This is a genomic window from Kitasatospora sp. NPDC097643 (assembly GCF_040302625.1).
GTDB lineage: Bacteria > Actinomycetota > Actinomycetes > Streptomycetales > Streptomycetaceae > Kitasatospora.
The window spans coordinates 1-43774 of the sequence record NZ_JBEOSA010000076.1 but is presented as its reverse complement, the minus strand read 5'-3'; the positions used below and the strand labels follow the sequence as shown (position 1 = coordinate 43774).

Annotated in this window: 33 protein-coding genes; 15 read left to right on the top strand and 18 right to left on the bottom strand. The window is 73.1% G+C overall.

Annotated features, from left to right (window positions below; translation table 11 throughout):
* Positions 1-367: 367 nt before the first annotated feature.
* A complete protein-coding gene (locus tag ABTY15_RS34045) occupies positions 368-1741 on the bottom strand; it encodes a rhodanese-like domain-containing protein (RefSeq protein ID WP_350604444.1) in 1374 nt (457 codons plus the stop codon).
* A 249-nt stretch (positions 1742-1990) separates the two neighbouring features.
* On the opposite strand from ABTY15_RS34045, the gene ABTY15_RS34040 reads away from it, so the two are divergent.
* Complete coding sequence (locus ABTY15_RS34040; protein WP_350604442.1) at positions 1991-2749, top strand: sulfite exporter TauE/SafE family protein; 759 nt, start codon at positions 1991-1993, stop codon at positions 2747-2749.
* Positions 2750-2959: 210 nt separating this feature from the next.
* Here ABTY15_RS34040 and ABTY15_RS34035 read toward each other — a convergent pair whose 3' ends face one another.
* A complete protein-coding gene (locus tag ABTY15_RS34035) occupies positions 2960-3415 on the bottom strand; it encodes a hypothetical protein (protein ID WP_350604441.1) in 456 nt (151 codons plus the stop codon).
* A 273-nt stretch (positions 3416-3688) separates the two neighbouring features.
* Between ABTY15_RS34035 and ABTY15_RS34030 the strand changes: the two genes are divergently transcribed.
* Entirely contained in the window at positions 3689-6481 is a 2793-nt protein-coding gene (locus ABTY15_RS34030; RefSeq protein ID WP_350604438.1) for a helix-turn-helix transcriptional regulator, read from the top strand.
* A 25-nt stretch (positions 6482-6506) separates the two neighbouring features.
* Here ABTY15_RS34030 and ABTY15_RS34025 read toward each other — a convergent pair whose 3' ends face one another.
* Positions 6507-7322 carry an alpha/beta hydrolase gene (locus ABTY15_RS34025; RefSeq protein WP_350604434.1) on the bottom strand — a complete coding sequence of 272 codons (816 nt, stop codon included), beginning with the start codon at positions 7320-7322 and terminating at the stop codon, positions 6507-6509.
* Between the two features lie 226 nt (positions 7323-7548).
* Between ABTY15_RS34025 and ABTY15_RS34020 the strand changes: the two genes are divergently transcribed.
* Positions 7549-8616, top strand: coding sequence for an alpha/beta fold hydrolase (locus tag ABTY15_RS34020; protein WP_350604430.1), 1068 nt, complete (start codon positions 7549-7551; stop codon positions 8614-8616).
* A 93-nt stretch (positions 8617-8709) separates the two neighbouring features.
* On the opposite strand, the gene ABTY15_RS34015 is transcribed toward ABTY15_RS34020, so the two are convergent.
* A complete protein-coding gene (locus ABTY15_RS34015) occupies positions 8710-10356 on the bottom strand; it encodes a tannase/feruloyl esterase family alpha/beta hydrolase (RefSeq protein WP_350604427.1) in 1647 nt (548 codons plus the stop codon).
* Positions 10357-10564: 208 nt separating this feature from the next.
* Here ABTY15_RS34015 and ABTY15_RS34010 point away from each other — a divergent pair, with 208 nt between their 5' ends.
* Positions 10565-11416 carry an alpha/beta fold hydrolase gene (locus tag ABTY15_RS34010; RefSeq protein WP_350604420.1) on the top strand — a complete coding sequence of 284 codons (852 nt, stop codon included), beginning with the start codon at positions 10565-10567 and terminating at the stop codon, positions 11414-11416.
* A 178-nt stretch (positions 11417-11594) separates the two neighbouring features.
* A complete protein-coding gene (locus ABTY15_RS34005; RefSeq protein ID WP_350604415.1) occupies positions 11595-12194 on the top strand; it encodes a helix-turn-helix transcriptional regulator in 600 nt (199 codons plus the stop codon).
* 72 nt (positions 12195-12266) lie between these two features.
* On the opposite strand, the gene ABTY15_RS34000 is transcribed toward ABTY15_RS34005, so the two are convergent.
* Positions 12267-14987 (bottom strand): AAA family ATPase, encoded by a 2721-nt coding sequence (locus ABTY15_RS34000; protein ID WP_350604413.1) that lies wholly within the window; start codon positions 14985-14987, stop codon positions 12267-12269.
* Between the two features lie 196 nt (positions 14988-15183).
* On the opposite strand from ABTY15_RS34000, the gene ABTY15_RS33995 reads away from it, so the two are divergent.
* Positions 15184-16023 (top strand): oxidoreductase, encoded by an 840-nt coding sequence (locus ABTY15_RS33995; protein ID WP_350604409.1) that lies wholly within the window; start codon positions 15184-15186, stop codon positions 16021-16023.
* Between the two features lie 96 nt (positions 16024-16119).
* Here the strand turns inward: ABTY15_RS33995 and ABTY15_RS33990 are convergent, their stop codons facing one another.
* The 12 genes from ABTY15_RS33990 to ABTY15_RS33935 form a co-directional block, all read right to left on the bottom strand.
* Positions 16120-16386, bottom strand: coding sequence for a 4Fe-4S dicluster domain-containing protein (locus ABTY15_RS33990; protein ID WP_502893654.1), 267 nt, complete (start codon positions 16384-16386; stop codon positions 16120-16122).
* 44 nt (positions 16387-16430) lie between these two features.
* Positions 16431-17672 (bottom strand): NAD(P)/FAD-dependent oxidoreductase, encoded by a 1242-nt coding sequence (locus ABTY15_RS33985; RefSeq protein WP_350604407.1) that lies wholly within the window; start codon positions 17670-17672, stop codon positions 16431-16433.
* Positions 17673-17784: 112 nt separating this feature from the next.
* Positions 17785-18735, bottom strand: coding sequence for a DUF1702 family protein (locus ABTY15_RS33980; RefSeq protein ID WP_350604402.1), 951 nt, complete (start codon positions 18733-18735; stop codon positions 17785-17787).
* Positions 18732-19796 (bottom strand): DUF1702 family protein, encoded by a 1065-nt coding sequence (locus ABTY15_RS33975; RefSeq protein WP_350604399.1) that lies wholly within the window; start codon positions 19794-19796, stop codon positions 18732-18734. The genes ABTY15_RS33980 and ABTY15_RS33975 overlap by 4 nt, the downstream gene beginning before the upstream one ends.
* Entirely contained in the window at positions 19793-21109 is a 1317-nt protein-coding gene (locus ABTY15_RS33970) for a cation:proton antiporter (RefSeq protein WP_350604395.1), read from the bottom strand. Before ABTY15_RS33970 ends, ABTY15_RS33975 begins: the two co-directional genes overlap by 4 nt.
* Positions 21110-21174: 65 nt before the next feature.
* Positions 21175-22098, bottom strand: a complete 924-nt coding sequence (locus tag ABTY15_RS33965; protein ID WP_350604389.1) for a DUF1702 family protein — start codon at positions 22096-22098, stop codon at positions 21175-21177.
* Positions 22095-23051: a DUF1702 family protein gene (locus tag ABTY15_RS33960; protein ID WP_350604386.1), complete on the bottom strand. Its 957-nt coding sequence runs from the start codon at positions 23049-23051 to the stop codon at positions 22095-22097. The genes ABTY15_RS33965 and ABTY15_RS33960 overlap by 4 nt, the downstream gene beginning before the upstream one ends.
* Positions 23032-28674, bottom strand: coding sequence for a type I polyketide synthase (locus ABTY15_RS33955; RefSeq protein WP_350604384.1), 5643 nt, complete (start codon positions 28672-28674; stop codon positions 23032-23034). Before ABTY15_RS33955 ends, ABTY15_RS33960 begins: the two co-directional genes overlap by 20 nt.
* Positions 28667-29551, bottom strand: a complete 885-nt coding sequence (locus tag ABTY15_RS33950) for a thioesterase II family protein (protein WP_350604380.1) — start codon at positions 29549-29551, stop codon at positions 28667-28669. Before ABTY15_RS33950 ends, ABTY15_RS33955 begins: the two co-directional genes overlap by 8 nt.
* The gene (locus ABTY15_RS33945; protein ID WP_350604377.1) at positions 29548-31332 is read right to left on the bottom strand and encodes an NAD(P)/FAD-dependent oxidoreductase; all 1785 of its coding nucleotides are present in this window, start codon (positions 31330-31332) and stop codon (positions 29548-29550) included. The genes ABTY15_RS33950 and ABTY15_RS33945 overlap by 4 nt, the downstream gene beginning before the upstream one ends.
* A complete protein-coding gene (locus ABTY15_RS33940) occupies positions 31329-33026 on the bottom strand; it encodes an NAD(P)/FAD-dependent oxidoreductase (protein WP_350604374.1) in 1698 nt (565 codons plus the stop codon). Before ABTY15_RS33940 ends, ABTY15_RS33945 begins: the two co-directional genes overlap by 4 nt.
* Positions 33019-34890, bottom strand: a complete 1872-nt coding sequence (locus ABTY15_RS33935) for an NAD(P)/FAD-dependent oxidoreductase (protein ID WP_350604371.1) — start codon at positions 34888-34890, stop codon at positions 33019-33021. Before ABTY15_RS33935 ends, ABTY15_RS33940 begins: the two co-directional genes overlap by 8 nt.
* Positions 34891-35057: 167 nt before the next feature.
* On the opposite strand from ABTY15_RS33935, the gene ABTY15_RS33930 reads away from it, so the two are divergent.
* Positions 35058-35870, top strand: a complete 813-nt coding sequence (locus tag ABTY15_RS33930) for an AfsR/SARP family transcriptional regulator (protein WP_350604367.1) — start codon at positions 35058-35060, stop codon at positions 35868-35870.
* Here the strand turns inward: ABTY15_RS33930 and ABTY15_RS33925 are convergent.
* On the bottom strand, positions 35836-36552 hold the full coding sequence (locus ABTY15_RS33925; protein ID WP_350604363.1) for a TetR/AcrR family transcriptional regulator: 717 nt from the start codon (positions 36550-36552) through the stop codon (positions 35836-35838). The two genes, ABTY15_RS33930 and ABTY15_RS33925, sit on opposite strands and share 35 nt — an antisense overlap.
* Before the next feature lie 167 nt (positions 36553-36719).
* Here ABTY15_RS33925 and ABTY15_RS33920 point away from each other — a divergent pair, with 167 nt between their 5' ends.
* From ABTY15_RS33920 to ABTY15_RS33885, 8 genes are all read left to right on the top strand, one after another.
* Positions 36720-37595 carry an AfsR/SARP family transcriptional regulator gene (locus ABTY15_RS33920; protein WP_350604359.1) on the top strand — a complete coding sequence of 292 codons (876 nt, stop codon included), beginning with the start codon at positions 36720-36722 and terminating at the stop codon, positions 37593-37595.
* Positions 37596-37763: 168 nt separating this feature from the next.
* Positions 37764-38606 carry a TetR/AcrR family transcriptional regulator gene (locus ABTY15_RS33915; protein WP_350604354.1) on the top strand — a complete coding sequence of 281 codons (843 nt, stop codon included), beginning with the start codon at positions 37764-37766 and terminating at the stop codon, positions 38604-38606.
* A gap of 138 nt (positions 38607-38744) precedes the next feature.
* The gene (locus tag ABTY15_RS33910; protein WP_350604350.1) at positions 38745-39074 is read left to right on the top strand and encodes an SCP2 sterol-binding domain-containing protein; all 330 of its coding nucleotides are present in this window, start codon (positions 38745-38747) and stop codon (positions 39072-39074) included.
* A gap of 120 nt (positions 39075-39194) precedes the next feature.
* The gene (locus tag ABTY15_RS33905) at positions 39195-39980 is read left to right on the top strand and encodes a class I SAM-dependent methyltransferase (RefSeq protein WP_350604348.1); all 786 of its coding nucleotides are present in this window, start codon (positions 39195-39197) and stop codon (positions 39978-39980) included.
* A gap of 50 nt (positions 39981-40030) precedes the next feature.
* A complete protein-coding gene (locus ABTY15_RS33900; RefSeq protein ID WP_350604343.1) occupies positions 40031-40363 on the top strand; it encodes a YciI family protein in 333 nt (110 codons plus the stop codon).
* An 80-nt stretch (positions 40364-40443) separates the two neighbouring features.
* On the top strand, positions 40444-42954 hold the full coding sequence (locus ABTY15_RS33895; RefSeq protein ID WP_350604339.1) for a DHA2 family efflux MFS transporter permease subunit: 2511 nt from the start codon (positions 40444-40446) through the stop codon (positions 42952-42954).
* 14 nt (positions 42955-42968) lie between these two features.
* Entirely contained in the window at positions 42969-43310 is a 342-nt protein-coding gene (locus ABTY15_RS33890; protein ID WP_350604337.1) for a TfoX/Sxy family protein, read from the top strand.
* A partial coding sequence (locus ABTY15_RS33885) for a DUF2461 family protein (protein WP_350604333.1) occupies positions 43300-43774 on the top strand: 475 nt, incomplete at its 3' end. The genes ABTY15_RS33890 and ABTY15_RS33885, both read left to right, overlap by 11 nt.

The window sequence follows — 43774 nt, the reverse complement described above, 5'->3', positions numbered from 1 at the left end:
CGGGGGGCGCGGGCCCGGCCGCGCGCGGTGGGGGGGGGGGCGCCGGGGGGTGCGCCCCGCCGCCCCCCCCCCCTGTTGGCGGGGGGGCGCCCCCCCCCCCGCCCCCCCCCCCCCACGGCTTTGGCGCGCCCCCCCGCTGGTGATGTGGCGTCAGATCGGTTGTCCCACCGGGCACTTCCGAGCAGCGGCCATTGCAGGGTGGTGCGTCTCACGCATGCCAGGCCGAGCAGGAACGGGACGGGGCGCAGGCCCGCGTGGGCGGCGAAAAGCGCCGGCCGCAAGGGCCGTGGCGGCCACGGCCGCATAGCCCGCGAAAACACCCGGGCGCGGGCGGCCATTCCCGCCACCCGCACCCGGCCCGCCCGAGTCAGGCGGCCGTCTCCCAGGCGCCGTAGCCGCCGAGCAGGTCGTAGACCTCGGCTCGGCCGCGCTGCCGCAGCAGACTGGCGGCGATGGAGGAGCGGTGGCCGCCCGCGCAGTGGACGATCAGGCGGCCCTCGGCGGGCACCTCGTCCAGGCGCCCGGCGAGCTCCGCCAAGGGGATGTGCAGGGCACCCTCGATGCGCCGACCGTCCGCGCGTTCGCGGCAGTTGCGCACGTCCAGGACCAGCGGCGGCTGGGTGGAGGCGAGTTCGGCGCGCAGGGTGTCGACGGTCACCCGGCCGGCCTGCCGCATCCGGTCGGGGTGCGCGAGGAAGACCTCCTCGGGGTCGGCCGCGTAGCCGACGGCCCGGTCGAAGCCGATCCGGGCGAGCCGGGTGACGGTCTCCTGCTCCCTGCCCCGCGGCGCGATGACCAGGATCTCGTCCGCGGGCGTGAGCACGCTGCCGGCCTGCTCGGCGAACCGGCCCTCGATCGGCACGTTGACCGAGCCGGCCAGGTGCCCGGCGGCGAAGGCCAGCTGGTCGCGGGCGTCGAGCACCAGGGCGCCGCCGGCCCGTAGGGCGCCGAACTCCTCGACGCCGAGGGCCGGTGCGGCCTGGCCGGCGTCGTACAGGTCGCGGTTGCGGCGGTTGAGGTCGGCGTCGTAGGAGAAGTAGCCGGGGGCCACGGACTGGCCGGCGGTGACGAGGGCGACGAAGGTCTCCTCGTCCATCGGCCGGCAGGCGTAGTTGGTCCGGCGCTGCTCGCCGATGGTCGAGGAGCGCTCGGCGGAGAGGTTCTTGCCGCAGGCGGAGCCGGCGCCGTGGGCCGGGAAGACCCGGGTCGCGTCCGGCAGTGCGAGCAGCTTGCGGTGGACGCTGTCGTAGAGCATCGAGCCGAGTTCCCGCGCGGTCACGCCGGTGGAGGCGAGCAGGTCGGGGCGGCCGACGTCGCCGACGAACAGCGCGTCGCCGGTGAGCACGCCGTACGGGATCGCGTCGTCGGGGTGCTCGAAGACCAGGATGCTGATCGACTCCGGGGTGTGGCCCGGGGTCTCCATGATCTGCAGGGTGACCTCGCCCAGGCTGATCCGCTCGCCGTCGGCGAGCCCCCGGATCGAGTACTCGGTCTCGGCGCGGTGGCCGTAGCCGATCCAGGCGCCGGTGCGCTCGGCGAGTTCCAGGTGGCCGGCCAGGAAGTCGGCGTGGAAGTGGGTGTTGATGACGGCCTCGACGGTGAAGCCGTGCTCCTCGGCGTCCGCGACGTAGTCGTCCACGTCCCGGCGCGGGTCGACGACGACGGCGCGGCCGGTGGTCGGGTCGCCGATGACGTAGGCGGCCTGCGACAGGCAGTCCAGGTAGTGCTGGGCGAAGTGCACGGAAGCCTCCTGTGCTGGATGGGTGGTGGGGCCGGCAGTCCCGATGCCCCCGGGGGTATGGGTCCGGGTCGGCGGATACCTGGAGGGGTATTACGCTAGACAGCATCGTATACCTCTGGGGGTATCCGCAAACGATGCCGATCAGCACCGGAAGGCCCAGGTCATGCACCACATCCACGCCACCGCCCAGCGGGTCGGACGCCGCACGTCCCGATGTCCGCAGGCGCGCACAACCAGGGCGGGCGCCCGATGACCGTGCTCATCCCGGCCCTGCTCGCGGGCGCCGTCGTCGGCCTGGCCCTCGGCGGTCTGGGCGGCGGCGGCAGCATGCTGACCGTCCCGGCCCTGATCTACCTGCTCGGCTTCAGCCCGGCCGCGGCCACCACCGCCAGCCTGCTGATCGTCTCCGCCACCTCGATCACCGGCCTGCTCGCCCACGCCCGCGCGGGGCGGGTGCGCTGGCGCAGCGGCCTGCTGTTCGCCGCCGCCGGCCTCCCGGTCGCGGCCCTGCTCGGCCTGCTCTCCGCACACCTGCCCGGCACCCTGCTCACCGCCGCCTTCGCCCTGCTGGCCGGCTTCGCCGCCTGGCGCATGCTCCGGCCCGCCCGGTGCACCACGGACGGGACACCGGCCACGACCGCGAGCCCGTGGCGCGCGACCGCCGTCGGCGCGGCCCTCGGCGGCGCCACCGGCCTGCTGGGCGTCGGCGGCGGCTTCCTCGGCGTGCCCGCCCTGGTCTCCGTCCTCGCCTTCCCCATGGCCGAGGCCATCGGCACCAGCCTGTTGGTGATCACCGCCAACTCCGCCGCGGCCCTCGTCCCGCGCCTCGGCGCCGCCCACGGCCTCGACTGGGCCGTCATCGCCCCCTTCACCGCCGCGGCGATCCTCGGTGCCTGGGACGGCAAGCGCCTGGCCGACAAGTTCTCCGGCGGCACCCTCCAGCGCGCCTTCGCCGTCGTCCTGCTCGCCGTCGCCGCCCTGATGCTCGTCTCAGCCCTCGTGCACTGAGGCGCACCCCGGATCCGACACGATCCCGATCACCGCTCCGAGAGGAACACCCCACCCATGACCACCTGGTGGACGCCGAGTGCGGACCGCCGGTGGAGCGCGCGGTGCCGCCGTTGCGACCCTCGCCGGCGAGTTCGACCGCGGCCGTGCGGTTGACGGCCGTGGTGGGTCTGCCGTTCGTGCGGATCGGGGGATGTACGCGGGGGCGCGTTACGGGCGGGGCAGCTGGTTGCGGGCCTCGACCGCCTTGATCGTCTTCTTCAACGCCTTCGCCAGTACGCCTTTGCCGACACTGCCCAGCAGCAGCCCTGTGACGCGGCCCTTGAGGTTCTTGCCTTCGCGGACCACCACGACGTCCAGCTGCGTCGACCCGTCCGGCAACGGAGTGAAGGTGTAGGTGTGTCCCGAGGCGCCGCCCCAGATATTGGAGTCGACCGTGGTCATCACCACGCGGTTCGGGTCGGACCAGTCGTACCGCAGCCGTTCCCATATGCCGCCCGAGCCCTCGGTGACGTCGGCGTGGTCGACACCCTCCGCGTGGACCTGCAAGTACTCGTCGGCGCTGTTGGGGAACAGTTCCCGACGACCCGGCCCGAAGTCGGTGAGGCTCGCCACGAACTGCTCCGGGGTGACCGGCGTCCGCTCGGTGAAATGGATGGTTGCCATGGGGTTCTCCCTGCGCTCCTTGCCTCGGGTGTCCTGAACGGCTGTCCTCAGACTCCCTTGCGGCGGCGGCCCGTCGAGCCGGTGCCGGACACTGGTCGCCCCCGGCCCGGGTACTGGCCAGGGTTCGGCACCGGCTCGACGGGCCCGCGGTCCCGGGATCGTGATCGGTGGATGCCGACCGGCAGCCATGGCGGCGCAGGAGCTGACGACGGTCCATGGCCCACGCGGCCGGACTCGGCGGCTGAGAGCGGCATCAGGAAGGAGTAGGGCGGCATGAAGTCCGTCACCACGACGATGGTGGGCCGCGCGGACGAGCAGGCGGAGCTCGTGGCGTTCGTGAAGTCGGCCGCGGGCCAGGCGCTCGTCCTGCGGGGGGAGGCGGGGGTCGGCAAGAGTTCGCTGGTGAGCCACGCCGCCGTGCTGGCGGAGCAGGAGGGCCACCTCGTCATCCGGGCCGCCGGCGTCGAGGCGGAGTCCGGGCTGCCCTATGCCGGGCTGCACCAAGTCCTCCATCCGCTGCTCGCCGACGTCGCGCGGTTGGACGACGGGATCCGGCCGGTGTTCGACGCCGTGTTCGGCGGAGTGCAGGGCGATCCGCCCTCGGTCATGACGCTCGGCATCGCCGTTCTCGGCCTGCTGTCGCGCTGCGCCGCACAGCGGCCGCTGCTACTGGTCCTCGACGACGGGCAGTGGCTGGACGACTCCAGCGCCGACGTCTGCGGCTTCGTGGGCCGACGCCTGGCCGGCACTCCGGTGAAGCTGCTGGTCGCGGTCCGCACCGACCTCACGTCGCGCTTCGACACCGCCGCACTGCCCGAACTGCCGGTCTCCGCCCTCGCCGACGAGGACGCGGCACGCCTGCTGGACCACCGGTACCCGGAGCTGAGCCGACGGATCCGCCGCCTCGTCCTGGAGCAGGCCCAGGGCAACCCGCTGGCCTTGCTGGAGCTGCCCGCCCACTTCGCCGGCCGGTCGAGCGACCTCTCGGCCGAAGAACTGATCGGTCAGCACGGCATGCCGTTGTCCCGGCGGCTGCAACGGCTGTTCGGCGCCCGCATCGCGGCCCTCGACGAGCGGGTGCGGGGCGAGCTGCTGACGGGCGCGCTCGACGGCGCCGGGACCCCGAGCAGCGCCGACGCCGCCCCCGGCACGCGCTATCGCATGCGCGACGCCGACTCGGCAGTGGCCGCCGGGCTGCTGGACATCGAGGCGGCCACCGGCGATTTCGTCTTCCGCCACCCGCTGGTGCGTTCCGCCGTCGTGCAGATGGCCACTCCCAACCAGCGCCGCGCCGCGCACCTGGCGCTGGCGCAGGTTCACCGGGAGCACCTCGAACGCCGGGCGACACACCTGGCGGTGGCAACGGTCGATCCCGACGAGGACGTCGCCGACATCCTGGAGGCGGCGGCCGAGTCGGCGACCCGGCGCGGCGGGGCGCTGGCGGCCGTGACCTGGCTGACCCGGGCCGCCGAGCTCAGCGAGAACCACGCCGACCGGTCCCGGCGGCTGGCCGACGCGGCCTTCGTCGCCGGTCACGCCGCCCGCCTCGGCCAGGCGCACCGGCTGGTCCAGGCAGGCCTCGCACCCGGTTCGACGGGGTCGCCGGCCTCGGTGCTGGCGGCCGCCTACCAGGCGCTCTACCAGGACGGGGACGTCCGCTCCACCCACCGACAGGTCTCGGCCGCGATCGAGAAGCTGCGGGACGGCGGGACGGCCGCCGTGTCGGCGGTCGGCGGAGCCCAGCCGGGTGAGGAGGTCCTCACCCGGCTGGTGATCCTTCTCCTGGCGATCAGTCAGTACAGCGGGGACCGCGCGACCTGGGAGAGCACGCGCGGACTTCTCGCCTCCCTGGGGGGCCTGGTCACCGAACGCTCGCGTCTCTACCGCGACACCTGGAGCGATGTGACCAGGCACGGAGCCGACTGGGCCGGGCCGGTGCGGCAAGCCGCCGCGAACCTGCCGGAGCTGGAACCCTGGGACGTCACCCGGTTGGGCGCGGCCGCGTACCACCTCGACATCCTGAGCCAGTACCGCCCCCACCTCCAGCGCGTCGTGGACCGCGAGTTGGAGACCGGAGCCGTGGCCACCGGCATGGTCATGCTGCACCAGATCATGCTCGACCAGATGGCGGTCGGCGAATGGGCCGAGGCCGAGGACACCGGACAGCGCGGCCTGGATCTGGCGGCCGAGCACGGCCACCAGCTGTTCGCCGCCCAGAGCCGCGCGTACCTGGCCCAGCTCGCGGCGCTGCGCGGACAGGTCGGGCGGGCGCGGGACCTCCAGGCCGAGGTGGACGCCTGGGCCCGCCCGCGCGGACTGGGGTTCCTGACCCAGGTCGCCGACTCCGCCGGCGCGACCGCCGCGCTGAGCTCCGGCGACTACGAGGCCGCGTACCTCTACGCCATCGGCATCACGCAGCCGGGCACGTTCCGGCCCTATGCGTACCAGGCCTCGCGCACCCTGCTCGATCTCGTCGAGGCCGCCCAGCACACCGGACGCGTCGAGCAGGCCCGGGCACACGCCCTCGCCGCCCGCGACGCCGGTCTGCCGCTCGTGTCACCCCGCCTGGGGCTGATCACCTACGGGGCGCTGGCGATGACCGCCGAGAACGAGCGGGAGGCCGCCGAGATGTTCGCGCGGGCCGAATCGCACCCGGACGCCGCCCGCTTCCCGTTCGAGCTGGCCCGGATCCGGCTGGCGCACGGCATCCGGGTGCGCCACGTCCAGGGCCCGGTGACGGCGCGGCAGTACCTGGTCCCGGCGGCCGAGGCGTTCGAGCGGCTGGGCGCGGCCGGCTGGACCGAGCGGGCCCGGGCCGAACTGCGCGCCACCGGGGCCCCGCCCCGCACCTCGACGCTGAACCTGGCCTCGCTGACCTGGCAGGAACGCCGCATCGCCGACCTGGCCGCCGGCGGCCTGACGAACAAGGAGATCGGCGAGCGGATGCGCCTGTCGCCGCGTACCGTCAGCTCGCACCTGTACCGCGTCTTCCCCAAGCTGGGCATCACGACCCGGGCGGCGCTGCGCGACGCGCTGAGCCGGACCGAGGAGCCTGCACGGGCCTGATGCCACGCAGGTCTGATCTCCGCGCTCAGTCCTGGGCGGCCACGGCCTCGACGCCGTTGGCGGCCAGCCAGGCGAGGACGTGGTCGGCGACCAGGCGCCAGCCGCTGTCGAACACCAGGGAGTGCCCCCGATCGGCGAACTGCTTCAGGTCGGTCACGGCGGAGGAGTCGCCATAGCGCTTGTAGACCGAGCGGGTCACGACGTCCGGGACCATCCGGTCCTCCTGGCCGGACACGAGCAGCAGCGGTCCGCGCGCCGAATTGGCCGTGTCCACGACGGTGTCGGCCGGCCCGGCGGCGGTGCGATCGAGTCCGAGGTCCGCGAGCAGCCGGCGCGGGGCCGGGACGGCGTACCGGTCGAAGAGCTTCGCCGCCTCCTCCGCACCGACCGCGTTGGCGACCACGTGTCGGAAGCAGGTCCGGGGCAGCGGCTCGAAGCCCGGGTGCCGGGGCGAGCCGGCCGGCATCAGCGACCACGGCCGGGGCCGGCCGTCGTCCAGCGGCACACCGCCGGCCGGCAGCGGCGCGAGAGCCACGGCGGCGCGGCCGAGGCCGGCGCCGAGGAGGTGCTGGGCGATGAGGCCGCCGGCCGAATGCCCGATGAGGACCGGCGGGTGGTCGAAGGAACGCACGATCTCCTCGTAGTGGGCCGTGAGCGCGGCGAGCCCGAGGTCGCTCGGTGGGCCGGGATCGCGGCGGGCCCGGTCGGCGGTGGGGGCTTCGCCGGGCCAGCCCGGGACGCACACCGCGTAACCGTACGAGGTGAACCGTTCGGCCCAGCCCTCCCAGGAGGACAGGTGGAACCACGCACCGTGGATGAGGACGACGGGGGTTTGCTTCACGGCCAGACCTTCCGGCTGCGGACGACGATCCGCCGGCGTTGCGGCGCTCCTTCGAGGATCACCGAGCGGTGGCCCGGCCGAAAGAGTCGGATGACTGAATGTGACGGCCCGGCAGGTCCTTGGTGCGTCTTCGAGTGTCTCGACGTCATGTGACTGATGCGTCCGGCCAGTGGCCGACGAAGAGTGGAGATGCCAGATGCCAGTGAGTCTCCGGGAAGGATCAGACATGATCAACAGGCGTACGTTCACCAAGGCGGTCGGTCTCGGCGTGGGCGCCACCGCCGTGTCGGTCGGCGCGGCGTCGAACGGGCCCACCGCCTTCGCGGCCGATGCCGACCGGCCCGGCCGCCCGGCCCCGGTCATCCCGACCATCGCCCCGGGCACGCACACCTCGTTCCCGGAGCTGAAGCGAGTCCGGGCCGGTGTGCTCGACATCGGCTACGCCGAGCTCGGGCCGAAGCACGGGCCCGTGGTCATCTGCCTGCACGGCTGGCCCTACGACATCCACAGCTTCGTCGACGTCGCGCCACTGCTGGCGGACGCCGGCTACCGGGTGATCGTGCCGTACCTGCGGGGCCACGGCACCACCACCTTTCTCTCCCCGACGACTGTCCGCACCGGTCAGCAGTCCGCGACCGCCCTCGACATCATCGCCCTGATGGACGCCCTGAAGATCCACAAGGCGGTGCTGGCCGGCTTCGACTGGGGCTCGCGGACCGCCGACGTCATCGCGGCCCTGTGGCCGGAGCGGGTCAAGGCCCTGGTGGCGGTGAGCGGTTACCTCGTCATCAACATCCCCTCGCAGCAGAACCCGCTGCCGCCGAAGGCCGAACACACCTGGTGGTACCAGTACTACTTCGCCACCGACCGCGGCCGGGTCGCCATGGAGACCAGGCAGAACCGGCACGACCTGTGCCGGCTGGTGTGGGACGAGGTCTCCCCGACCTGGGAGTTCGACGACGCCACCTTCGAGCGCACGGCCGCGGCGTTCGAGAACCCCGACTACGCCGCCATCGTGATCCACAACTACCGCTGGCGCCTGGGCCTGGCCGACGGCGATCGCCGCTACGACCGCTACGAGCAGCTGCTCGAAGCCCGGCCGGTCATCACCGTGCCGACCATCGCCCTGGACCCCGCCCTCGACCCGTTCCTGGCCACCACCGACGGCACCGGGTACCGGCGGTTCTTCACCGGCCCGTACGAGCACCGCGTGCTCACCGGCATCGGCCACAACGCGCCGCAGGAGGCGCCGACGGCGTTCGCCCAGGCCGTGGTGGACGCCGACCATCTGTGATCCACGAGAGCGCCGACCACGGCGGGCGCCCTCTTGAGTAGTTCGGGTCCGCCCCCGACCCGGGGGCAGACCCGAACTCGCCGCGCGCCGTGGTCAGTGGCGCGAGGCCTTGACGCAGCGGAAGCTGCTCGCGGCGCCCGGGTCGCCGTGGCCGGTGTAGCGGGAGACCATCGGGTAGCGGCAGACGTCGCGCGCGACGGTCCCACCGGTGGCGGTGGGCAGGGTGGCGTGCAGCACGTTCGGGGCCTGGCCGTGCTCGACCCAGGCGGTCAGGGCGGCCAGGTCGTCGACGTTGCCACCGTTCAGGCCGCAGTGCGCGACGCCGGGGGCCAGGAAGACGCGGTAGAAGTCGTCGACCTTCTCGGTACCGCCCATCCGGGCGTCGACGCGCTTGCGGTAGTCGACGGTGCCCGCGGTGGGGATCAGTTGGTCGGCGTCGCCGTGCCAGGTGAGCAGCTTGCCGCCGGCGTCGCGGAACGCGGAGAGGTCCGCGTCCCGGGTGCCGATGACGCTGTCGTACTCGGCGCGGGCCTTCCGGAAGATCTCGTCGAACTGCGCGTAGCCAAGGTTCGCGGTGTTGAACGAGGGCTGCTTCTCCACGAACGTGGCGACCCACTGGGCCGGCACGATGAACGGCCGGCCGGTGGTGACGCCGTTCTCATCGGTCCTGCTGGCGGCCAGGTAGGAGAAGTCGGCGCCGATCGGCAGGCCGTACCAGAGCCGCTTGCCGAACGCGTCGCGCGGGCCGTCCCAGATCCTGCGGACCACGTCGGCGTCGGCGGCGGTGATCGTGTACTCCTTGCCGTCGCACACGACCGTGGTGCCGATCAGGCGGCGCGGGTCGAAGTCGCAGCGGTTGGGGTCGCTGATCAGGCCGTCGACCACACCGTCGAGCTTGTCGCAGGCCTTCAGCGCGGCCTGGTTGAAGGCGTTGAACTCGCAGGTGGTGGGGTAGGTGTGAGCCTCGTTCATCACCACCTGCGGCCACAGGGTGGCCACCTCGAACTGGTTCCAGTTGACGGCGGGGGCGTCGGCGTTGATGCCGTTGAAGTCGGTGGGGTACTGCTGGGCCTCCAGGTAGCCCTGGCGGCCGCCGGTGGAGCAGCCGTTGAAGTAGGAGTAGGACGCGGCACGGCCGTAGACGCCGTCGACGACCTGCTTGCCGACGACCGCCATCTCGTGGACCGAGCGCGCGGCGAAGTTCTCCAGCAGTGCGGTGTTGATCCGGCCCCGGGAGTCCAGTGCCCAGCTGCTGTCCAGGCCGCTGGTGTCCACGCCGGCGTCGGTGGTGGCGGCCGCGTAGCCCTGCTTGACCGCCGCGGCCACCGCGCCGATGTTCCCGGCGGCGTAGGCGGCGCCGCCGGCCGCCTGGAAGCGGCCGTTCCAGCCGGCCTGCGGCAGCCAGACCTGCACCTTGGCGTGGTCGTTCGCGCCCGGGTGGGTCAGCGTGACCGTCACCTCGCAGTGCGCCGGGACGTCGGGCACCGGGTAACCGCCCAACGGGGGCGCGCCGGGCACCTGGAACGTGCCCGCCGGGGCGGCCGTCGCGGTCACCGACTCCACCGCGGTGCCGGCCGGCGCCGGCAGCTCGAACGGGGTGCAGGTGAACGAAGCGGGGCCGGCGGCGGCCGGGGTCGCGATGTGCACCGGATCGGCCGACGCGCTCACCGGTGCGCAGATGGCACCGGCCGCCGCCAGCGACACACCGGCCGCCGCGAGCGTCAGAAGCCGTCGTTTCATGATCTCTCCTCGGATTCGGGGATGGCGACATCACTGTCGTCGGCACACCGCCCGGGCACATCAGTCAGCTGACGCTGAGTCGAGAACGCGGTGCGCGGCGCCCGGACAGGCAGCAGGTTGACGTCACATGACCGATGCGGCCGAGACGATCCACCGACGACAGTGAAGGCCACCCCTTCCGATCTCTCCCCTCCCAGGAGCGTGGCCCATGTCAGGCATCGAGCACGGCCGCAAGCGGCGGTTCATCACGGGGACGGCCGCTGCCGTCGGCGCCCTCGCGGCGATCGGCGCCTCCACCTTCACCGGTACCGCCGACGCGGCGACCGACTCCGCGGCGACCGACCGCGGCCCCAAGCCGACCGTCGTCCTGGAGCACGGTGCGTTCGCCGACGCCTCCAGCTGGGACGGCGTCATCGCCAGGCTGCGCCGCGACGGCTACCCGGTCGTGGCCGCCGCCAACCCGCTGCGCGGCCCGGCCTCCGACGCCGCCGCGCTGCGCAGCCTCGTCGACCACATCAAGGGCCCCGTCATCCTCGTCGGCCACTCCTACGGCGGCTCGGTCATCAGCGCGGCCGCCGTCGGCGAGCCGCGGGTCAAGGCCCTGGTCTACGTCGCCGCGTTCCTGCCCGCGCCGGGCGAGACCGCCCTGCAACTGACCAACCAGTACCCCGGATCCACCCTGCCCGGCACCCTGGACCCGGTCCCGTTCACCAACGCCGACGGCATCACCGGCACCGACCTCTACATCCAGCAGGACAAGTTCCGGGCCCAGTTCGCCGCCGACGTCCCGGCCGACCGGGCAGCGCTGGCGGCCGCGACACAGCGGCCGATCGCGCAGGCCGCGCTGACCGAGAAGGCCACCGCCGCCGCCTGGCAGACCGTCCCCAGCTGGGACATCGTCACCACCGAGGACCTCAACATCCCGGCCGCTGCGCAGCGGTTCATGGCCGAGCGCGCCCACGCCCACACCACCGAGGTGGCCGCGTCCCACTCCGTCGCGGTGTCCCACCCCGGCCTGGTGGCCGGCGTCGTCGAGCAGGCCGCCCGCGCCACCCGCTGACCACTCCTCACCATCCGGCCGCTGAAGAGCGGCCCCCGAACGCCGGGAGGGCGGAGGGCGGTTCCCCCGTCCTCACCCTCCGTCCTCCCGGCCGTCCTCCCCGAGCTGGCCCGGTGCCTGGCACACGGTCGTATTAGATCTACGACGACGTCCGTGCATCGGCCGCTGGGAGGATCTGGTGTTGCTCGGGCGGAGCGCGGAATGCGCGAGACCGGACGCTCTGCTGAAGGCGATGCGGGACGGTCGTAGCGACGTTCTCGTGGTGCTGGGCGAGGCCGGTGTCGGGAAGACCGCCCTGCTCGACCACGCCCTGCGCACCGGTGCGGACGCGCGGATCCAGCGAGTAGCCGGGGTCGAGTCCGAGGTGGAACTGCCCTACGCCGCCTTGCACCAGCTGTGCCTCCCGTTGCTGAACGGGGTCGACCGTCTCCCCGCGCCCCAGGCCGAGGCGCTGGCAACCGTTTTCGGCCTGCGGAACGGGGATCCGCCGGGCCCGTTCCTCATGTTCGTGGAGATCGGCGCCGATGCATTCGCCGAACGCACCCGCCGTGAACTCGCCGAGTGCGGGGTCTCGGTGTCGCCGCCTGCCAGGCAACGGACGGTCGAGCTGACGGAGCAGGAGAGCCGGATCGCCAGGCGCGCACGGGACGGCCGTTCGAACACAGAGATCGGAGCCGAGCTCTTCCTCAGTGCCCGTACGGTCGAGTGGCACCTGCGCAAGGTGTTCATCAAACTCGGCATCAGCTCACGGCGGGAGTTGCGTACCGTGCTGCCGTAGCCGTCCCACGGGCCCGCCGGACATCGGCGATCACCGCATGCCGATCACCACACAGCGATCAGCGCACGGCGGTCACCGCACGGACAAGGCGCCGTCGATCTCTCGACGGGAGGAGATCCCCAGCTTGGCGAAGACCTTGCGCAGGTGCCACTCAACCGTACGAGGGCTGAGGAACAGGTGCGCGCCGATCTCCGCGTTCGGGTGCCCGGCGGCCGCGAGGCGGGCGATCTGCGCCTCCTGCGGGGTCAGGACCGGCGCGCCGGCGGTCCGCTTACGAACCGTCTCACCGGTGGCGAGCAGCTCACGCCGGGCCCGCTCGGCGAACCCCTCCATGCCCATTCGCGCGGCCGCCTCGTACGCCGCCCGCAGCTCGGTACGGGCCTGCGCGCGCCGGTTCCGGCGGCGCAGCCACTCCCCGTACAGCAGTCGGGCCCGAGTCTCGAACACGCCGAGCCCGCCGCGGCCGAAGTGGTCGACGGCCTCGCGGTAGCGGTCTTCGGCCTGCTCGGGTGCTCCGGTCAGGGCGTCGGCGACCGCATGCGCGCCCAGGGCCCAGGGCGTGCCGGCCCGGCTCCAGTCGGCGAGCCGCTCGCACGCCCCGGCCGCCACCGCCGGCTCGCCGGCCCGGGTCGCGGCCTCGACCAGCTCGCTGCACGTCCAGAAGTGCACCACGAGGTCCTTGTGCACTCCGCCGCGCAGCGCCGCTTCCATGGCGAGCGGATAGTTGCCCAGGCCGTTGTGGAGCACGGCCCGCTCGCACGCGGCCACCCGGATGAGCCGGCCCAGGCCACGCTGCTGGCCGTCCCGTTCCATCGCCTCCAGCAGTTCCAGGGCCGGTCGCTCCCGTCCCCGGTACGCGGCGATCATGGCCGCCGAGGCCGTGCGGGTCACCACGCCGGTGGCCTTCTCGATGGCTGCGGCCTCGGCCAGCAGGCCCTCGGCTTCGGAGAGACGCCCCGCATGACCCAACGCGCCCGCCAGGTAGGGCAAGGCCGTCGAGAGGACCGACAGCGTGCCCGTCGTCCGGGCGAAGCGGACCGTCCGATCGGTGATGTCCAGCCAGGCCTGGAGATCGCCCAGCTCCGCGGCGGCGTTCGTGGCCGCCCACAGGACGGACGGCTCCTCCTCGTCGGCGATGGAGCGCAGCGCCTGCGCCAGCAGCGGGAAGGCGGCAACCTGCCCGTCCGTGGTCCATGCGACCAGGGCACGGAGGAATATTCCGGCCGGCTCGTCACCGGGTGTCAGGCCACGCGCGACCTCGGCCGCGCGCCGTATTCCGCCTTCGTCATGCGGCCAGGCCCAGACGGCCGCGTCGAACGCCGCGAGGCAGGTCTCCCGCGCGACGGCCGGATCGAGGTCCCTGAACTGGCTCGCCGCGTCGAGCAGCGGCTGCACCGCGCCCTTCCCCGAGTCGGTCATGGACGACGCCTTGGCCCGCAGCCGACCGGCGTGGGCCCGCTGCAACCGGTCCAGCGGCCCCAGCTCGGCGGCGGCGAGCAGGTCGGGGACCCGAGCCGGCAGACCCGCGGCGACATTGGCCGCTGCGGCCGCCAGTGCGCGCCGCGCCCGCTCCTTCGGGTCGGGGGTGAGCGCTGCGGCTCGTTCCAGGAAGGAGGCAGCGGCCGCCCGACCGCCGCGCGCCAGGGCCCGGTCGGCGGAGCCCTCCAGTGCGGCGGCGACGTGCTCGTCCGGCCCGACCGCGGCGTGGGCCCGGTGCCAGGCCCGCCGGTCGGGGTCGCGCTCGGCGTCGGTGACCTCGGCCAGGGCGGCGTGCGCCGCACGCAGGGCTGCGACATCCGCGCCGCGCCATACCGCCGAACGCACCAGCGGGTGCCGGAACCGCACCGAGGCTCCCAGGGTGATCAGGTCCGCGGCCTCGGCCGGTGCCGCGGCCTCCAGCCCGATGCCCAGCAGGCGCAGCGCATGCCACAACAGCGGCCCGTCGCCGACCGGTTCGACCGCCGCGACCAGCAGCAGGGCGCGGGTGTCGGCCGGCAGCGCGTCGACCCGCCGACGGAAGCCGTCCTCGACCCGGGTCGCCAGCGGGCCGGCGCCGGGCCCGCCGAAGCCGAACGCCAACTCCGCCGGGGACAGGCCCCGGGGCAACTCCAGCAGGGCGAGCGGGTTCCCGCCGGTCTCGGCGACGATCCGGTCCCGTACCCGGGCGTCGACCGGCCCCGGCAGCACGCCGGCGAGCAGCGCCCGGGCGTCGGCGTCGGCCAGCCCGCGCAGGGGAAGGTCCGGCAGACCGGAGAAGCCCGCTTCCGTCCTCCCTCCGGTGATCCGCTCGGCGAACACCAACGCCACCGATTCCGTGTCCAGCCGGCGCCCGACGAACGCCAGGATCCGCTGGGACATCAGGTCCAGCCACTGCGCGTCGTCGACCAGGCACACCAGCGGCGACTGGGCCGCAGCCTCGGCGAAGAGACCGAGGACCGCGATCCCGACCAGCAGCATCTCGGGCGGGTTCCCCGCGCTCAGGCCGAACGCGACCCGCAGCGCGTCCTGCTGCACCGCCGGCAGTCGATCGAGGTGCGACAACAGCGGGGCGCACAGCCTTTGCAGAGCCGAATAGGCGAACTCGGCCTCGGCCTCGACGCCGGCCGCGCGCACGACCTGCCACGGCCCCGCCTGCCCGGCCAGATGGTCGAGCAGCGCCGACTTGCCGACCCCCGCCTCACCCCGCAGCACCAGCACCCGACTGCGCCCGCCGCGCACCTCGCGCAGCAGACGGTCCAGCACCTCCACCTCCCGGGCCCGCCCGAGCAGTTGGTGTTTCGCGTGTTGCGGCATGTCACCTCCGGTACGAGTTCCTCCCGGAGGAGCTGCGCCCATCCTACGAACAGCGAGGCCGGCTGAGCTGCCCGGATTCGATCACCCCTGGCCGCCCCGTCACGGACTGGGCGTCAGATGACTGATGCGCGGTGGATACGTCGCACGTGACAGTGATGGACCGATGGGTCTCACAACGGAGCGAAAGGGTCCTGACATGACTCGCACGTGGTTGATCACCGGCGCTTCCCGGGGCTTCGGGCGGTGCCTGGCCGAAGCGGTTCTGGAGAGCGGGGACCAGGTCCTGGCGACGGCTCGGCGGCCGGAGCAGCTGGCGGACCTGGTCTCCCGCTACGGGGGGCGGGTTCGTACCGCGGCCTTGGATGTGACCGACGTGGATGCTGCCCGTGCCGCGGTGGACAGCGCGGTCGAATCGTTCGGGCGGCTGGACGTGGTGGTGAACAACGCCGGATACGCCAACAGCGGCCCGATCGAGGAGATGACGGAAAAGGACTTCCGCGAGCAGTTCGAGGCGAACTTCTTCGGTGTCGTCAACGTCACCCGGGCCGCGTTGCCGATGCTGCACAAGCAGCGGTCGGGAGTGTTCGTGCAGTTCTCGTCCCTGGGCGGCCGGGTCGGAGGCACCCCGGGAATGGGTGCCTACCAGAGCGCGAAGTTCGCCGTCGAGGGCTTCTCCGAGGTGCTGGCCAGCGAGGTCGCACCGTTCGGGGTGAAGGTCGTCATCGTCGAGCCCGGCGCCTTCCGGACGGACTGGCAGGGCTCGTCCATGGAGCTGCACGCGGTGGGCCCCGACTACGAGGAGACCGTCGGCGCCATGAACCGGTACCGGCAGGAGAACAACGGCACGCAGCCCGGCGACCCGGCCCGCGCCGCCCGGGTGATCATCGACGTCGTCGGCCACGACGACCCACCACGCCGGCTGCTGCTCGGCGCCCAGGCCGTGACCGCGGCCCTGGCCGCCGGTGAGGCGCGCGCGCAGGAGACGCGGAAGTGGGCCGGGGCGAGCGCCGCCGCCGACTTCCCGGCGGGGCGGTGAGACGTTCCCGGTGACTTCCTCGGCGGGTCTCAGGACCGCCAGGCGTCGCTGGGCCTGGCGGTCCTGCTGCCGACGTCCGGCAGTCGTCCGGCAGTTCTATGCCTGGGCGTCGAAGAAGTCGCGGTTCACGGCGATGGCGTCCTGTGACTCCGCCGGTACCTCCTCCTCGGGGTAGATGGCCTCCACCGGGCAGACCGGCTCGCAGGCGCTGCAGTCGATGCACTCGGTCGGGTCGATGTAGAGCTGGAGGTGCCGGCCGAAGGACGCCTCGTCCGGGCCGGGGTGGATCGCGTCGGCGGGGCAGGCGTCGAAGCAGGCGGTGTCCTTGTTCCCGACGCAGGCTTCGGTGATCACGTAGGTCATGGGTTTCTCCCGGCAGAAGAGGCGGAAGGGGCGGGCGGGGCGGCTCAGTCGACCTCGGTGAGGCCCGCGTCGGTGAGGCCGAGCAGGGCGGACAGGTTCTGCGGGGCGAAGAACTCCGCCCAGGGAACGGTGTTCTGGATGACGCCGAAGAAGCGGTTGACGGCGTCCTGGTTGCCCCGCATCGCGGCGAGCACGTCCTGGAAGGCGGGGTTGAACGGCTCCATCGCCGCGTGGTCCACGATGAAGTCGTAGAGCGGTTTCAGGGCCTCGTTGCGCCGGAACTCGTAGCCGCTCAGCGCGGTTTCGAGCGGCATCCGCCCGGAGAACCCGGCGTCCAGGGCCTGGGCCAGCAGGTCGGCGTCCCGGAAGGCGTCGGTGATGCCCTGGGCGGTGATCGGGTCCTTGTGGACGCCGGCGTCGCCGACCAGCGCCCAGCCCGGTCCGTACGGCCGCCGGAAGAAGTTGGGGCGGTTGCCCGCGCCCATGAAGCGGTGGGCGAGGGATCCGGTGGCCAGCCGGGCGCCCAGACCGGGGGCGATGTCGTCGACGGTCTTGAGGTAGCCGGCGTGCACGTCGGACTTGAAGTCGGCGAAGTCGCGTTCGGGCCGTTCGACGAACACGGCGGCCTGGCCGTCGTGGGTGGGGAAGGCGATCACGGTGCTGCCGGGGCGGGTGTAGAACTCCAGGCCCATCAACTCCACGTCGTCCCAGTAGGTGTAGTAGCCGAACGCCTTGGGCGGGACGACGTGGTACTCGGGCGCCGAGACCGTCCGGGCGACGATCGACCGCAGGCCGTCCGCGCCGACCACCACCCGGGCCCGCTCGGTGACGGTGATGCCGCTGGGGCCGCGGCCGCGGATCCCCACCACCCGGCCGTCCTCGACGAGGACCTCCTGGACCGAGAACCCCTCCCGGACCTCGGCACCGGCCGCCGCGGCGGCGTTCACCAGGAGCTGGTCGAGGACGGTGCGCTTGGGGGCGTAGATGGCGGCGAAGCCGTCCTCGTCGGGGTACGGGAAGCCCTCCAGGGTGAAGTGGCCGTACCGGTCGAAGCAGAGGTCGAGCACGATGTTGGTGACGGCGGGGCAGCCGGAGGCCACCACCTGGTCGAGCAGCCCCCAGCGTCGGAGCCGGGCGCTGCCCTCGACCGTGATCATGTGGGTGGAGACGGTGTCGCTCGGGAAGGTGGCCCGGTCCAGCAGCAGTACCCGGTGTCCCTTCCGGGCGAGCAGCATGGCGGTGGGCGCGCCGGACACGCGGGCGCCGATGACGATGGCGTCGTACACGGTGGATCCCCTTCCCTTTCCTGGCGGTTCGCGGTTCTTCCAGCGGTGTGCGGGTCATGCGGTGCGCAGGCGGGTCGCGCGGGTCATGCGGTGCGCGTGCGGGACACGCGGGTCACGCGCTGTGGGCGCGGCTACGGGCGACCGCGAGCCGGTCCTCGATGCGCCCGCGCCAGATCTCGTACGGCGGCTCGACGCTGATCACGGGCAGGTCGCGGGCAGCCTCCTCGACCACCGCGGCCGCCTCCTCGCCGCCGAGGCCGCAGAAGACCCGGCAGGCGAGGTCGGTGTGGGCGGTCGGGTTGCCGGCGGTACGACGGCCCCAGGCCGCGGTCGCCGCGCCGCGGGCCAGCTGGGCCGGGTAGCGGGCGGCGTGCGCGAGGACCGCGCGCAGGCCGGCCTCGTCGGCACCGCCGCCGTACGCCGCGGCCAGCCCCACCCCGCTCCACAGGTCGGCGTGCCGGTCGGCCGGGAAGCCGGCGATGAGGGGGGCGACACGTTCGACCACCGCGCCGTTGGAGAACCAGAGCGCCCGGCCGACGCCCTGGTCGAAGAAGCGGCGCCCGTACCGGCTCAGCCGGGTCGGCACGGCGTGCTGCTCGACGTAGCGCCGGCGCTTGAAGAAGGCCTCGTGGAAGCCCTGGCCGTCGGCGGTCACCCAGCCCAACAGCGGGTCGAGTCCGGCCAGTTGGCTCTCCGGGGTACGCCGCATCCGGGCGTGGGCCAGGCCCACGCCGACGTAGACCGGGTAGATGTGGGCGGCGCCGGGGCCGGCGACGAAGGCGTCCAGCCGCCGCCGGTGCGGGGTGACGATGTCCAGGGCGGCCAGCCCCATGCCCGCGCCCTCGTAGGCGAAGCCCTTCAGGGCCGGCTCCACGGCCTCCAGCCGGGCCGCAAGCACCGGCAGCCTCGGGTCCTCCAGGGCCGCGTGGTAGCCCTCCATGAGGGAGCAGGCCACCGGGGCGAACCGCTCCCAGGCCTCCGGGGCGAACCCGGGCCGGGAGAACACCGCCCGGGCGGACGGGATGCCGAACAGCCGCCTGCGGACGGCTCCGACGGCGGTCATGCCCCGGCCCCCTTCGCCTCCGGGCCGGACGGGCCGGACGAGCCGGACGAGCTGGACGGGCCGGACGAGCCGGACGAGCCGGCCGCCGGGCTGTCGAGCCAGGCCGCCCGGATCCGCCGCCGCCACCGTTCGTACTCCGGTACGCCCGGGCCGTCGGCCGGTCCGACGCCGGGCCCGCCCAGGCCGAGACCGGCCTCGTGGGCGAGGGCGGCGACCGCGGACGCGTCCATCCCCCACACCACGTCGCAGGCCAGGTCGGTGTGCGGGGCGGGCAGCCCGGACTGCTCCCGGAAGACGGAGGCGACCGCGCTGCCCGCGGCGATGTCGGCCCGGTGCCGGCCCGCCTTGCGCAGCAGCGTGACGATCGCGGTGCGGTCCATCACGCCCGCCGCGTAGGCGCAGGCCAGGCCGATGCCGCTCCACAGGTCGCCGTGCCGCTGCGGCGGGAAGGCCTGGACGGTCTCGGTGATCCGTTCGACGTTGGCGCCGGTGGAGAACCACAGGCTGCGCCCCACCCCCTGGTCGAAGGCGCGGGCCGCGTAGCCGTCGATCCCGCGCGGCACCGTGTGCCGCTCGACCACCTCCCGCCAGGAGAAGAAGCCCTCGTAGAACCCGTAGCCGTCTATCACCAGCCAGCGCAGGAACGGGTCCTGGCGGAGCAGGAAGCGGCGCGGGGCGAGCGGGACGCGGGGCAGGACGAGGCCCGCGCCGATGTAGACCAGGCAGCGGTAGGGCGCGCCGGGCCCGTGCAGGAAGGCCGGCAGCCGCTTCCGGTACGGGAACAGGCTGTCGAGCAGCATCAGCCCCATGCCGGCGCCCTCGTAGGCGATGCCGCGCAGCTCGGGGGGCGTGTCGTCCAGCCGCGGGACGAGGTCCCGCTCCTTCGGGTGGTCCAGGGTCAGGTAGAAGCTGTCGACGAGGGTCCGGGCGACCGGCTCGAAGGTGAGCCAGGTCTTGTCCATGTCCTCCTGGGCGCCGAAGCGTTCGGCCGCCATCTTCGGGAAGGACTCCGCGGACAGCGGGAAGACCGGTTTGAGCAGCGTTCCGAGCGGCAGGCTCATCGCCGCGCTCCCTTCACCTTGGCCAGGCCCGGAACGGCTCCGGCAGTGGCGGCGGCTGTTGCGGTGGCGGTGGGCAGCGAACGGAACCGCCCGTAGACGAACTCGAACAGCGGGGTGGCCATCAGCGTGGTCGCGATGGCCATGAAGACCAGGATGGTGAACAGCGTCGGGGTGATCAGCCCGGCCTGGAGCCCGATGTTGAGCAGGATGAGTTCCATCAGGCCGCGCGCGTTCATCAGGCTCCCGAGCGCCAGCGCCTCGCGCTGCGGCTCCTTGTTGAGCCGGGCCGCGAACCAGCAGGCCACCCCCTTGCCCAGCACCGAGACCGCCAGGATGAGCAGCGCGACCCCCCACAGGGTCACGCTGTTGACCAGGCCGATCTGGGTGTTCAGGCCGGAGAACACGAAGAACAGCGGCAGCAGCAGCTGGGTGACCAGCGGCTCGAAGGCTCTGCGGATCCGGTCGGCGAGCAGGCCGCGCGGCATCGCCACGCCGAGGAGGAACGCCCCGAACACCGCGTAGATCCCGACGTAGTCGGTGAACCAGGCCCCCAGCATGAGGAGCATCAGCACGAACGACAGGACCGGCGGACCGACTTCGCCCTCCCGTTCGACCTTGGCCCCCAGCCGGGCCAGCAGCCGTCTACCGACGGTCAGCATGGTGACCGCGTAGGCGATGCCGCCACCGATGGCCAGGAACGCGATCGACGTGTCGTGCTTGAACACGGCGAGGACGACCGCCAGCAGGCACCAGGAGATCGCGTCGTCGGTGGCCCCGGCCGCCAGGGCGAGGGTGCCGAGCGAGGTCCCGGTCAGCCGGCGCTCGAAGATGATCCGGGCGAGCATCGGGAAGGCGGTGATGGCGATCGCCGAGCCCATGAACAGCATGGCCTGCCAGCTCTTGACGCCCGCGGCGAAGTAGGTGCCGCTCTGCTGCACCAGCACGCTCGCGGTCAGTGCACCCAGCACCAGCGGGGCGAGCACCCCGGACACCGAGATCGAGACGGCGCTGGGGATCCGGTGCCGGATCAGCCCGGTGTCGAACTCCAGGCCGATCAGGAACATGTACAGCACCAGTCCGACCTGGGCGACCACGTAGATCATGGTCATGGACGGGCCGGTCGGGAACAGCTTGTGCTGCCAGTCCGGGGCCACCAGCCCCAGCAGGGACGGCCCCAGCAGGACGCCGGCGATCATCTCGCCCACCACCTGCGGCTGCCCCACCCTGCGGGCGAGCATGCCGACCAGGCGGCAGACCGCGAGGATCGCGGTCAGCTGGAGGAAGAAGCGGATGGCGATTTCCGAGTTGGACATTCTCTCCCCATCTCCGGGCTGGTGTACGACGGGAGTTGTGAGCAGTGCCTCCGGCTGGGCGGTGCTCAGGTGAACTGCCGGCGGATCCGCCGGCGCCAGATCTGGTAGGCCGGTTCGACGTCGTCGGTCGGCAGGTCGACCAGGGCGGCGGCGGCGATCTCCGCCGCCTCACGGCTGCCGGTCCCGCACACCACCCGGCAGGCGATCTCGTCGTACGCGGCGGCGTTGCCCACCTGGTGCCGGGCCCTGGCCGCGACGACCACCCCTTCGGCGAGCCGGTCCCGGTAGCCCTCGGCCCGGTCCCGCACCGCCTCGACGGTCGGCTCGTCGACCCCGCCGGTGTACCCGCAGGCCAGGCCGACGCCGGCCCACAGGTCGCCGCGGCGCGACTCGGGGAACGCCTCGATGGTCGCGACGACCCGCTTGACGTCCGCGCCGGTGGCGAACCAGATGCTGCGCCCCAGGCCGTGGTCGAAGGCGCTCAGCCCGTACCCGCTGAGGTGCCGGGGCACGGCGCGCTCCTGGACGTGCCGGCGGTGGGCGAAGAAGCCCTCGTGGAAGCCGTAGCCGTCGAGGACCACCCAGCCGAACACGTCGTCCTTCAGCCGCCGCCGGAACGGCTCGGGGTCGCGGCGCAGCCGCGCCAGCCCCATGCCGGCGCCGAGGTAGACGGCGAAGACGTACGGGCCGGCCGGCCCGTCCACGAAGCGGCGGGTGCGCCGCTGCCACGGCAGCAGGTGGTCCAGGGCGGCGAGGCCGACGCCCGCCCCCTCGTAGGCGAAGCCGCGCAGCTCCTCGGGGTAGGCGTCCAGGGCCTTGACCAGCGCGGTCTCGCGCCGGGTGAGCAGCGTCCGCTCGCAGCACTCCGTCACGGTGAACACCACCCGGCTCAGCCGCTCCGCGGTGGGGCCGCCGCCGGTCGCCCCGGGCGGCAGGTCCGTCGGGGCGACCTCGAACAGCGGCCGCAGCGCGGCGCCCAGCACGGTCATGAGGGCTCCTCCGTCGTGGCCGGGCCGACGGCGAGGCCGGCCTCCAGGCGGCGTTGCAGGGTGTCGTAGGCGGGCGCGGCCGGGGTGTCGGGCAGGCCCTCGAAGGCCTGGTCGACGAGTTTCGCCGCGGCCTGGGCGGGGATCCCGCAGAGCACCTCGCAGGCCAGTTCGGTGTCGGGGATCAGGTTGCCGGCGCGCAGCCGGCCCTTGGCGACGAACGCGGTGCCGACCGCCGCCCGGGGCGCGTGCCGGCCGGCGGCGGTGCGCAGCGCCTCGATGACGGGCCGGTCGACGCCGCCGACGTAGCCGCAGGCGACGCCGGTGCCCAGCCACAGGTCGGCGTGCCGGTGGGCCGGGAAGGCCGCGACGGTCCGGGCGATCCGGTCGATGTCGGCGCCCGAGGTGAACCAGATGCTCCGGCCGAGCCCCTGGTCGAAGACCCGCCGGGCGAACGGCGACAGGTGCGCGGGCACCTGTTGCCGCTGCACGTAGCGCTCCGGTTTGAAGAAGCCCTCGTGGAAGCCGTAGCCGTCCATCACCAGCCAGCGCAGCGCGGGATCGGCCAGCCGCCGCAGGAACGGCTCGGGCTTGCGGCGCAGCCGGGCGAGGGCCTCGCCCGCGCCGATGTGGACCATGTAGACGTGCGGGCTGCCGGGGCCCGCCAGGTAGGTCCGCAGCCGGGAGCTGCCGGGCAGGAAGCAGTCCAGGCCGGTGAGGCCCATGGCGGCGCCCTCGTAGGCGTATCCGCGCAGTTCCAGCGGGGTCCGGTCGAGCCGGGGGACGAGGTCGTCGAGGCGGCTGCCGTCGAGGACGGCGTGGTAGCCGCCGACCGCGGTGCGGACGACGGTTTCGAGGTGCCGCCAGGTCGGGGTGTCGCCCCGGCTGAAGGCGGTCGCCTCCGCGTCCGAGACGCCCATCACGGCGCGCCGCAGGCTACTGAGCAGCTGGGTCATGGTCGGTCGCTCCCGTCGGGTGGTCGATGGGGTCCGTGGGGCCGATGAGGTCCGTGGGGTCCGTGGGGTCGGTGCGGTCCTGCTCCAGTTCGTCGAGCAGGCGGGCGAGTTCCTCGGGCGGGACGTCGGCGAGCAGCGCCGCGAGTTCGTCGTCCGGCTCCGGCTCGGCCGCGTCCTGGTCCACCGGCTCCGGACCGGACGGCTCCGGGCCGGACAGCTCCAGCAGCGGCAGGATCCGGGCGGTCAGGTCGCGGACGGTGACGCCCTGGAGCAGGTCCAGGACGGAGACCTCCGCGCGCAGCGTCGCCGCGATGCGGTGCTTGACCTCGACCGCCATCAGCGAGTCGATGCCCAGGGTGGTGAGGTTCTCCTCGTCGCCGAACTCGGCCGGGTCCAGCTTGAGGACGAGCGCGGCGACGGCGTGCAGGTGCGCCGCGAGCGCCCCCGGGCGGTCGGCCTCGGGCGTGCGCCGCAGGGCGGCCAGGACGGCGTCGGCGCCGGCCTCCTCGTCCTCCCCGCCGTGGTCGGCCTCGGCCAGGCCGAGCTCGCCGAACATCGGCGGGAGCTGTCCGCCCGCGGAGCCGGCCCGGGCGGTCGCCCAGTCGGCGGTGATCGCCACCACATGGGCCGGGCGCTGGCCGAGCAGGCGGCCGAGGATGCGGGTGCCGGCCTCGGGGGTGATCAGTTCGATGCCGCGCCGCCGGTACATCTGCTCCAGGTGGAGCTGCTCGACCATGCCGACCGACCAGGGGCCCCAGCCGATGCTCAGGGCGGGCAGACCCTGTGCTCGCCGGTGCTGGGCGAGCGCGTCGAGGAAGGCGTTCCCGGCGGCGTAGTTGGCCTGCCCGGCCGAGGCGATGACGGAGCCGACCGAGCCGAACAGGACGAAGAACTCCAGCGGGGCGTCGGCGAACAGCCGGTGCAGCAGCCAGCCGCCGGCCAGCTTGGGGCGGGTGACGCGCTGGAAGGCGTCCCGGCCCATCCGCAGCATCAGCTCGTCCTCGACGACGCCCGCGGCGTGCACCACGCCGCCGACCGGCGGCCGGTGCCGTCGCCGGTGCTCGGCGTACCAGGCGTGCAGCTGCGCCCGGTCGGCGGAGTCGACGGCGGCGCAGTCGACCCGCACCCCGTGGCGCTCCCACCGGAGCAGCTCGTCGACCAGCTCGCGCCGGGGGTGGTCGGCGGGCAGGTCGTGCCAGGTGTCGCGGGCGGGCAGCGGGCTGCGCCCCATCAGGACGAGGTGGCGGGCGCCCCGTTCGACCAGGTACCGGGCGACGATCCGCCCGAGCGCCCCCAGGCCGCCGGTGACCAGGTAGGTCCGGTCGTCGCGCAGGGCCACCGGGAAGGCCGGGGTGAGGCCGCTGGCGGGCGCCAGGCGGGCGACGTACCGCTGCCCGTCGCGGAAGGCGACCTGGTCCTCGTCCCGGTGCGCGGTGATCTCGTCGAGCAGTCGGCGGGCCTGCTCCGGGTCGGGCCCGGTGTCCAGGTCGACGAGGCCGCCCCAGAGGCCGGGGAACTCCTGGTGGCCGATCACCCGGCCGATGCCCCAGAGCGGGGACTGGGTCAGGTTGAGCGGCCGGGGCTCCGGACCGACCGCCTGCGCGCCGCGGGTGACCAGCCAGACCCGGGGCAGCCGTCGGGTGACGGTGGCGGAGAGCGCCTGCATCAGGTGCAGGGCGGAGAGCGCGCCCAGGTCCTGGCCGTCCTCCAGCACCGTGGCCGAGTCCTCCTCGGCGCGGGGCGCGTCGAGGCTCCAGAGGTGGAGGACAGTGTCGATGCCGGTCCGGTCCGCGAGCTCGGTCAGCACCTGCTGGTAGTGCTCGGGGCGGGCGGGGTCGAGCCGGTAGCCGTCGGTCGGGTTCCCGACCGGCTCGGGCACCGCGGCGGCGGTGAGCGTGACGGCGCGCTGCCCGGCGGCGGCGAGCTGCCGGGCCGTCTCGGCGCCGACCCCGCCGGGGCCGGTGAGCAGCACCCAGGTGCCGGCCTGCCCCTCCTCGGCGGAGGCGTCCTCCTCCGAGGCCGGCGCGGCCCGCCACTCGACCTCGTAGAGGCCCTGGTCGATCCGGTCGGGGCTCAGCCCGGCCGCGGTGTCGAGGGAACGGGCCCGGAAGCCCCGGATGTCGACGAGCACCCGCCCTTCGGCGTCGCACAGCGCGAGGTCGCTGCGGATGACCCGGGCGTCGGCCTCGACGACCTCGGCCACCACGTACATCTCCTCGGCGAGTCGGCCGCAGACCGTCACGCCGTCGACGCCCACCGGCAGGTACGGGCCGGCCGGTCGCTCCCCGTCCGTCCCCCCGGGGGTGGCGCCCACCAGCAGGACCTGGAAGGCCGCGTCGATCAGGGCGGGGTGGAACCGGTAGTCGCCGAGCTCGGCGCGCACCGGCTCGGGGGCGGTGATTCGCCCGACGGTCCGCCGGGGGCCGGTGGCGATCTCCTCGACCGTGCGGAAGGCCGGTCCGTACTGGAAGCCCATCCGCTCGACCAGCTGGTAGAACTCCGCCCGGGCCACCTGCCGCTGACTGCCCGCCCGGGCCGCGGCCAGGTCCCGTCGGGTCCGGGCCGGGGGCCGCCGGGTGAGCCGGGCGGTCGCGTGCAGGGTCCAGGTGCGCTCGCCGCCCGGGGTGGCGGTGAAGCCGGCCACCTCCACCCGGCCCGACTCCTGGTGCAGGGTGGTGCGCAGCCGGGGGTCGGCGGTGCCGGGGAGGACCACGGCCTTGAGCAGTTCCAGGTCCGCGACGGTGTACTCGCCCTCGCCGTACACCTCGTGGGCCGCCGCCAGGGCCAGTTCGATGAACGCGGCGCCGGGCAGCACGGTGTTCCCCTGGACGCGGTGGTCGGCCAGGAAGGGCAGCAGCCGGGTGCCGAGCTCGCGCTCCCAGGTGGGGTGGACGGCGTTCATCCGCTGCCCGAGCAGCGGGTGGACCTGGGTGTAGTGGCGGTCCTCGCGGGCCTCGGCGGACTCGTTCCAGTACCGCTTGAGCTGCCACGGGTAGGGCGGCAACTCCACCGGGCGCTCGTCGCCGTCGTACAGCGCCCGCCAGGCGACCGGGTGGCCGTGGCCGTAGAGGGCGCCGAGCGAGCCGAGCAGCACCGCGTCGTCGGGTTCGTCGCGGCGCAGCGAGGGCAGTACGAGCCCGTCCAGCTGCTGTTCGGCGAGCAGTTCCCGCATCGGGCCGGCCAGCACGGGGTGCGGGCCGAGCTCGACGACGTGGGTGTAGCCGTCGGCGAGCAGGTGGCGGAAGGCGGCTGCGAACAGCACGGTCGCGCGGACGTTCTGCCACCAGTAGTGGGCGTCGGCGCCCCGGCCGTCGATCCGGGTGCCGGTGACGGTCGAGTACAGCGGGATGGTGGCGGGGGCCGGGCGCAGGTCGGCGAGCCCCTTGGTGAGGTCCTCGCGCAGCGGGTCCATGTAGTGGCTGTGGTAGGGGACCTTGACGGTCAGGAAGCGGTGGAAGACGCCGAAGGTCTCCAGCTGGGCCGCCATGCTCTCCAGGATCGCGGCGTCCCCGGCCAGGGTGACGGCGGTCGGGCTGTTGACGGCGGCGACCGAGACCAGCGGGCCGGCGTCGGCCACCGCCTGGTTGAGGGTCTCCGGGGTCATGCCCACCGCGAGCATCCGGCCGGTTCCGGTGGCGCGCTGCTGGAGGCTGCTGCGGTAGTAGCAGACCTTGATGGCGTCCTCGAAGTCGAGCACGCCGGCGAGGTACTGGGCGGCGACCTCGCCGGTGCTGTGCCCGAGGACGGCGTCGGGTGTGACGCCCCAGGAGCGCCACAGCTCGGCCAGGCCCAGTTGGACGGCGAGGTTGGCCGGCTGGGCGACCTCGGTCTCGGCCATCCGGGACTCCGGCTCGGGGGCGAGGAGTTCGGCGAGCAGAGACCAGCCGGTGTACCGGTGCAGCTCCCGGTCGCAGCGTTCGACGACGGCGCGGAACACCGGTTCGGTGTCCAGCAGTTCGCGGGCCATCGCCCACCACTGGGGGCCCATCCCGGAGCAGACGAAGGCCACCTTGGGCCGCTCCCCCGCCGGGGCGCGGCCGGTGCTGACGCCCTTGGCCTGCTGTCCGGCGGCGAAGGCGGCGAGCTGCTCGGCGGCCTCCTCGCCGGTGGCCGCGACGACCGCGAGCCGGTGGTCGTGGTGGCTGCGGCGCAGCGCCCTGGTCCGGCCGAGGCCGCGCAGGTCGTACCCGCCCTCGGCCAGCGAGCCGGCCAGTTCGGCCAGCGCCTCGGGGCTGCGGGCCGACAGCGGGACGACGTGCCGTCTTCGGTCCGGGCCGCGCGCGGGGAGCGGCTGCTCGGCCGGGGGTTCCTGGAGCACCACATGGGCGTTGGTGCCGCCGAAGCCGAAGGAGTTGACCCCGGCGAGGCGGGCGCCGGCCGTCTTCGGCCAGTCGCCCAGCTCGGTCTGGACGTGCAGCCGCAGCTCGTCGAAGGCGATCGCCGGGTTGGGCGTGTGGTGGTGCAGCTGCCCGGGGATCCGGCCGTGCTTCAGCGCGAGCGTCGCCTTGATCAGGCCCGCGACGCCGGCCGCCGCCTCCAGGTGGCCGATGTTGGTCTTGACCGATCCGATCACCAGGCGCTCGCCGTCCGGGCGGCCCGCGGCGAACACCCGGCCGATGGCGCCCGCCTCGACCGGGTCCCCCACCGGGGTGCCGGTGCCGTGCGCCTCGACGTACTGGACCTCGTGCGGCGCGACGCCGGCCTGTCGGCAGGCCGCGCGCATCGCCGCCTCCTGCGCCTGCGCGTTGGGGACGGTGATGCCGTTGCTGCGGCCGTCCTGGGTGACGGCGGTGCCGCGGATCAGCGCGTGGATCGGGTCGTGGTCGGCGAGTGCCCGGGCGAGCGGCTTGAGCACGACCACGCCGACGCCCTCGCCGCGGGCGTAGCCGTCGGCGGCGGCGTCGAAGGCCTTGCAACGGCCGTCGGGGGCGAGGAAGCCGCCCTTGGACTCGGCGATGGTCATGTTGGGCGCGATCATCACGTTCACGCCGCCGGCCAGCGCCAGCGAGCACTCGCCGTTCCACAGGCTGCGCGCGGCCAGGTGGACCGCGACCAGCGAGCCCGAACAGGCGGTGTCCACGGCGAGGCTGGGCCCCCGCAGGTCGAAGGCGTAGGACAGCCGGTTGGCCAGCATCGTCATCATCATGCCGGTGGCGGAGTGGGACTGGAGCTCGTAGCGGCTCTGCACCCCGTAGTTCTGGAGCAGTTGGTAGTCCAGGGTGAAGCCGCCGACGAAGACGCCGGTGTCGCTGCCGGCGAGCCGGTCGGCGACCTGGCCGCCGTCCTCCAGGGCCTCCCAGGCGGCGTGCAGCAGCAGGCGCTGCTGGGGGTCCAGCCAGATCGCCTCGCGCGGGGAGATCCCGAAGAACGGCGCGTCGAACTGGTCGATCCGGTCGAGGAAGCCGCCCCGCACGGTGCCGGTCTTGCCGAGCTTGCCGGCGTCCGGGTCGTAGAACTTGGCGGCCTCCCAGCGGTCCTCGGGCAGCTCACGGGTGGCGTCCACGCCGGCGCACAGCAGGTCCCAGAACGCGGCGGGGGTGGTGGCGCCGCCGGGGAAGCGGCAGCCCATGCCGATGATGGCGAGGGGTTCCGGCGGGGTGTGGTCCGACGGCCGGTCAGTCATGGCGCCCGTCCCCTTCCTGGGTGCGCAGGGCCGGCCTGAGCTCCCGGGAGAGCTCGGCCAGCAGGAGGTCCGGTGAGCTGTGCAGGAAGAAGTGCGAGCCGGGGAGCATGACCAGCCGGAACGGGCCGGCGGCCTGGCTGCGCCACCGCTCCAGGTCGCTGCGGCTGACCCGGACGTCCTGGTGGCCCCCGAACAGGGTCATCGGGACGGCCAGCGGCGGCTCCTCGCGGTACCGGTAGGTGTCGCAGACCTCCAGGTCGGCCCGGAGCGTGGGCAGCAGGGCCCCCATCAGCTCCTCGCTGTCCAGCACCTGCGCCGGGGTGCCCTCCTTGCGGAGCACGGTCTTGAGCACCTCGTCCGGCAGGTGGTGGATCCTGATGTGCGGGCTGGGCAGCTGGGGTGCCCGGAACGCGCTGAGCAGCAGCCGGGCGGGCAGCGGCGCCCCGGTGCGGCGCAGCCGCCGGGTGAGCTCGAACGCGAGGAGCGCGCCCATGCTGTGCCCGAAGAAGGCGTACGGCATCTCCGGCTCCGCCCGGACGGCCTGCTCCAGGGCGTCCACCAGGTCGTCCAGCCGCCGCAGCGCCGGCTCGCCCACCCGGCTCTCCCGGCCGGGCAGTTGGACCGCCCGGACGTCGACCCCGGCGGGCAGGGCCTCGGCCCAGCCGCGGAAGGTCGAGGCGCCGCCGCCGGCGTAGGGGAAGCAGTACAGCCGCAGCGCGGACGCCTCGGCGGCGGAGTACCGGACGAACCAGCGGTCCGGGTCGGGAGCCATGTCGCCGTCCCGGGCCGGCCGGTCGCGCAGCAGTTGGACGAGGCGGGCCCGCTGGTCCTCGGGCAGCCGGGCGATGCGATCGCGCGGCACCGTGCTCCCGCTCATGCGCCCACCTCGCTGTGTTCGCTGTCGTCGTGTCCGCTGTCGTCGTGTTGGCTGTCGCCGGCCGGCCGCTGCCGGATCCACCGGTCGCTGAGTGGCATGGCCTGCCGCTCGCTCAGGTGGACGTCGACGAGGGTCATCAGGGCCGGGTCGGCGCGCCAGCGCCGGGCCTGCTCCCGCTTGACCGGGTTCTCCGGCTCGGCCTCGAACTCGGCCAGCACGGTCGCCACCAGCTGGCCCGACAGGTGCTCGATGAACCGGACGTTGGCGGTGAACTGCTCGCCGAGGTCCTCGTCCTTGAGGCCCGCCGTCATGCCGATGTGCAGCCGGCTCATGAAGTCGAAGTCGTAGAAGCGGACGAACGGCGCCGGGTCGCGCGGCTCCTCGTCGGCGGCGTCCCACTCCCGGTAGAAGCGCTGGACGTCCCGGCTGAGGGCGCTGAAGCGGGCCAGGCCGGTCACCATGTCGGGCCGGTCGATCAGGTGGCGCAGCGCGTCGTGGAAGTAGAGCAGCCCGGGGACGGCCCAGTAGACGGCGGTGTCCCAGATGACCTTGGCGAGCATGATCCGGGCGTTGCCCATCAGCGCGTACTGGTTCTCGTAGATGCTCAGCCAGCCGTCGGCGATCAGCAGGAACACCTGGTTGTGGATCGCGGCGAGCTCCGCGACGTCCTCGCCGTCGAGCGCGTGCGCGATCAGGTCGGTGATCAGGCCGTTGCCGATGGAGATCAGGTCCAGCCCCGGGGAGTACAGCGGGTCCAGGAAGACCCCGGCCTCCCCGGCCAGGCACCAGCGGTCGGCGGAGAAGACCTGCTCGCAGCCGTAGGCGTAGTCCTTCATGACCCGGAAGTCCTGGAGTTCGTCCCGGTGGCGCCGCACCACGCCGGCGCACTGCGGCTCGTGCTCCTCCAGCCACTCCAGGGCCCGGTCGAAGCGGTTGAGCCGCTCGAACGGGTGGAGGTCCGGGTCGGTGACGATGCCCACGCTGGTGGAGCCGGAGGCGAGCCGGATCAGCCAGACCCAGTAGCCACGGCCCATCAGGTGGTTGGTGGACAGCTCGCGCCGGCCCTCCTCGATCCGGGCGTGCCACTGCGGGTCGTCCGACCAGGTGTCCACGTCGATCGGGCAACCGACCCGGAACCAGACGGCGTTGGCCCGGTGGCCGACCTTCCGGGCGAGGCCGAGCCGGCGCTTGAGCAGGGAGGTGCGGCCGGTGGCGTCGACCACCCACCGCGCCCGGATCAGCCCGGTGGCGCCGTCCTCGGTGCGGGTCCGGAGCAGGTGGTGCTCCTCGCCGGGCCGCAGGTCCACCTCCTCCACCTTCGTCCCGGACCGGAACTCCCCGCCGCGCGTGGTCAGTTCGCGCCCCAGGGCGTTCTCCAGCCGCCCCCGGTCGAGCTGGTAGGTGCCGACCGCGCCCGGCGGGCGGACGGAGTGGCCGAGTTCGACGCGGCGGGTGATGTCCGCGTTGCCGTCCCGGGAGAAGAACACCCGCAGGCCGTACTTGTTCAGCTGCTCGGAGCGCAGGTGGTGGCCCAGCCCGAGGACCTCGCGCAGGTAGTAGCCGGCGATCTCCACGGTGGACTCGCCGACCTTGTGCGCGGCCTCCGGCACCGGGTGGCCCTCGCGCTCCAGCACGACGATCCGGGTGCCGGGGCGCTGTGCGTGCAGGTGCAGGGCCAGGGTCAGGCCGGCCGGTCCGCCGCCGATCACGGCGACGTCGACGACCTCCTCCGGCACCGCGGCCGGGGCGTCCGGGTCGTTGGTCACTCTGCTGTCGCTCACGGTTCCACCACCGCGTTCCGGGCGCCGAGGGTGATCCAGGCGCGGTCGATCGGATCGGTCTTGTCCCGCTCCCCGTACCGCTCGACGGCCTCCCGCAGCTGCCCGTCGGCGCGCCAGCGCGCGATCTGGGCGGCGGCCGCCTCGTCGGCGCCGCGCTGCTCCAGGCCCTCGATGACGGTGGCGACGAGCTGGCCCGCGAGCTGTTCCAGCAGGTCCACGTTCAGCCCGAACCGCTCCTCCAGCTTGTCGTCGTCCAGGCCGGCCGCCATGCCGTTGTGCAGGTCGACGATGAACTCCAGCAGGCTGTACGGGTCGGCGAAGACGTCGCAGGCGGGCGCGTTCTCGACGAGGTGCCACTCGCGGAAGAACTGCTGGACGCGGGTGTGCAGCAGCCAGGTGCGCTGGAGGTTGGCGAAGGCCGCCGGGCTCTCGCCGAGCCGGCGGAACTTGTCGTGGAAGAACAGCAGGCCGGGCACCGCCCAGTAGATGATGGTGTCCCAGACCACCTTGGCGACCATCACCTGCGGATTGCCCATCACCGGGTACTGGCCCTCGTAGGCGGCCAGCCAGATCTCGCTGAGCACCAGGTAGACCTGGTTGTGCGCGACGGTCCGCTCGACGATGTCCTCGCCCCGGCGGTCCCGCAGGACGAGGTCGGTGATCAGGCCGTTGCTGATCGCCATCAGGTCGCCGCCGGAGGAGTAGAGCGGGTCGATCGACACCCCCGCCTCCCCGGTCAGGCACCACCGGTCCTCGGAGTACACCTGGGTGCAGCCGTACGCGTAGTCCTTCATCACCCGGAAGTCCTGGATCCGGTCCTGGTGCCGGCGCACCTCCGCCGCGCACTGCGGCTCATGCCCGTCGAGCCACTCCAGGGCCCGTTCCAGGGTGTTGAATCCCTCGAAGGAGTGGCTCGAGTCCTCGGCGACGATGCCGATGCTGGTCGATCCGGAGGCGAGCGGGATCAGCCAGACCCAGTACCCGGGCCCCATCAGGTGGTTGGTCGACAGCCGGCGCAGCCCGCTGTCGACCCGACCCCGCCACGCCTCGTCCGCGGACCACCGCTGTACGTCGACCTCGTGCCCGATCCGGAACCAGGCGGCGTTCGCCCGGTGCCCGAGCCCGCGGGCCAGGCCGAGCTTGCGCTTGAGCAGCCCGGCGCGGCCGGTCGCGTCGACCACCCAGCGGGCCCGCAGGGTGTGCTCGTCCGCGCCGTCGAGCAGGTGCACCAGGTGGTCGCCGCCGCCGGTGGCGAGCTCCACCTCCCGGACCTTGCAGCGCTGGCGGAAGTCCACCCCCAGCTCGGTGACGAAGCCGCCGAGCGCGTTCTCCAGCCGGCCCCGGTCGAGCTGGTAGGAGGCCAGCGGCGCCTCGGCGACCTGGCCGTACTCGACCCGCCGGGCGATGTCGGCGTTGTCCGCGTGGGTGAAGAACATCCGCAGGCCGAACTTGTGCAGCTGCTCCTGCTCGAGGTGGTCCGCCAGCCCGAGGACGTCGCGCAGGTAGTGGGCCTGGACCTCGACGCTGGACTCGCCGACCTTGTGGGCGGCCTCGGGCACGGGGTGCTGCTGCCGTTCCAGGACGGCGACGCGCAGCCCGGGGTCGGCCCGCTTCAGCTGGAGGGCGAGGGTCAGTCCGGCGATGCCGCCCCCGAGGATCGCCACGTCGACGCGCTCGGCACCGTACTCACGCATAGCTGACCTCACCGGGGTGCTGTTCCATGCCGTCCGCTCCGTTCGGTTCGTTCGGTTCCTTCGGGTCGCTCGGTTCACTCGGTTCGTCACCGGTGGCGGTGCTCGGGCGCAGGGCGATCCAGCCCGCGCTGGTGGGGTGGTCGCGGCTCTCCCGCCGGTGGACGGCGATCAGCTCGGCGATCAGCGGATCCCGCTGCCAGCGCTGCACCTGGGCGATCACCCGGTCGTCGCCGTACCGGTCGCCGTGGGCGTCGATGACGGTGGTGACCAGCTGCCCGGCCAGTTGGGCGAAGAGCCGGGTGTTGGCGGAGAAGCGCTCGGCGAACCGGCCGTCCGGCAGGTCGTCGGCCATGCCCGCGTGCAGCCTGACCATGAAGTCCAGCGGGGAGTAGAGGTCGACGAACCGGGCCTCCAGCGGGGTGTCGTCGATGGCCGCCCACTCGCGGAAGAAGGCCTGGACCCGGTTGCTGATCGCGGTCAGCCGCTCCAGGTCGGCCGCCACCGAGGGGTCGTCGGCCACCGTGCGGAACCGGTCCTGGAAGAAGAGCAGCCCGAAGACCCCCCAGTAGAACGCGGTGTCCCAGATGACCTTGGAGCTCATCACCCGGGCGTTGCCCATCAGCGCGTACTGGTTCTCGTAGACGGCGAGCCACATCTCGGTGACCCGCCGGAACAGCCCGTCGTGCACGGACGCCCGGACGGTGACGTCCTCACCGTCGAGCGACCGGCCCACCAGGTCGGCCACCAGCCCGTTGCCGATGGCGATCAGGTCCAGGCCCGGCGAGTAGAGCGGGTCGAGGAAGATCCCGGACTCGCCGGTCAGGCACCAGCGCGCCCGGCCGTCGTAGACCTGTTCGCAGCTGTAGGAGTAGTCCTTCATCACCCGGAAGTCCTGGAGCCGCTCGCGGTGTTCCTCGACCGCCCGGGCGCACTGCGGCTCGTGCTCCCGCAGCCACTCCAGCGCCCGCTCGAAGGTGTTGAAGCCCTCGAAGGGGTGCGTCCCGTCCTCCGCGACGATGCCGATGCTGATCGCCCCGGAGGCGAGCCGGATCAGCCAGACCCAGTAGCCGGGCCCCATCAGGTGGTTGGTGGACAGTTCGCGCTGGCCCTCCCGGAGCCGGGCCTGCCACGCCGGGTCCTCGCTCCAGCTGCCGAGGTCGATCGGGTGGCCGATCCGGAACCAGGCGGCGTTCGCCCGGTGCCCCACCTCCTTGCGCAGGCCGAACCGGCGCTGGAGCAGCTGGCCGCGCCCGGTGGCGTCGACCACCCAGCGGGCCCGCACGACGCGCTCGCCGTCCTCGGCCGCCAGCCGGACCTGGTGCGGCGCGGAGTCCGCGGCGAGCTCGACCCCGAGCACCTTGCTCCCCGGCAGGAAGTCGACGCCGGCCCGCAGGCAGGCCGCGCCGAGTTCGTTCTCCAGCCGCCCCCGGTCGAGCTGGTAGGTCGCCAGCGGCGGGAACTCCGAACTGCCCAGTTCCACCCGCTCGGTGATGTCGGTGTTGCCGTGGCCGCTGAAGAACATCCGCAGACCGAACTTGCGGATCTGCTCCTTCTCCAGGTGTTCGTTCAGCTCCAGGACGTCGCGCAGGTAGTGGGCGGCGATCTCCACGGTCGACTCGCCGACCTTGTGGGTGGCCTCCGGCACGGGGTGCTGCTGCCGCTCGGCGACCAGGACCCGGACGCCCGGGCGGGCCCGGCGGAGCTGGAGGGCCAGGGTGAGACCGGCGGCCCCGCCGCCGAGGACCACCACGTCGTAGCGGCCGGGCTCGGTGGCGCCGGTGGCCCGGGTGCGGAGCCTGCGGGTGAGCTGGGCCCGTTGCTCGGCGGACAGGTCGGACAGCCGATGCCGTACGGGTTCGGTCATGTGTCCCCCTTCATCCCGGCCGACTCTCGGCGGAGGGGATTACGGACGACTTACGCCAGGTGCAAGCCGACGTAGGCCGGATCATCAAGTTCCCATGTTTCAATGGGAGTTGATCTGGGGACGCTGGCCGGGCACTCGACCGCTCACACGTCACGGGGGGAGGGCACGTGGTTCGGACACGGGGCGATCTGCCGCCCGCCGCCGCACCCACGACGCACCAGGCCCAGCTGTTCGGCCTGTTCCGGGTCGTCCGGGACGGCTCCCCGCTGGGCGATCCGGCGTGGGGGCGGGCCAGCGCGCGCACCCTGCTCAAGTGGTTCCTGCTCAACCCCGGGCAGCGGTTCCGCCCGACCGAGCTGTCCGAGGTGCTGTGGCCGGGCTGCACCCGCAGCCCCGCCAACCGGCTGCACGTCACCCAGCACGCCCTGCGCCACGCCCTCGAACCGGAGTTGCCCAGCCGCCGACCGTCCACCTTCATCCGCTCCGACGCGGACGGCCGCTCCTGGTTCGACCCGGGCGACCGCTGGTGGACCGACGTCGACGAGGTCGCCCGGCTCGCCAAGGCCGCCAGGGCCGCCCAGGACGGCGGCGACACCGCGGCCGCCATCACCTGCTACGAGCGGATGCTGGCGCACTACAGCCGCGGGTTCCTGCCCGAGGACCTGTACGAGGACGCCTTCACGCCCTTCCGCACCGCCCACGACCTCGCGCACTCGGAGACGCTGCGCCGGCTGCTCCGGCTGTACCGCGGGACCGGCCAGCGCTACGAGGCGCTGAACTGCGCGATGGGCATCCTGGACCGCGACCCCTACTCGGAGGAGGCGGTCGTCTCCGTGGTGGAGGTCCAGGTGGAGCAGGGCTGCGTGACGGCGGCGATCTCCGAGCTGGAGCGCTTTGTCCGCACCGTCGAGCGGGATCTCGGCACCCCGCCGAGCCGGGAACTGCTCACCCTCCAGGAGCGGGTACGGCACGCCCGGTGAGCGCCCGGCGGGCGAGGACCTCCCGGCTGACCTCGGCCAGCCGGTCCCCGTCCCCGGCCGCCCCGGCCCGCGCGCCGACCTCCCGCATGACGGCCCGGAACAGCGCCCCCGACCGGATCAGCCGCGGGCGGACGTGCCCGAACACCTCCAGGGCGACGATGCCGTACAGCTGCGCCCAGGCCGCCAACGCGCCGTCCGGCTCCGCGCCTTCGGGCCCGGGCGGCGGCCACTGCCGCACCAGCCGGGTGAGCACCCCGCCGAGCGGGCCCGCGAACGGCTCCGCCCCGGAGCCGCCGCCCCGCGCCGCCCCGAACACCAGCCGGAACTCCGCCCGGTTGTCCAGCGCCCAGCCGCGGAAGGCGGTGGCCGCCGCAACCAGCCGGGCCGCGGGGTCGTCCTCACCGTAGGGCTCCCCGGCCGCCGTCAGCTCCCCCACCACCTCCACGAAGACGTCCTCGGACAGCAGTTCACCCAGGGCGGCCGCACCGTCGATGTAGCGGTACAGCGCCGGTGCGGTACAGCCCAGCTCGGTCGCGACGGCCCGCAGGGTCACCGCGCGGCCCTGGCGCAGCAGCGCACGGCCCGCCCCGACGATGGACTCGACGGTGGCCGGCCGGCCGCGCGCCCGGCCGGCCGGGGCGGCTCTCCCGCGGCGGTCGCGGGCCGGATCGACGGGGTTCATGGACACCTCCGGACGGGACTTCCGACGAGGTACGGCCGACCCTACCGACAACCCGTGCACGTGCACCTGCACGCGCAGTGATGCTTGACAACTTCCGTGAACGGCCTTCACGATTACTACCCAATCCAGACCCTGGCACGCTCGCCATTTGCGGGGGGTGAAGCGGCGTGAACGGTATTCAGCCAGCCGCGGGACTGCTCACAGGACCCGAACGGACCCAGCGGACCCAGCGGACCCAGCTGCACGAGCAGGAGCACGAAGCCCCGTACCGGGCCTACCTGTTCGGCCCCTTCCGGGTGTTCAAGGGGGACAACGTCCTCGGCCAGCGGCGGCAACGCCGGGAGAAGGCCCTGCTGTTGCTCAAGTGGTTCCTGCTGAACCCGGGCAAGCCTCGTTCGATGGACCAGCTCATCGACCTCGGCTGGCCGGACACCGCGCCCGACAAGGCGGCCGGCAGCTTCCACGTCTCCATGCACTGCCTGCGGCGGATCCTCGAACCGGACCTGCTGCCCGGCGAGGAGTCCTCCTTCGTGCTCCGCAGCGGCACCAACTTCTACCGCTTCGAGGCGGGCGAGAGCTGGTGGACCGACGCGGGCGAGGTGGAACGCCTCTTCGAGCAGGCCCGGGCCGACGACAGCCGCGGCGACGCACGCCGCGCCTGCTTCTACTACGGCCGCGTCACCGCCTACACCGTCCGGCGGTTCCTGGAGGACGAGGAGTCCCGGGACCACTGGCTGGCGCCGTACTGCCGGCGCTACGAGCGGATCTGCGTCCAGGCCCTGGTCCGCCTGATCCAGATCCACCGGGCCCGCGGCGAACTGGACGAGTCCCTGGAGTACGCCTACCAGACGCTGCGACTGGACCCGTACAACGAACTCGCCGCCACCACCGTCATCGAGACGCACCTCCTGCTCGGCCACCAGAGCCACGCCCGGCACCGGCTGGGCGTCTTCCTCGACGGCCTGCGGCGCGACCTCGGCGCCGCCCCCAGCAGCGACCTGCTGGCGCTCCGGGACCGGATCCTGCACGGCGCCGACCACTGAGCCCAGCGCCGGGCTCAGTGCTGGGCCCAGTGCGGCGCACGGGCCGGAAGGTGCCGCCGGGAAAGGTGAAGGGTGTTCACGACGATTGGCGCGCGTTACCGTTGACGGCAACAGCTGCGGCACGCCTGCCCATTCCGCGCGCCTTGACGGTCGATTGGGGGTGAACGGATGAGCCAGGTCGAGTCCGGACGCGTCGAGCCACCGCGTCCGGCGCTGAAGCGCCGCGAGCGCCTGCGGCAGTCCACGGTCGAGGAGATCGTCGCGGTCGGCCGCTCGCTGCTGCGCGAGGGCCGGGACGTGACGCTGCGGGCGGTGGCCGCCGAGATGGGCTTCACCGCGCCCGCGCTGTACCGGTACGTCGGCAGCGTGGCCGCGCTCAACGAACTGCTCTCCAGCGACATCTTCGCCGAGATCGTCCGCGAGATGGCCGCCGCCGCCGAGCCGTACGGGGAGGACGACCCCGCGGCGCAGATGGTGGCGGCGGCCACCGCGTTCCGCTGCTGGGCGCTGACCCACGTGGACGAGTTCCGGCTGGTGTTCCACACCAACTCGCTCTCCGGGGAGCACGTCGCGCGCGCCGAGGCCGGGCGGCCGCGCCACCCGCTGGCGCCGACCGGCCCGGACGCGGCCGGCGGGGTGCAGCTGTTCGCCGACTTCTTCGGCCGGATCTTCATCAGGCTCTCGCAGCGGCACCCGTTCCCGGTGCCCGCCCGCGAGGAGCTCGACGAGGACTTCGTGGCGGTCCACTCCCCCGGCGGCGAGGGCAAGCCCGACCTGGCCGCGCTGCTGGGCGAGGACGGCCTGGGGCTGATCTGGCTGTTCGAGCTGTCCTGGGCGCAGCTGTACGGCATCGTGACCCTGGAGGTCTTCGGGCACGTGCGGTCCCAACTGGTCCGGTCGGGCTCGCTGTTCACCGCCGTGATGCGGGAGATCGGGCGCCGGGCCGGGATGGGGGCCGACTGGGAGCGGCTGACGGCGGTCAGCCAGGAGGTCCTCGCCCGACGGGCGTAGCGCTCAAGGGCCTCATCCGGCACCCGACACCCACGGCTTCCACGACTTTCACGACCGGTAAGCACCCGGTAAGTCGGCGGACCTAGCTTCTCCGGGCAGCCCCCTGTGGGCCCCCACCGCCGACCGAGGAGCCGATCCATGTCCATGACCGTCGGAGAACTGTTCGAGGCCCTCGCCACCAGGTTCAAGCACGAGAACGCGGCCGGCCTGAACCGCACCCTCCAGTGGAAGATCACCGACGAGGAGCCGGGCGTCTGGGCCTTCGAGATCAAGGACGGCCAGGGGCGGCTCATCCCCGGCGGGGTGGCCGACCCGGACACCACCTTCATCACCACCAGTGAGACCTGGATGGCGATCGCCGAGGGCCGGCAGGACGCGATGCGCGCCTTCATGACCGGAAAGCTCAAGGTCAAGGGCGACATGATGCTCGCCATGAAGGTCCCGAACCTGTTCGAAACCGGCGTCTGAGCTCCGCACCTCCGCGTCTCTGTACCTGCACGCCTCCACACCTCCGTACCTCCACACCTCCGTACCTCCACACCTCCGTACCTCCACACCTCCGCATCGAGGCTTCCGAGGAGACACCACATGGAGCAACTGGCCGAGCACGACACCGATCCCGAGCGGGTCCGCCTGGAGGCGGTCGCCGCCCTCACCGATCCGGCGACCATCCGCTACCTCGACGAGCAGATCGGGGTCCGCCGCGGCTGGACCTGCGCCGAGGTCGGGGCCGGTACCGGGACGATCGCCCGCTGGCTGTCCGACCGGGTGGGCAACTTCGGCACGGTCCACGCCATCGACATCGAGACCGCCTACCTGGACGGCCTCAGCGCACCGAACCTCGAGGTCCGGCAGCAGGACATCACCACCACGCCGCTGGAGCCCGGGGCGTACGACCTGGTCCACTGCAAGATCCTGCTGATGCACCTGCCGGACCGCGAGCGGATCCTCGGCGAGTTCGCCAAGGCCCTCAAGCCCGGCGGCCACCTGCTGGTCGAGGAGGCCGACATCCGCAGCATCCAGCGGGTCGACCCGCCGTCGCCGCTGCTCACCCGGGCCGCCGCCGCCCTGGAGACCTTCTTCTACTTCGGCGGCGCCGACCCCGGGTACGGCATGAAGCTGCTGCCGGCGGTCCGCCGCACCGGGCTGACCGTCCTCGGCACCGACTGCCAGCTGACCGCCGTCCAGGCGGGCACCCCCGAGATGCAGACCATCACGCTGAGCCTGGCCAAGCTCGCACCGGTGATCACCAAGGTCGGCCTGATGGGTCAGAAGGAGGTCGAGGCCGCCTTCGACCAGCTCCAGCAGCCCTCGGACACCGTGCTCTACACCCCGATCACGGTCTCGGTGTGGGCCCGTCGCTCCGCGGACTGACCTCCCCTTCCGACCTCCCCTTCGACCCCCGCACGGAAAGGACAGCGCTCATGCTGTACGCAGTCATCGCCCATGACGGCACCGACCCGGGCACGTTCGAGCGGCGGATGCAGGTCCGCCCGGCCCACATGGCCAACGGCGACCGGATGCTGGCCGACGGGTCCTTCCTCTTCGGCGGAGGGATCCTGGACGGCTCCGGCAAGATGGCCGGCGGTGTGCTGATCGTCGACTTCGAGACCCGCGAGGAGATCGACGAGTGGCTCCGCAGCGAGCCCTACATCGTCAACAAGGTCTGGGACCGGGTGGAGGTGCACCGCCTCCTCGTCCCCCCGCAGTTCACCGGCCTGTTCCCGAAGTTCCAGGAACAGCCGACCGCCGGCTGAGCTCGTACCGGCCGGGTCACGCACGCACCTTCTCAGGGAGCTCACGCACCGTGGAAAAAACCTCACGCAGCATCCGGGCGTTGACCTTGTTGGTCACCAGCCTGGGAACGTTCATGGTCCTGCTCGACGGGTCCATCATCTTCGTCGCACTGGGCGAGATCCAGCACGACCTCGGCGCGGAGATCTCCCAACTGCAGTGGACCGTCGACGCTTACACGCTGCCGTTCGCCGCGCTGCTGCTGACGGCCGGCACCCTGGGAGACCGGCTCGGCCGCAAACGGGTGTTCCTCACCGGACTGGTCCTGTTCGTCCTCGGCTCCGCGCTGTGCGGGGTCGCGGACGGCTTCGACGTCCTCGTCCTCGGCCGGGTCGTCCAGGGGGTCGGCGCCGCCGCCATCGCGACCGGCAGCCTGTCGCTGCTGGTGTCGACCTTCGACGACCCGCCGGGCCGCGCCAAGGCGATCGGCATCTGGACCGCCGTCTCCGGGGTCGCCGTCGCCCTGGGCCCGCTGATCGGCGGCGTGCTGATCGAGTCCTTCAGCTGGCACGCGATCTTCCTGGTCAACCTGCCGGTCGGGGCGCTGGCCCTGCTGCTCGGCTTCCCCCGGCTGATCGAGTCGCGCAACCCGCGCGCCTCGCACCTCGACCTGCCCGGCCAACTCCTGGTCACCGGCGGGATGTTCTGCCTGATCATGGGGCTGATCCAGGGTGAGCACGAGGACTGGGGCTCGCCGCTGATCATCGGTCTGCTGATCGGCTCGGTGCTGCTGCTCGGCGCGTTCGTGGTCGTGGAGCTGCGCGGCCGGGAGCCGATGCTGCCGCTCGACCTGTTCCGCAACCGGACGTTCGCGGTCTCCAGCGTGATCGCCTCGCTGCTGGGCTTCGTCATCGTCGGCGCGATGTTCTTCATGGCCCAGTACTTCCAGACCGTGCAGCAGCACTCGGCGTTGCAGACCGGTCTTCGCCTGCTGCCGCTGACCCTGGGCATCTTCTTCTTCTCGCCGCCGGCCAGCATCATCGCGGGCAAGCTCGGGCCCCGCATCCCGATCATCGTCGGCGGGGTCCTGGTGACCGGCGGCTTCCTGCTGCTGACCACGGTCGAGGCGGGCTCCGGCTTCGGCTCGGTGTCCTGGAAGCTCGCCCTGGTCGGCGCCGGCATCGGCTGCATGTTCGCGCCGCTGACGCTGGCCGTGATGGCCTCCACTCCCCCGCAGCGGGCCGGGCTGGGCTCCTCGATGATCAACACCACCCGGATCGCCGGGTTCACCGCGAGTGCCGCCGTCCTCGGCACGCTCGTGGTGGTCGGGTTCAAGGACCGGCTCGTCTCCGCCCTCGCCGACCTGGGCGTGCCCGCCGCGACCGCGCACGGCATCGCGGACCGGATCGGCGAGGCCGGCGCCAACGCCGGCCAGAGCGCCGGGAAGCTGCGCGACCTGCCCGTCGACGCCGCCTCCTTCACCTCGGCGGTGGACCGGTCCTTCGTGGGCGCGGTCCACACGGTGTTCCTCGTCTGCGCCGGCTGCACGCTCCTGATCGCCGTCCTCGCCGCGGCGCTGATGGTCCGCGGGCCGCTGCCGGACGCCGCTCCGCCGGCCGGCGCCGCGGCTCCCGATGCCGCGGTCCCCGACGCCGCCGGGACGGCGTCCAGCGCCTCCGCCCCGGCCGGGACCGCGTCCCACGACGCCGCCTCCCCGGCCGGGACCACCCAGCACCCGCTCAGCCCCGTACGGCTGCCCTCGGCGCTCGTCGAGACGCACTGGCTCGCCGAACACCTGGGGCGCCCGGGGCTCGTCGTCGTCGACTGCACGGTCGACTTCCGGCCGCTGCCCGAGGGCGGGGCCGACCTCGGCAGCGGCCGGGCCGGCTATCAGGAGGGCCACCTCCCGGGCGCCGTCTTCGCCGACCTGCTGACCGGGCTCGCCGACCCCGGCTCGCCCAAGCCGTTCGCGATCCCGCCGGCCCAGGTGCTGGCCGCCGCCGTCGAGGAGCTCGGCATCGGCAACGACTCCACGGTGGTCCTCTACGACCGGGCGCACACCGCGTTCGCCACCCGACTGTGGTGGCTGCTGCAATCGCTCGGCCACGACAACGTGGCGGTGCTCAACGGCGGTTGGCGGAAGTGGACGCAGGAGGGCCGGCCGGTGAGCACCGAGGTCCCGGACCCGAAGCGGGGCGCCTTCGTCCCCCAGCCCCGCCCCGAACTGTTCGTCACCCGGGAGCAGGTCCGGGCCGCCGTCGACGCCCCGGACGTCTGCCTGATCAACGCCCTCTCCCCCGACCAGCACGCCGGACGCATCCCGGTCGCCCACGGTCGCGCCGGCCACATCCCCTCCAGCGTCAACGTCCCCGCGGTGTCCCTGCTCGACCCGGCGACCGGCTGCTTCCTCCCCGAGCAGCAACTCGCCTCCCTGTTCGAGGCCGTGGGCGCCACCGGATCCGGCCAGGTCATCACCTACTGCGCCGCCGGGGTCAACGCCACCGCCGACGCCTTCGCCCTCAAAATGCTGCGGGTCCGCGACGTCGCTCTCTACGATGACGGCCTCGTGGAATGGAGCGGCGACCCCTCGCTGCCCCTCGCCACGACGATCTAGGAGGGTCGTCGACGATGGCGTACGACAAGGAACTCGCGGACCGCATCCGGGATGCGCTCTCGGGTGAGCCCCAGGTGCGCGAGGTGAAGATGTTCGGCAGCCTCGCCTTCATGGTCAACGAGCGGATGGTGGCCACCGCCAAGCCCGACGGGCGGATCATGCTCCGCTGCGACCCCGCCCGGGTCGACGAGCTGCTCGGGCGGGAGGGGGCCGAGTGGGCGGAGATGCGCGGAAAGCCGATGAGCAAGGGCTGGATCGTCGTCGACGCCTACGGCATCGAGTCGGACGAGGAGTTCGGCTCCTGGCTGGCCGAGGCCCTGGACTACAACGGCAAGGCGGGTGACGATGACGACTGACGAACGCACCGACGGGAAGCGGGAGTTCACCGGCTTCCCGGCCGAACTCTTCACCTTCCTGGAGGGTTTGGAGCAGGACAACTCCAAGGCCTACTGGGAGGCCCACCGGGCGGTCTGGGAGGCCTCCGTCAAGGACCCGGTCGAACGGCTGATGGCCGACCTGGCACCGGAGTTCGGCCCGCTGCGCACCTTCCGGCCGAACCGCGACGTCCGGTTCTCCCAGGACAAGACCCCGTACAAGACCTGGGTCGGCGTCGCCACCAGCGAGCGGGCCGTGGGCGGCATCGGCGCCTTCCTGCGCGTCGACGCCGACTGCCTCCGGCTGGCCGGCGGGGCGATGGCGCTGGCCCCGGACCAGATCAAGCGGTTCCGGGCCGCCGTCTACCTGCTGCTCGCCGCCGCCGTCGTCACGGTGGCCTTCCCGGTGTACTACGCGGTCGCCGGCGCCTTCATGACCCCGTCCG

Coding starts and splice junctions, on each gene's coding strand:
- ABTY15_RS34040 (WP_350604442.1), top strand. CDS start 1,991: ATGACCGTGCTCATCCCGGCCCTGCTCGCGGGCGCCGTCGTCGGCCTG.
- ABTY15_RS34035 (WP_350604441.1), bottom strand. CDS start 3,415: ATGGCAACCATCCATTTCACCGAGCGGACGCCGGTCACCCCGGAGCAG.
- ABTY15_RS34030 (WP_350604438.1), top strand. CDS start 3,689: ATGAAGTCCGTCACCACGACGATGGTGGGCCGCGCGGACGAGCAGGCG.
- ABTY15_RS34020 (WP_350604430.1), top strand. CDS start 7,549: ATGATCAACAGGCGTACGTTCACCAAGGCGGTCGGTCTCGGCGTGGGC.
- ABTY15_RS34015 (WP_350604427.1), bottom strand. CDS start 10,356: ATGAAACGACGGCTTCTGACGCTCGCGGCGGCCGGTGTGTCGCTGGCG.
- ABTY15_RS34010 (WP_350604420.1), top strand. CDS start 10,565: ATGTCAGGCATCGAGCACGGCCGCAAGCGGCGGTTCATCACGGGGACG.
- ABTY15_RS34000 (WP_350604413.1), bottom strand. CDS start 14,987: ATGCCGCAACACGCGAAACACCAACTGCTCGGGCGGGCCCGGGAGGTG.
- ABTY15_RS33995 (WP_350604409.1), top strand. CDS start 15,184: ATGACTCGCACGTGGTTGATCACCGGCGCTTCCCGGGGCTTCGGGCGG.
- ABTY15_RS33990 (WP_502893654.1), bottom strand. CDS start 16,386: ATGACCTACGTGATCACCGAAGCCTGCGTCGGGAACAAGGACACCGCC.
- ABTY15_RS33980 (WP_350604402.1), bottom strand. CDS start 18,735: ATGACCGCCGTCGGAGCCGTCCGCAGGCGGCTGTTCGGCATCCCGTCC.
- ABTY15_RS33975 (WP_350604399.1), bottom strand. CDS start 19,796: ATGAGCCTGCCGCTCGGAACGCTGCTCAAACCGGTCTTCCCGCTGTCC.
- ABTY15_RS33970 (WP_350604395.1), bottom strand. CDS start 21,109: ATGTCCAACTCGGAAATCGCCATCCGCTTCTTCCTCCAGCTGACCGCG.
- ABTY15_RS33965 (WP_350604389.1), bottom strand. CDS start 22,098: ATGACCGTGCTGGGCGCCGCGCTGCGGCCGCTGTTCGAGGTCGCCCCG.
- ABTY15_RS33960 (WP_350604386.1), bottom strand. CDS start 23,051: ATGACCCAGCTGCTCAGTAGCCTGCGGCGCGCCGTGATGGGCGTCTCG.
- ABTY15_RS33955 (WP_350604384.1), bottom strand. CDS start 28,674: ATGACTGACCGGCCGTCGGACCACACCCCGCCGGAACCCCTCGCCATC.
- ABTY15_RS33950 (WP_350604380.1), bottom strand. CDS start 29,551: ATGAGCGGGAGCACGGTGCCGCGCGATCGCATCGCCCGGCTGCCCGAG.
- ABTY15_RS33940 (WP_350604374.1), bottom strand. CDS start 33,026: ATGCGTGAGTACGGTGCCGAGCGCGTCGACGTGGCGATCCTCGGGGGC.
- ABTY15_RS33935 (WP_350604371.1), bottom strand. CDS start 34,890: ATGACCGAACCCGTACGGCATCGGCTGTCCGACCTGTCCGCCGAGCAA.
- ABTY15_RS33925 (WP_350604363.1), bottom strand. CDS start 36,552: ATGAACCCCGTCGATCCGGCCCGCGACCGCCGCGGGAGAGCCGCCCCG.
- ABTY15_RS33915 (WP_350604354.1), top strand. CDS start 37,764: ATGAGCCAGGTCGAGTCCGGACGCGTCGAGCCACCGCGTCCGGCGCTG.
- ABTY15_RS33910 (WP_350604350.1), top strand. CDS start 38,745: ATGTCCATGACCGTCGGAGAACTGTTCGAGGCCCTCGCCACCAGGTTC.
- ABTY15_RS33905 (WP_350604348.1), top strand. CDS start 39,195: ATGGAGCAACTGGCCGAGCACGACACCGATCCCGAGCGGGTCCGCCTG.
- ABTY15_RS33900 (WP_350604343.1), top strand. CDS start 40,031: ATGCTGTACGCAGTCATCGCCCATGACGGCACCGACCCGGGCACGTTC.
- ABTY15_RS33890 (WP_350604337.1), top strand. CDS start 42,969: ATGGCGTACGACAAGGAACTCGCGGACCGCATCCGGGATGCGCTCTCG.